Source organism: Streptomyces sp. NPDC050619 (assembly GCF_040654815.1).
Classification (GTDB): Bacteria; Actinomycetota; Actinomycetes; order Streptomycetales; family Streptomycetaceae; genus Streptomyces.
The window spans coordinates 1-53,014 of sequence record NZ_JBFAIR010000057.1; the positions used below are offsets into that span (position 1 = coordinate 1).

A 53,014-nucleotide genomic window follows, 5' to 3' on the forward strand; every position below is an offset into this window, starting at 1 on the left:
CCCAGCGCGGCCGCGCAGCCCAGCAGCGCACGGGTCTTGCGCTCGGCCATCGCGCGGTACTCGCCCGGCCGCACCCGGCGCGGTCCCGACCAGGGACGCGCGGGGAACAGCAGGTCGTCGGCCCGGCCGCGCACCAGGTCGCCCATCGCCTCGGACAGCAGCCGCAGAGCCCCGGGCCCCGCCTCGGACGCGGCGCGCGTCTCGACGGCCGGCGCGAACAGCGCGTCCCCCGCGAGGACCGCCGGGCCCGTGCCGTACGCCTTCCACACGGTGGGGCGGCGCCGGGCCGGATCCCCGGCCGTGATGTCGTCGATGTCGTCGTGCAGCAGCGAGAAGGTGTGCACCAGCTCCACCGCGACCGCCGCCGGCACTCCGGCCCGCCCGGGCGCACCGGCCGCCTCGGCCCCGAGCACGGCCGGCGCCTGCCGCACCCCTTGCCGCCGGACGCCGCCGCGGGCGTACCTCCGACCTCGCACCAGCCGAACGCGTACCCGGCCATCTCACCCACCCACGGATGCGGCCGTCCGACCCTCTCCTCCAGCGCGGGCCGCACCGACGCGCGGCAGCGGTCCAGGACTTCGGGTGCGGCGACCGCCGACGTCAGCGCCGTCACCGTACGGCCTCCGCCCCCGCGCCGAGCTCCTCCCGGGCCCGCGCGACCATCTCGCGCGCATGCCGCAGGCCCAGCCGGGCCAGGGACTTGGCCAGACCGAGCCGGGCGAGCGCCTCACCTTGCGGCTCGCTCATGGCGCGGAACTCCGCGAGCGCCCGCTCGTACAGTGCGCGGGCCTCCTCGTAACGACCCGCGCGATACAGGACGTTGCCGCGCATCTTGTGGTTGTAGGCCGGCGCGCCGGAGAGATTCATCGCGCGGCACGTCGTCTCCGCCTCGGACAGCAGGCCGAGCGCCCGGTCCGTGTCCTCGTCGCGCACGGAGACCACGTCGGCGAGCCCTCGCAGCGCCCAGGCGTGACCGCGCCGGTCATCCGCGCGCGTGGCGATCTGGGCCGCCTCCTCGAACAGGGCGTACGCCGAGTCGTAGGCGCCGGTGTTGCGGGTACATCTGGGCGATGCCCTCCAGCGCCCACACCATGTGCCGTGCCTCGCCGCGCCGACGGGCCTCGGCGAGCAGTCGCTCGTGCAGACTGCCGACTGCTTCGTAGTCGCCCTGGATACGGCCGGTCTCGGCCGGCCCCGCCGGCGAGTAACCACGGACGACGACGTCCCCGCCGTGCTCGCCGAGTTCGGCCGCGAGCTCCGGCAGGCGCCGGGCCAGGGCGAACGCGCCGCGCCGCCTCGCCAGCGTGCCGCCGCTCCACAGCGCCCAGGCCATCGCCGCGGTGTCCCCGGCCTCCCGGGCCGCGCGACAACTCGCCTTCCACGCCCGGTCCGCCTCCCCGATCCGGCCCAGCCGGCGCTGCGCCTCCGCGACCGCGAGCCCGGAGCGGGCCGCTCCCCTGCCCGCTCGCTCGGCGGCCCTCAACTGCTCGGTGCCGGTTGCCCGTGAGGGGCGGATCGCCTCAGTGCTGCTGGGCTCTCTGTGGGGTCACCTCACTCGGCCGTACGACGGCGTATCCCTGCCCCTGGAGCATCAACTGCACGGCCTCCCCGGAGCCGCCGCGCAGCATCGACCCGATCGACTGCGAGCGGTGCAGCGAGGTCGTCAGGCCCGCCGTCCAGCCGACGATCGCGTCCGTGTCGACGAACACCGGGTACTGCGGCGAGACCGGGATGACCAGCGGATCGCCCTCGCACACCAGCCCCAGCCTGCCGTGTCCGGTGAAGACGCTGTTGAACAGACCGCCGCCGGTGATGCCCGCCCCCTTCACGGTCGAGATCCGGTACGCCAACGAGGCGTCGAAACACAGGACGTTGCGGCCGTTGACAGTGAACTCGTCGCCCGGGTCGACCTCGACGACGAAGCAGTTCTGCGCCTCGTGCGCGAACCAGGCCTCGCCCTGCCCGCGCACCGCCATGAGCGGCAGCCCCTCACCGGTGACCGCGCGTTTGAGCATGCCGCCCACGCCCTGGCCCTTGCGTTCGAACTGGAGATTGCCGCGGTAGGCGACCATCGCCCCCTGGCGGGCGAGCATCTCGCCGTGCACCGCGTACTTGATGCACTTGGAGTTCTCGACCGTCATGCCCGGCTCCGTGGCCGGCTGCACCATGTGCTCGCTGGAAAACAGGTCACCCTTCATGAGGGCATCGTGTCCCGGAGGGATGCCTTCCGCCAAGATCGCGGCAGGAGCGGTTGGGGGGCGCGCCGCTTTCGCGGGCGCTCTCAGGCGCCGAAGAGCTGAGTCCAGTACGTGCCCGCGGGTCCGCCGCCCGCGAAACCGACCCCGATGTGGGTGAAGTCCGGCTTGAGAATGTTGGCGCGGTGGCCGGGACTGTTCATCCAGCCGTCCACGACCTCGGCGGGGGAGCGCTGGCCGCAGGCGATGTTCTCGCCGATCGAACGCCGGGTGGAGCCCGCGGCGGCGGCCCGGTCCCACGGCTGAGTGCCCTCGGGCGAGGTGTGGGAGTAGAACGCACGGGCCGCCATGTCCGCGCTGTACGCCTGCGCGGCGGCGCTGAGCGGCGGATCCGTCGCCAGGGGCCGCAACCCGGCCCGGGCGCGCTCTCTGTTGGTGAGGTCGACGACGTCGGTCTGCGCCCGCGCCAGTTCGGCGGGTGTGAACGGCCTTGCCCACAGCGCGGTCCAGTACATGTCGCCGGAGCGGCTGTCGGTGACGTACGCCAGACCGGCGTGGGTGAAGACCGGGTCGTGCAGGGTGCGCCGGGGCTGTTCGCCGCGCAGGCAGTACGCGACGAACTCGGCGGGGGTGCGCGGGCCGGAGACCAGATGCTCGCCGACGGTGAGGTACGCGTATCCGGTGGCCGTGACGCGCTGGTAGACGGATATGCCGTCCGGGCCCTCGACACCGAGCCGCCCCGCTGCGGCCATGGCGGACGCGTGGGCCCGCGCGGCGGCGGCCAGGCGTGCGTCGAGGGCGACCGGGGGTGAACCGGCCGTGGCACGGGCGGAGTTGACGAGGCCGAGGAAGCCGTCCGGGGCGGGGGAGGGGGCTCGTGGTGCCGGATGAGTGGGGTAGGGGGTGTGCGGTGCCGGACGTGTGGGGCGTGTCGGCGAGGGCGTGCGTGGTGCTCGATGTGCCGGCTGATTCGCCTGTGCCGGCGAGGGAACGCGCGCTCCCGGACCGGCCGGAGATGCCTGCGGCTCGTCGAGGACGTCCACGCCGAAGTCGCGGGCGAGGCCCGCCAGCCCGTCGGCGTACCCCTGCCCGAGCGCCCGTAGCTTCCAGGTGCCGCCGCGTCGGTAGATCTCCGCGAGGAGCAGGACCGTCTCCTGCCGGGGGCGCTGCGGGGAGAACCGGGCGAGCAGGCGGCCGTCCGCACCGGTGACGTGGAGGGTGGGGGCGGGCAGGCGGCTCAGGGGAGTGGTGGGGTCGGCGGGGCTGACGACCACCGTGACCCGCGTCGCCCCGATGCGCAGCCTCGGCGGGTCCACGGTCAGCGTGTCGCCGTGCAGCCGGGCGCCGGGTGCGGATGGCTGGTTGTAGAAGACGAAGTCCTCGTCGCCGCGGACCTTGCCGCCGTCGCCCGTGATGAGCGCGGACACGTCGAACGGGCCGGGGACCCGGACGGTCACGGCACCAGCCGGGAGGGGCAGATTGCCCCCGGGGACCAATTCGCTCATCGTGCCGCCCTGATGTCGTCGTTCCGGACCCCTGGGGGGTCGTCCGGACAACGTGCACCAGGCCGCACGGGTTCCCCGGTGCACCGAGCGAGGCACCCGGCATCGTGGTGAGGACCCAGCCGTTCGGTAAGGTCCCGACCGTGAGTGCCCAGCCAGGTGAGTCCGTCACGCCGAAGGACCTTGCCGGGTGACGGCCCGGTTCAGGCGCAGGGCGGGCCTGGTCGCCGTACTGCTGCTGGCCTCCGCCTCCCAGAACACCTCCACGCCCGCCAGGACGTACGACGTCCCCGACGGCGTCATCACCTGGGGAGCGAGCGCCGACCGCCTCGGCGAGGGCGCCGCCGACCGCGGCTACCGGCTCGTCGTGCACACCAGCGTCGCGGGCCGCGATCCGCGGATCCGGCTCTCCAACGCCTTCGGGGACCGGCCGGTGACCTTCGACAGCGTCTACGCCGGTATCCAGAAGAAGGGCGCCGAACTGGTCCGCGGCAGCAACCGGCGGCTGTCCTTCGGCGGCCAGCGGTCCGTCACCGTCCCCGCCGGGACGATCGCGCTGAGCGATCCGCTTCCCGGCACACTGCCCGCCGCGACCAACCTGGTGATCAGTATCCACACTCCCGACGCGGCCGGTCCCGCGACCGGCCACTGGATGGCCCTCCAGACGTCCTACGCCACCTGGGGCGACCACACCGCCGAGGAGAGCGCCGCCCACTGGGCGGAGACGACCGGCTCCTGGTTCTACCTCGACGCGGTCTCCGTGCGGGCGAGCGCGCGGACCGGGGCCGTCGTCGCGCTCGGCGACTCCCTCACGGACGGCTGGCGGTCGACCAGCGGCCTCAACCGCCGCTGGCCCGACCAGCTCGCCCGCCGTCTCGGACAGGCGGACACCACCGTCAAGGGCGTCGCCAACGAGGGCCTCGCCGGCAACAAGGTGCTGGCGGACGACCCCGGGCAGAGCGCCCTGAACCGGCTGGAGCGCGATGTGCTCTCCCAGCCGGGGCTGCGGACCGTGTTCCTCTTCCAGGGCGTCAACGACATCAAGGCCCGCTCCGGAGCCACCGCCGAGGAACTGATCGACGGCTACCGCGAGCTCGTCGGGCGGGTGCACGCGGCCGGCAAGTGCGTCGTCGCGGCCACCGTCGGACCCTTCAAGGGCTGGTCCGAGTGGAACCCGCGGGCCGAGGCCGTACGCCAGGAAGTCAACGCGTTCATCAGGAACGGCGGAGAGTTCGACGCCGTCACCGACTTCGACCGCGTCCTGCGCAGCCCCCACGACCCCGAGCGGATCCTGCCCGCCCTCGACGGCGGCGACCATCTGCACCCCAACGACAAGGCGATGCGGGCCATGGCCGACGCCGTCGACCTGGCGAGCCTCGACTGCGCCAACCGCTCCGGACAGCACACCTGACTCAGGACGGCCCGCGGCCCGATGCGCTCGCCTCCGGAGTTATCAGACCCTCCCGGTAGGCGACGGCCACCGCCTCCGTACGGCTCGCCGCGGCCAGCTTGGCGAGGATGTTGGAGACATGGACGCTCGCCGTCTTGCCGCTGATGAACAGCTCCTCGCCGATCCGCCGGTTGCTGCGGCCGAGGGCGAGGAGCCGCAGCACGTCCTGCTCACGGGCGGTGAGGATCGCGGAGCGTCCCCCGGCGGCCGGCGGGTCCGCCAGACGCCCGCGGCGGATCAGCGCGTCCACCTGCGCCAGCAGCGGCGTGGCACCCAGCCGGGCGGCCGTCTCCCGTGCCGCACGCGCCTCCACGGCTGCCTCCGCGCGCCGATCGGCCGCGAGCAGGGCTTCGACCCACCGCACTTGGCAGCGGGCCCGCTCGTACACGTCGCCGAAGTCGAACGCGGCGACCGCCTTCGCCCAGGCCGCCGCATCCGGACCGGACACGGCCCGCGCCCACTCCGCCTCGGCACGGGCCAGCCACGCCTGTCCCTCCGGCCCCTGCGGCGTGCCGTTCTCGCCGCCCGCCGCCGTGGTCCTGGCCAGATCCCGCAGCTGCGTCGCGGTGCCCACCCAGCCGTCGGCCCCCGTCGCGTCACCTGCCAGGCGCAGTTCGGCGGCCCGGTCGGCGACCGCGGCGAGGGCGAGGGCGGCCAGCCGGACCGTGGCGTCCGGAGGCGTCCCCGCGTCGTCGGTGAGGGCCGCGACGGTGGACCGCATCCGCTCCACGGCCGCCCCCGCGTCCCCCTGCCGCGCCGCCGCGTCGGTGAGCACGATCCCCGCGACGAGCGTGCCCATCCAGTCGAACGGGCCCTCCAGCAGGCCCCGGGCACGCTCGACGGCCGTGAAGTCGCCCCGCGCCAGCGCCGCGTACAGCGCGGGCCCGACCGTGAACCCACCGGCCGCGGGCAGCACCTCGGCATCGGCGGCCGCCGCGCGTACGCACTCCTCCCAGTGGCCCAGCGTGTACAGCACCAGCAGCCGGAGATAGCGCATTTCCAGCGGATACGGCGAAGAGAGCAGCCCGGCGCGGCGGGCCCGGTCCAGCCCCTCGGTCAGCAAGGGCAGGCACCCGTCGAGATCACCCGACTCGAAGCAGCCGATGGCGAGGTTGAACAGCGCGCGCAGCTCCACCGGCGCGTTGCCCGAACGCCGCGCGAGCTCCCGGGCCTCCCGCAGCCGCTCCTGGCCCTGAGGTGTGCGGCGCGCGCCCTTCTCCAGGACGGCCAGCGAGATCAGCAGGTCCGCCCGGGCGTCCGTGACCTCCAACTGCTCCGCGACGGGCAGGGCCTGCCGAGCGACCCGGCGCGCGGTCTCGTCCTCCCCGACCTGACGCGCCGCCAGCACATGGGTGGCCGCCGCCCACACCCAGGTGCGCGACGGGGGCTCGGCGGGGATCATGGCGAGCGCCTCGCTGCTGAACGCGAACGCGGCCGTCAGACTGTCGACGCTCAGCAGGTTCCCGGCGAGCGTGTACCGCACCCGGGCGGCCAGTTCGGAGTCCGCGTCCTGGCCGACGCCCGCGAGCGCGGCGCGGGTGAGGGAGACCGCCCGGTGTGCCTGGCCGGCGTGCGCGGCCGCCGCCGAGGCACGCAGCGTGAGCGGCACCCGGTCGACGCCCTTACCCGCGGGCCGCGCCGACCGCTCCACCGCCGACCACAGGTCCAGGGCCGCTTCGAGATGCCGTAGCTCCTCGGCGGGCGCTCCGAGGTGCTGGGCGTGATCCGCGGCCTCCAGGGAGGCGGCCAGCGCCTCGGCCAGATCGTGGCTCTCCCGGTAGTGGTGGGCGCGCTCCGCCGCGCTCTCGGCCGGGTGCCCCCGCTCGGCGAGCAGGCGGGCGAACGCGCCGTGCAGCCGGGCCCGTTCACCGGGGAGCAGGTCGGCGTACACCGCCTCGCGGGCCAGGGCGTGCCGGAAGGCGTAGGTGTCGCCGGCGCCGGAGACCAGCAACTGCCGCCCCACGGCCTCGCGCAGCGCCGACTCCAGCTCGCTCTCGGGGAGTCCGACGGCGTCCCGCAGCAGATCGTGTTCGACGCGGCGTCCGGCGACCGCGGCGGTGCGCAGCACCTGCTGGGCGGTGTCGGACAGTTGCTCGAAGCGGATCAGGAGGACGTCCGCGAGGCCGCTGGGCACACCGCCGACGTCCGTCTCCGTGGCCGCGACCAGTTCCTCCGCGTAGAAGGCGTTGCCCTCGGCGCGCTCGACGATCCGCCGGACCGTGGTGTCCGGCAGCGGACGGTCCTCCACGGCGCGCACCAGGCGGGCCACCTCGGCGTCGGCCATGGGCCGCAGCTCCAGCCGCTCCACCGCGGGCAGCCGCACCAGCTCGGCCAGGAGCGGACGCAGGGGATGGCGGCGGTGCAGGTCGTCCGCGCGGTAGGAGGCGAACACCGCCAGCCGGTGCGTGGGCGCACCGCCCGCCGCCCGCTGGAGGATGCCGCGGCTGAGCAGGAACCGCAGCAGGTCCCGGGAGGACTGGTCGGCCCAGTGCAGGTCTTCCAGGACCAGCAGCAGCGGAGCGATGTCCGCCAGGTCGGCCAGCAGCCCCGCGATGCCCTCGAACAGCCGCAGCCGCCCGCCCATGTCCCGCAGGGCCTCCGAGCCGCCGCCCAGCAGCCGGTCCACCACCGGATGTCCTGCCAGGGCGCCCGCGAACCGCTCGTCGGCCGCGAGGACGCCCAGGACCTCGGTGAACGGCAGATACGGCAGACCCACGTCACCGAGGTCGACGCAGTGACCGGTCAGCACCGTCATCCTGGCTCGTGCGGCCAGGCCGGAGACCTCGTCCAGCATCCGGGTCTTGCCGACGCCGGCGTCTCCGGCGATCAGCACGGCATGGGCCTCGCCGCCCCGGGCACGCTCCAGCACACCGGCGAGGCGGGCGAGTTCGTCGGCCCGGCCGATGAGCGGCGTGGTGAAGGAGGTCTGCGGCACGGATCCATCCTGGCACGCGGCACTGACAACGCCCCTGCCCGGCCAGGGGCGCGGCCTCAGCGCAGCGACTCGGCCCAGTCGGCCGGCACCCGCCCCGCGGGCCCCGGCGTCGGCTGCTCCTCGGGATGGCTCGCCGGCGGCGCGAGTTCCGGCCCGGCCTCGTACAGCTCGTTCGTCGCGTAGTCCCAGTACCAGCCCTCACCCGGCTCGAAGCTTCGCACCAGCGGATGACCGGTCTCGCGGTAGTGACTGGTGGCGTGCTTGGCCGGGGACGAGTCGCAGCAGCCGATGTGGCCGCACTGCGCACAGCGCCGCAGATGGAACCACCATCCGCCGGCCGCCTCGCACTCCACGCACCCGGCGCCGCTGGGCGGGACGCCGGGGTCGACTCCGTCGATTCCCTTGTCTCCCTGGTCGCTGGTCATGCCGGCTCCTCGGATGCCGTGTCGGGCTCCGCGGCCGTGAGCGGCAGCAGGACCTGGAAGCGGGTGTCGCCCGGCTCGGACTCGACATGAAGGGAGCCGTGGTGCTTGTTGACGACGATCCGCCATGAGATGTCCAGGCCGAGCCCGGTGCCCTCGCCCACCGGCTTGGTGGTGAAGAACGGATCGAAGATGCGGCCGTGGATCTCCTTCGGTATCCCGGGCCCCGTGTCGCGGAACTCGACCAGCAGCCGGTCGTGGTCGAGCCCCGTCCGCACGGTCACCGTGCCTTCCCCGTCCGTGCCGTTGATGGCGTGGACCGCGTTGTCGAGCAGGTTGGTCCACACCTGGTTGAGCTCCGCCGGGTACGCCGGGATCTTCGGGACCGTACGGTCGTACTCCTTGACGACCTTGATCCGCGGACCCATCTTGCCCGACAGCATCAGCAGCGTGGAGTCGAGGAGTTCGTGCACGTCCACGACCTGGTAGGGGGCCCGGTCGAGCTGCGAGTACTGCTTGGCGGCGTCGACCAGGTGCGAGATGCGGGTGGTGGAGTCGGCGATCTCGTCCATCAACAGCTCGGTCTCGACCGTGTAGTTGAGCCACCCGATGGCGCTCGGCAGGATCTCCTCGTCCACGGCCGCGGCGACCTGGTCCAGCCAGTCGGAGTCGAGCCCGGCCTGCACGAAGACGGGCGCTATCCGCCAGCCCTCGGGAATGCCGTGGTCGTCGAGCCAGTCGGTGAGCGTGTCCTCCCGGTCCGAGGCCTCCAGCGGGCTCAACGCGGGTGCCTTGGCGACGCGTTCGGCGGTGCGTTCCTGGATGTCGATGAGGTTCGCGAGGGTTTCGCGCGAGTACGACCCCGCGGAGATCACGCGGAGCTTGTGCCGCATCTTGGCCACGCGTTCCCGCAGCGTCGCGGTGGCCCGGACGGCCGCCGCCGCGGGGTTGTTGAGCTCGTGCGTGAGTCCGGCGGACAACGAGCCCAGCGCCAGCAGCCGTTCGCGCTGCCCGATGGCCCGCTGTGTGCTCTTCGCGCCGAAGAACAGGCCCTCCAGCAGATGGACCGCCATCGGGAACCATTCCCGCATGATGCTCGCGAACGTGTCCGCGGGCAGCACGAAGAACCGTGTCGGCTCCGTGACGCGCATGGAGTTGATGTACGTCTGCGGCACCCGGTCGCCCAGATACGCCTGCATGGACCCCGCGTACACCCCGCGCTGCGAGGTGCGGGTGACCTCCACGTCGTCGTGGCCGACCCGGCGGGAGAGCACGACCGTGCCGTCCAGCAGCACGTAGAAGCAGGTGGCGTGATCGCCCTCGGTGTACACGGGCCCGGGCTCGAACTTCTCCACCCGCCCCTCTGCGCACAGTCGTCCCAACTGCTCGGGGGACAGCTTCTCGAACAGGAACAGCGCCCCGATCTCCTGCGGGCTGCACGGCATGGCCTGCCCGCTCACGACTGCTCCAGATACCGGTGGACGAGCATCACTGCCATGGCTCCCTCTCCTACGGCGGACGCGACCCGCTTCGCCGACTCGGCGCGCGCGTCACCGGCGACGAACACGCCGGGAATGTTGGTCTCCAGGTGGTACGGCGGCCGGTCCAGCTCCCAGTCGGCCGGCGGCCGCCCGTCGGGGGTCAGGTCGGGCCCGGCCAGGATGAACCCGTGCTCGTCCCGCAGCACCGTGCCGTCCAGCCAGTCGGTCCGCGGGGCAGCGCCGATGAACACGAACATCCACTGCGCGTCGACGAGTTCACTCCGGCCGGTCTCGACATCGCGCAGAGTGAGCTGCTCCAGGTGCTCGGAGCCGTGCGCCGCCTCCACGACCGTCCCGGAGCGCACCGAGATGTTCGGAGCCTCGCCGATCTGCTGGATCAGGTAGTGCGACATCGACGCCGTCAGCGACGAACCGCGCACCAGCAGGGTCACCGACTTGGCGCCCCTGGCCAGGTACATCGCCGCCTGCCCGGCGGAGTTGGCGCCGCCCACGATGTACACGTCGTGCCCTTGGCAGGAGGCCGCCTCGGTCAGCGCCGAACCGTAGAAGACACCGCAGCCGGTCAGCTCGGTGGCGCCGGGCGCGTTCAGCTGCCGGTACGACACGCCGGTCGCCAGGATCACACTGTGCGCGGCGACCGCCGAACCGTCCGAGAACCGCACCGTCCGCGCGGCCCCGTTGACCTCCAGCCCGGTCACCTCCCGGGCGGTGAGGATCTCGGCGCCGAACTTCGCCGCCTGCCGCCGGGCCCGCTCGGTGAGCTGCCCTCCCGACACGCCGTCCGGGAAGCCGAGGTAGTTCTCGATCCGGGAGCTCTGCCCGGCCTGCCCGCCGGTCGCCGACCGCTCCACCAGCACGGTCCGCAGCCCCTCGGACGCCCCGTACACGGCCGCGCCGAGTCCGGCCGGGCCGCCGCCGATGACGACGAGGTCGTAGAAGTCGGCCGCGGGCGTCGTGGCCAGCCCCACCCGTGCGGCCAGCTCCGGAGCCTCCGGCTCCACCAGGGGCGTGCCGTCCGGGGTGACCACCAGCGGCAGCCGCTGTCCGTCCTGCCCGGCCGCCGCCAGCAGCCGCCGCCCCTCGGGCTCGTCCGCCGAGTACCAGCGGTACGGCACCTGGTTGCGGGCCAGGAACTCGCGCACGTCCGAGGAACGCGCCGACCAGCGGTGCCCGACCACCTTGGTGCTGGGCACCGGCCGGAAGTCGCTGCACCGCCACGCCTCCAGGAGGTCGTCCAGCACCGGATACAGCTTCTCCTCGGGCGGGTCCCACGGCTTGAGGAGGTAATGGTCCAGATCCACGACGTTGATCGCGTCGATCGCCGCGTTGGTGTCCGCGTACGCGGTCAGCAGCACCCGCCGCGCCCCCGGATACACGTCCAGGGCCTGTTCCAGGAACTCGATGCCGTTCATCTGCGGCATCCGGTAGTCCGCCAGGATCACGGCCACGAGATCGCCGCGCAGCTTCAGCTCCTTCAGCGCGTCCAGCGCGGACTCGCCGGACTCCGCGCGCACGATCCGGTACGACTCGCCGTAGCGCCGCCGCAGGTCACGGGCGACGGCACGGGAGACCCCCGGGTCGTCGTCCACGGTCAAAATGACGGTCCGCGCTGCATCCGCGGCCTGTGCCATACGTCTCCCACCCAGAGGTCCGACTCACTGCGGCACGGCGAGCGCTGCTTTTCAGCCGCTGTGCCGACTCCCGCCCATCGTATGTTCGATCGTCCCGCTTCGCTCACGTGTGGGAGAGGCCGTCGGACGTCAGCCGCGGCGCGGGCCGAGCACGCAGAACTCGTTGCCCTCGGGATCCATGAGAGTCACCCACGGCTGCTCCCCCTGGCCCACGTCCGCGTGCCGCGCGCCCAGGGCGAGGAAACGGGCCACCTCCGCCGCCTGGTCGTCCGGCCGGAAGTCGAGGTGGAGGCGGTTCTTGCCGGTCTTCCCCTCGGGGACCTAGCGGGAAGACGTAACCAGGCGCAAGCTGGGGGTATGACTCGATACGTTGCTCTGTACTGCCGACTGTCCCCCCGCCCCGACGGCAGCTATGAAGGTGTCGACCTTCAAGAAGGGTGGGGCCGCACCTACGCCGCGAGCATGTGGCCGGGGCTGCCCGTGAAGGTGTTCGCCGATGCCGGTATCTCGGCAGCCAACGGCGACCACCGCCCCCGTTACGAGGAGTTCCGCACGGCTCTCGGCCGGGTGGAAGTTGCCCACGTTTGGGCCGTCGAACAGTCCCGGTTGGAACGGCGCGAGGTCGAGTGGTTCACTCTCGCCGCAGAGCTGGACGCAGCCGGGATCAAGGAACTGCACACGAACAGGGACGGCGTTGTACGCGTACATGACGAAGTTGCCGGGATACGCGCGGTACTCAATGCCGGGGAGGTGCGCAAGATGAAAAAGCGGGTCAACGATCGTCTTGCCGAGAATGCCGCCCAGGGGCGCGCGGCGGGGTCCAAGCCGTTCGGGTACGGCCACGGTGTCGATGAGTCCGGCAGCAAGACGTACGTGATTATCCCGGAGCAGGCTGAGGCGATCCGGTGGGCCGCTGAAAAGGTGCTCGACGGGTGGTCGCTCGCAAACATCGCCGCGGAGTTGCGGGCGCGCGGATTGGTAGGGGCGCACAAGGTGAAGGTAAAGGACGCGAACGGCGAGATCGTCACCGACGCGGCGGGGAATCCCGTAACGCGGCCGTCCGCCCTCACGGCGAGTTCCGTGCGGTCCATGGTCACCAAGCCGACCATTGCCGGTTTCCGGGTCCATCAGGGCGTGATCGTGGGCCGTGGCAACTGGGCGCCCATCCTCGATGAGGCCACCTGGCAGGCGTGCCGGGCGAAGCTGTCCGCGCCGCGCACGGTCCGCACCGCCGACGGATTCACCTACCCGATCACCGACGCGCACAAGGGGAACACCACCGGGCGGAAATACACGCTCACCGGTGGTCTGGCCGTGTGCGGCGTGTGCGACGCGCCCATGGTCGGCTCGATCAAGAAACTCAAGAACGGCAAGAGGACGCCGTACCTGTTGTGCCACCCGAACCGGGGCGGTAAGGGCTGCACGGGAATCATGCTGGAAGCCACGGAAAAGTATGTTGCGGATGAGGTTTTCGGGGTACTGGACATGCCGGAATTCCTCGATGCACTCACCTCTGACGATCACGCGACCCGCAGGGATGAACTGACCGCCCAACTCACGGCAGTTGAGGAAGAGCGCAACGAAATCGCGGCCGAGCGGGGACGGGGTGAACTGACACTCGCCGAGTGGAAGAACATGCGGGCCGGACTGAACGAGCGAGAGCAGCGCCTACGGGCCGAACTCGCAGCCGTACCGGCCCCGGTCGCGACTCTCGACTACAGGGCCGCACGGGGGTCATGGGAGGCCATGACGCTGGACGAGAGGCGCGCCTTCCTGCGCACGCTCATCGAACGCGTGACGATCAAGCGCGCCAAGCCGGGAACCAAGGGATTCGATCCCGACCGAGTCATGATCGAATTCCGGCAGATGGCCTGAACTCCCCACCGGCGCAAGGAAAGCGGCTCTCCCCAGGAGGGCCGCTTTCCTTTGCCTAAATCCTCGCCAATGTGAGGCCGGTCACAACCCCCCTTCCCGTGGCAAGCAAACTATGCCTAGTCTCATTGGTAACCGGGCCGCGATGTGAGCGGCCCCGTGCCCGTGACAGGGCATATCTGGGATGCCTCATGCCCATCTCTCCAGAGGCCGCACGACTCCGTGCAAGCATTGCCGCGAAGAAACGTCACCACCCTGACGCGGACACGTCCGCCCTCGAACGCGAGCTGAAAGCCGCCACTCAGGCCGCGCACGTCCAACTCGCCATTGAGGACCCGGTGCAGCTTGCCAAAGCCGCCCGCATCGTGCGCGCCGCCCTCGAACGCAAGCGCCTCGCCCTGGTGGTCGTGAGCCCTGTTCCGCCCCTGGGCGGGGATTCCCTCGATGCCGCATAGGCAGATATCGCGCCTGAGCACCGCTGTGCTCTAGGCGGTAACTCGCCTGCCTACAACTCCAAACGCCTGAGCGCCCGTTGAAGCGAATAGACACGGGTTGAAGCATGAGCGCCGGTTGCCACGCTGGGAAGCGTCGAGCCGAGTACGTCAGTGCAAGAGCGGTAGGGCATAGATGCCGGATGAACGAGAAAGAGAGATCAACGATGCAGGATGAAAATGCCCAAGCCCTATTGATTCTCGAACTTATCGACGCCCACGGCAACATCCTTCTAATGCTGGGATGCCGCCATAAGCGCTGCAATGAGGCTGCCCGCATGATGCGGGATGCAGCAATAACCAACACGCTGGCCCTGCCGCGCGATTCGGCTGAATTCCTCGCCGAGGATTGGGACCTTGACCCGGAGAAAGTTCAGACCATCGGCGACGCAGCAAAGGTCATGAGCGGAGTCACCGGACGATACATGTAACAACCGAGCGGCCCACGCTAGCCGTATTGGCGTGGGCCGCTCCGTTCCCCACAGGAGCTAATATATGTCCAAAAAGAAGCGTCCCAGAAAGCCTAAGCCGGCGCAGAATGGGCCACCCAAAGTGATCAAGGATTTTGCCCAGTCGTACAAGTGCAGCCATTGCCGGAGCACAGTTGACGGAATCGTTAAGGACCCTTCCGGGTTTTACCGGCTCATGGTCCGGCATGACGATTCTTGCCCGGTGCTCCGCGGCACCCTTTCGGACGTCCCCGATGCGTTCAGGGCCGCGGCAGCCACGGGAATCACAGGGGTCATGGGCCCGTATGGCGAAGGTGGCGAGTGACCGAGACAGCGCCGGAACTCCCGCAATCAGAGATAAACGTACGCCTCGCCCTCGCGTGGCTACTCAATCCCCAGGCAGCACCTCTAGAGTCCTTTAACGATGACGTACAAGACCTAGTCGCATCCCTGTCCGCAAAGTTGCCTACGCGCGACCTAGACGCTAAAACACAGGCCCTCATTGAGGCACACAAACGCGAGGCTGCCGTAATCGAGAAAGCAAAGGAGATCGCAAGCTATGAGGAGGCCAAGAAACTAGCCCGAACGATCCTTGCCAAGAGAAACGGCAAGGGGCCATCCTGGGCACTGGTAGATATTGACTCAGTATGGGAAGCGGCAGAGGGCGAGACACAAACCGACGTTGGCCACCTGTCCGGCGATATGTGCCTAGGTATCTTCTACCGTGGAAAGATAAACGGTGTCCATGCCGAGTCGGAAGCGGGCAAGTCATGGCTTGCATGCTTGGTAACCGTCCAGGAAATCCGGGCACATAGACACGTCGCCTATATCGACTTCGAAGACGATGCAGCCGCAATCGTCCGGCGATTGAAGTTGCTCGGAGCAAGCCGCGAGGGCATAGCCCAGTACTTCCATTACTGCAACCCAACCGGACCGCTTACTGAAGCCGACGAACAGAGCTATCAACGGCTCGTCTCTCTTGGCGGCAGTCTCGCCATATTCGACGGCATGACAGAGTCAATGGCCCTTGAGGGATGGGACGGCATCAAGGCGGAGGACGTAGCGGCATGGCACGCGAAACTGACAAAGGCTTTCGCTGCCGCTCAATGGGCCGTCGTAGTACTCGATCACGTGCCGCATGATGGAAACCGCGCCATCGGGTCACAGCATAAAAAGTCTGCCATTACGGGAGTGTCGTACTTCCTTGACCCTGTCCATCCGATCGGTAAAGGCATGGTCGGGAAAAGCAGGCTCAAAGTTGAGAAAGACCGGCCAGCATGGGTAAGGGCTCACGCTGTGCCCGGACGGACTCCGCAGCACTTCGCAGACCTAGTGATCGATTTCAAGGAAAAGCCTACGCCCATAGCCAACCTATGGCCAGCAAGGGCGACGGAAGACAAGGAGTATGAGTCGGAGCCACCCGAGAGGATATGTAAGGCCGTCCTCGGGCACGTAGCCGAAAACCCTGGGGCCAGCAAGACCGCCATACGCGCCGGAGTCAAGAAAGCGACGCGAGACGTTGACTGGGCCATGGAATGGCTGATAGCCCATGGCCAATTGATCACTAATGAGGGAGGTAGGGGCAAGGCAACGAAACACTACGTTGCCGACCCTGACTCACCCTGACTAAACCCTGACTAAGTCGGGGCCAGGAGTGCCCTGTATGACCCTGACTCCCTGACCCTGCCTATAAGCAGGGTCAGGGTCAGGGTAGGGAACAGGCCAGGAAAGGCAGAGAGCAAGCAATCAAGATCGAGTCAGGGTGTGTGCGCTGCAAACGCGGCATGCCCTCACTGGGCGCGGCGACACCACCCGTTTTTTAGAATCCGGGGCCTTTCCCAGCCCCGGTCCAAACTCGGATTTTTCTCCCCGAAGGCCGAGTGCATCCGGTGGATCTTGAAGGAGTCGCTATGGACAGTAAGCCCCTTGAGCCCGCAACCGTCCCGGCTTTGCTCCGCGCCTGCCTTGCCGGAGACGAGACCGGAGCTGCGGTGATCGTGGACAACTCTGAGCCGCTAGCGCTGGTATTCGCTTTGGCGGCATGGGCGAATGAGTACGGGATCTCTACCAAAAATGGGTCGCCTGCGAGTTGGGATTCCGCCCTCGCGGAGACCCAGCGACAAATGACTGGGCAGTGATTTACTATTGAGATGGTTCCAGGCATGAATGGGCTTCCCCGGCAGATATCCCGGGGAAGCCCTTCCAGCCGGATTTCCCAAGTGCCTAGGGCACCCCTCGCCGGTCAGATGGTCCGGGTGGGCGGTGAGTCCGCGCCGGTCGGGCAGATGCCCCGGCGGCCGACCCCTCGCAGCGGGCATCCGTTCATTCTCCGCGCACTTACTGGAGGGGTGATTATGCCCACTCTCGCTGATCAAATCCGTAATCTGGAAAGCGTCCGTGATGACGCACGGCATCGTAAGGAAACAGCCCAGTCCCAGCTTCAGCGCGTACTCGACGCTGCCCAGCAGGCTGGGCGCACTCATCTGACAGCCGAGGAAGACCGCGCCGTACAGGAGATCACTGAGGCGCGTGATGCCGCCACCGTCGAGGTACGCCGGGCCATGCGCGAATTGGAGCAGTTCCGCGACGCGCAAATCGAAGAGATCGAGTACGGCAAGAGGGCGAACCAATTCACGCCCACGAATGTACGCAGGCCCGCCTATGACCGGGTGGCCCGTATAGGAATGGAGGAGCGTACTTATCGTGCCGACCGCGACCCGAATGGCCGGAACTTCCTGACCGATGTTTCTCGTCAGTTCCTGTTCGGCGATCCGGGGGCACAGGAGCGTCTTTCCCGGCACATGCGGGAAGAGCAGACGGAGCGCGGTGAGTATCTGTCGCGTGCGGTCGGCACAGGCGCTTTCACGGGTCTTACCGTTCCGCAGTACCTCACCGAACAGTTCGCCCCCGCCACGACCTCTCTACGGCCGTTCGCGGACGCTGCCTGCAATCTTCACCCGCTGCCCGCACAGGGTATGACTATCGAACTGTCTCGCATCACCACGTCTTCAAGCGCGGGTATTCAGGCGAGCCAGAACACGGCTGTCTCCGAACAGAACATGGACGACACGCCGCTGTCAGTTCCCGTGCAGACCGCGGCTGGTCAGCAGACAGTTTCCCGGCAGGCAATCGAGCGGGGCTCGGGAATCGATGACGTCACCATGCAAGACCTGTTCAACCGGGTTGCCACCACGCTTGATTCAACACTCTTGAACCAGGCCACCACAGGTCTGACGAATGTTGCTTCGGCCACGGCCTATACCGACGCATCGCCGACTGCGGCTGAATTGTGGCCGAAAATTCAGAGTGCCGCTTCCACTGTGGAAAGCACGTTGCTGAACATGGGGTATGCCACGCATGCGGTTATGCATTCCCGCCGCTGGAACTGGCTTGCGTCGCAGGTTGGATCTACGTGGCCGTTCGTCACAACCAGTGGAATGCCCGTGAATGCCGGCGGTCTGACGCTCACCAATGAGTACGGCCCGGCGGTGCGCGCAAAGCTGTCGTCGGGGCTTCTCGTGGTGGTCGACAACAACATAGCGACCAACCTGGGCGGGGGCACCAACGAGGATGAGATTTACGTTGTGCCGCGCAATGAGTGCCATTTGTGGGAAGACCCTGCCGCGCCAATGTTCATCCGTGCAGAGCAGCCCTCAGCGGCTTCCCTGGGCGTGCTACTCGTGGCCTACGCGTACTTCGGGTACACGTTCCAGCGCTATGCGTCCGGCGCCATGGGCAAGGTTGGCGGGACGGGCCTAGTAACACCGACGTTCTAGAACCTGCACGAAAACGCCCCCTCTCGTTCCCGTAACGAGAGGGGGCTATTGCGGTTCCTAGCTAGGCTTCAATGGCCTTCAAACCCTCGTACGCCTCGCGCAAGTCGGGCGCCTCCGGTAGCTGCCTCGCCTCGACGGCTTTCACAACTTCGAGTGCCCGCCAATGATTGGAGGGGACTACGCGCCCACTGAGAATGGCTTTCTGGGCTGATTCGCACGCCTCATCAAGGCGCTTGCCCGTGAGCAGGACTAGAGCCAAGTCGATGTTTGCGGAAGCCACTCGGCGCGGCCATTTGCTGATGTCGTTGGATGGACTCAGCCGCTTGATGACCTCACGCGCGTACGGCTCTGCGGCAACGTCGCCTAGCCAAGCAAGCGTTGTTGCCGTATATGCCAGAGCCTTTGCCGGATCGTATTGGTAGTGGTGCTCTGTCGGCCGGTCCGGAATTCCCAGCTTGGCAGCCATAGTCTGGACCCGGTCGATTGCCGCGTATGTTTCCGTTGCTTGGCCGAGCCTCGCGCGTGCCCGCCCTTCTTGGGCGGTTGCTTGAATCAGGGCCGACGTTCCGGCAGGCGCAATACTCTGGGCGGTAAGCGAAAGCTCAAGTGCCCGGACGTAATCGCCGTCTGTCAGTACGCGCCACGCGTCGGTTTCATAGCACCATGCTTCGATCTCCGGATGTTCCGCTTGCTGGGCGAGTGTGGCAGCCGTTTGCAGTCTGGCCGTTGCGGCGTAATCCTGTTTCAGGTCAATATGCAGCGTTGCGCCGAGCAGAGACAGCCAGCCACCGACGACTAGCAACCGCCGATGTTCCGAAAGCGTCTTGCGCGCGTCGAGCAGGCGCACGACATAAGCGGAGTGCTGCCGTACGCGCTCCAGCAGTTCATGAGGCGGGGTGATTGGGTAGGCCGTCGCCAATTCATCAAAGGCGCGCTCAAGACGGGTTAGCGTCTCATTCCCGACGTCGCTTGCTTGCACGCGTCGAGCCAGCTCCCAGGCGGCCAGTTCGTCATCATTGGCCGGTTCGGCGGGAACAATCCAACTGGGCGCCAGAGTAACGGGCAGGACGTCCGCGGCTAGCAATTCGTCCAGCTCTCTAGAGGTGAGCTGCAACAGCTTTGCCATTTTTGGCCGTTGGTGCGGTTGCGGGTCTACCTCGCCCCGTTCCCAGCGTTGCACTGTGGTGCGGTCGACTTTCAAGGCATCCGCGAATTGCTCTTGCGTGTACCCATTCGCCTTACGGCGCTGCGCTAGACGCTGCCGCTTTCCTGCCATGCCCGTACTCCGTCCGGGTGCCGTCTTCCCTGGTCAGGGTATCGCGTGCAGCCAAGATGCCGCCTAAATGCGGCAGTTCTGCCGTGGTGCAGCCCTGTCCGGCGAGGGAGTGTGGCGAGACAGCACGGACCCCCGCACCGCTTGCGACGGCCGGGGGCATGGACCACCTGAGGAAAGCAGGCAGTCAGTGAACTTGGTATCACAGCTACTCGAATGGGTGACAAGAGCCCTGGGCAGGCGCCGCGCCCCCGGCAAGCACAGCCGCACCGCGCCCCCGGTAGCGCCCCCGGCGCCCCAGGGATGGCGCCCGGACGTCGCAGGCGCCCGTGTGCTGCGTCGGGCGAGGCAGGCGCGCCCGGAGCCCCAGGGCTGGCAGCCACAGCCGCAGGCGCGCGCCCAGTGGTTTCCGCCCCACCCCTGGGAGGCAACCGGCGCCATGGTGCGGCCCTACGTGGCGCACCTGGGCAAGGCGCCCAGGAACGCGCGCACAGGCGCCCAGGGCGACCCCTGGGGGCGCGTCCAGTGATGACCATCGAGGTCTACCGGATCAATCCGCAGACAGGCGCCCGTACCGAGGTGCGCAGTAAGCACACCGTGAAACCTGCGACCGTGCCGGATCTCTCCAGCGGATATCCGCCGTGCGCCTGCCCGAACTGCAAAGGCAAGGGCAGCAGAGGCAGGCTGCAATTCCTCGTGGCCGATGCGAACAGGCGCAGCAGGGGGGAAGCGTGACCCGCTCAATCATCAAGGCGGCAGACTGGACCCTTGGGCCGGAAACGGCCCCGGAGGCGCCCAGGGGCATCTACTCCGCCGTGTGCATGGCCTGTGGTGCAGAGTCCCCCGCATCGGACAACGAGGCTGCCCCGGTTGAGATTTGGGCGATCAAACACACGGGCCTGAATCCGGATCACCGGCAGTACAAAGCCCAGGTTGAGACCTATTGGAGGGTGGCCCCTGCGGTCGGCAACCCGTATCGGGAGATCGACGCCCAGGGCACCTGAGCACAACCAGCACCAAACCCGATGGCTGCCGCTCCCGGGGCGCTGAGAGGCGCAAGGGCAGCACCGCATGACTCCCGTACCGGCCCCCCGTCCGGCACGGGCAATGCCCCCAACTGTGCGAGCAAGGGCCGCAGTTGGGGGCCTCTTGCGTCCCGGTCGGCGGCCTGGGAGGTGGTTACGTCTTAGCGACGACTTCCCTCCGGCACCGGCACGAAGATCAACCCCGGCAGCCGGTCCTTCTCCGGCCGGATCTCGTACTCCTCGGCCGAGTCGTTCAGCACCACCCACCCGAGAGCCTCGGCCCACCAGCGGCCCAGAGCCACCGCATCGGCCGCGTCGACGGTGACTTGCTCCCATTCCAAGGTCATGCCGGCAGGGTAGTGAAGACTGGGACCACGTGACAGCGACAAGGGAGGCCTACGGCATGACGCGCCCGATCACGGCAGGTTTCGACGGAACCGAGGAGAGCCTGGCCGCGCTGGACTGGGCCGCCCGGGAGGCGGTCCGCCGGAGGCTGGCGCTGCGGGTACTGCACGCCTGGCGGTTCCAGCCGCACGAGCTGGTCGAGGCGGCCGACCCCGACACCCAGGCCGACTGGGCGCGGGAGGCGGTGGCCGAGGCCGCGCGGACCGTCACCGAGCGCCATCCCGAGCTGGAGGTGTCCGCCGACGTCGTGGAGGGCGACGACGTGGACGTCCTGGTCGCCGCGGCGGCGGACGCCGAGATGCTGGTCCTGGGCACGCGCGGCCACGGACGGGTCGTCGGCTTCCTGCTCGGCTCCGTCGGCCAGCAGGTGATCGTCGAGGCCGCGCGGCCGGTCGTCCTGGTGCGCGCCGGGGACGAACCCGCGGGCGAGGCCGCCGGTCGCGAGATCGTGGTCGGCCAGCAGGGCGACCCGCAGGACAGCGCCGGGGAGCTGCGGTTCGCGTTCGAGACGGCGGCGGCGCGCGGTGCCACCGTGCGCGCGGTACGGGCCTGGACCCTGCCGCCGGTCTTCGCCTACAGCCCGGGCTCCCTCAGGATGCTCGACGAGGCCGGCGGCCTGGAACCGTTCGAGAAGAAGGCCCTGTCCGCGGCCGTGCGGCCCTGGCGGGAACGCTTCCCCGACGTGCCGGTCGTCGAGCACGTGGAGATGGGCAGTGCCGGCCAGGTGCTGCTGTCGACGGCCGGGCGGGCCCAGCTGATGGTCGTCGGCCGCCGCGCCCACCGTACGGCCGTGGGCGCCCGTATCGGCTCGGTGGCGCATGGGATGCTGCACCACGCCGGCTGCCCGGTCGCCGTGGTGCCGCACACCTGAGTCAGTCCTTGGGAGTGGGCTGGAGCGTCGTCCGGGCCTTGGGGAGGATGCTCTTGATGTAGTCGTCCACGGCCGTGTCCAGCCCTATGTCGTGCTGGGCCCGCTCGGACAGGTACCAGCGGTGTTCCAGCAACTGGTGGTAGATCTCCGCCGAGTCCATCGCGCCGCGCAGCTCGAGGGGCACGGCCCGCACCGTGGGCCGGAAGACGTCCCGCACCCAGCGGTGGGCGAGCACCTCCGGGCGGGCCGCGAGGGGATCGCCCGGGGCGTAGTCGTCCTGGGTGGCCATCCAGCTCTCCAGGTCGTTCAGGAGCCGCCGGGCCTGGTTCTCCTCGGTGTCCAGGCCGGTCAGCCTCAGCAACTGCCGCTGGTGGTGGCCCGCGTCCACGACCTTGGGCACGAAGGTGACCGTGTCGCCGTTGGAGGAGTGCTCGATCTGCATCTCGGCCACGTCGAAACCGAGCTCGTTCAGGCGGCGTATCCGGCGCTCTATGTAGTGGTACTTGCCCGCCGGGTAGACGGACGTGCGGGTCAGCTCCTCCCACAGGCCTCCGTAGCGCGCGCAGATCTCCATGCCGAACTCGATCGGGTCCACCGAGGGGTGCAGCGCCCCGGAGGCCTCCAGGTCGAGCAGCTCGCCGCTGATGTTGACCCGGGCGAGGTCGAGATCGTAGTCGCGCTGCCCGGCGCTGAGCTGCGGGTGCAGGTCACCGGTCTCCGCGTCCACCAGATAGGCGGCGTAGGCGCCCGCGTCCCGGCGGAACAGCGTGTTGGACAGCGAGCAGTCGCCCCAGGCGAACCCGGCCAGGTGCAGCCGCACCAGCAGCACGGCCAGCGCGTCCATCAGCCGGTGCATGGTGGCGGGCCGCATCGTCGTCTCGAACATCGACCGGTACGGCATGGAACCGCCCAGATGCCGGGTGACCAGCACCGGTTCCAGCGGGGCGTCGTCGAGGTCGGTGCGTCTGGTGACCACGGCCAGCGGGTCGACCGCGGGGATGCCGAGCCGGTCCAGGTCGCGCAGCAGCTCGTACTCGCGCAGCGCGGGGCGCTCGGCCAGCTCCTTGACGGCGATCACCTCGTCGCCGGCGCGGGCGTAGCGCACGACGTGGCGGGAGATGCCGCGCGGCAGCGGGACGAGGTATTCCTCGGGCCACTCCTCCAGGGGGAGGTGCCACGGCAGTTCGAGCAGGAGCGCGGGATGCTCCGGGTTGGTCGCGCTGATCTGCAGGGCCATGGGTCGCGTGTCCTCATCTTGCGTATCGCCGAGCCGGTGATCGGCACCCCACCTTAAAGCGCGCGCTCCCGGGCCTGAAGTGCCGCTTCACGGACCGGACCGCGGTGCGCGGGCCCGTGGCCGGGGAGCAGGAGGTCGCCGTCCAGTCCGGCGAGTATGTCCAGCGAGGCCACGGCGCCGGCCCGCTCGTGGTGGAACATGTCGGGCAGCAGCTGCGGCCCCTTCGCCCGCGAGGTGGGGTGACCGCTCACCAGGGCGTCGCCGGAGATCAGCACGCCGCGCTCCGGGAGGTGGAAGGCACAGTGCCCGTCGGTGTGGCCGGGTGTGTGCACGGGGACGGGCCGGCCGGGCAGATCGAGGAGGGCCGTCTCCGGGAACGGCTGGGGAGAGGCGACCGGGACATGGGCCGTGCCGCCCGAGCGGATCGCGTGCACGGCCCACGGCAGGACACCGGGCCGCCAGCCGTTCCTCAGGACCGTTTTGACGTCGACCTGGTGCAGGAACTCCCGGCGGGCGTGCGGCACTTCGGCCTTGTGCAGGTACACGGGCATGCCGTAGGCGCCGCGCAGGTACTCGGCGGAGCCCAGGTGGTCGTTGTGGGCGTGCGTGATCAGCACGGCCTCGACCGCCTCGGGTGAACTGCCCACCTCCGCCAGGGAGCTGAGAAGTTGCTCCCGGTCCCCGGGGTAACCGGTGTCGACCAGCGTCACGGCGTCCCCCTCGGTGAGGATCACCCAGTTGGTGTTGCTGCCGTGCACCAGATAGGTGCCGTCGGCGACTTGCCGCACATCTGCCCGCATCATCGTTCCCCCGTGGTGAGGTCCCTGCCCGACTGCCCGAACGGACACAGCAAAGCAGATGATCACGGGACCGGAATCAGCGGGTCCGCGAGGAGGTACCTCGGAGCAACGAGGCTGCCTCCGGCACCGTCCGCCGGAGGCAGCCCCCGCGCGCAGCCGAAGCAGCCGCCTCTCTGCCTCGGTGCACGCCGTCTCAGTGCACGCCGTGCGGGCGGAACTGGACGCTGATGCGCGGTCCCGCGGCGCGCGTGGTCTTGGGCACGGAGTGCTCCCAGGTCCGCTGGCAGGAGCCGCCCATCACGATCAGGTCGCCGTGCCCCAGCGGCCGGCGGACCGTGTCGCCGCCGCGCGCCGGGCGCAGCAGCAGGTCCCGGGGCGCGCCCACGGAGAGGATGGCCACCATCGTGTCCTCGTGCGCGCCCCGCCCGATCCGGTCGCCGTGCCAGGCGACGCTGTCCCGGCCGTCGCGGTAGTAGCACAGCCCGGCCGTGGTGAAGGGCTCGCCCAGCTCCTCGGCGTAGTGCGCGCAGAGCGCCTCGCGCGCCTCGGCCAGCACCGGGTGCGGCAGCGCGTCGTCCGCTGCGTAGAACGCGAGCAGCCGAGGTACATCGACGACGTGGTCGTACATCGTGCGTCGCTCCGCGTGCCACGGAACCTCGGCGGCCAGCTGTTCGAACAGGGCGTCGGATCCGCTCAGCCATCCGGGCAGTACGTCGATCCATGCGCCGACGCCCAGTTCGGTCCTGCTGATCCCGTCGAGGGTGCCGAGCCGCGGCTGGTCGGTCTGGTCGAAGAGGGAGGCCTGGAGGTGCGTGGGCATGGGTCCAGCGTACTCCGTATTCGAAAACGTGTTCCCCTGTCTTTTTGGTAAATCCTTTCGATACATCGCTGTATCGGATACATTCACGTATCGAACGGAGGGCAGGACATGGCGGTGGAGGAGTCGACCAGACGCGTGACCAAGCGCCGTGTCCGCACGCGGGCCAACCTCCTGGACGCCGCCTTCGAGAGGTTCGCCGCCAAGGGCTTCGGGCGGGTCTCGATCGAGGAGATCTGCGAGGCCGCCGGCTACAGCCGGGGCGCCTTCTACTCGAACTTCGACAGCCTCGACGAGCTCTTCTTCGCCCTGTACCGGCAGCGCGCCGACCTGATCGCCGAGCAGGTGGCCGGGGCGCTCACCCTGGACGGGCCGGGGCTCGACGTGCCCGCCGCCGTCGACCGGCTCACCGAGGTGCTGCTGCTCGACCGGGACTGGCTCCTGGTGAAGACGGACTTCCTGGTGCACGCCGCCCGCGAACCGGCGGTCGCGCGGACCCTGCTGGAGTACCGGGCGCGGCTGCGCCAGGCGATCTCGGACCGGCTGGCCCAGGCGCGAGGGCAGACCCCGCTGCCCGCGGTGCTCGGCGACGTCGACGGTGCCGCCCACGCCCTCGTCGCCGCGTACGACGGAGTCACCACCCAACTGCTGCTGGACGGGGACGTCGAACGTGCCCGCGCCTGGCTTGGGCAACTGATCACCGCGCTGCTCACCGACGGCAGCGACACCACCGAATGAGGGAAGGGACGGTCGCCATGGATGCCGACGTCATCGTCGTCGGAGCCGGACTCGCGGGCCTGGTCGCGGCGCACGAACTCACCAGCCGGGGCCGCAGGGTCGCGCTGGTGGACCAGGAGAACGCCGCCAACCTCGGCGGACAGGCCTTCTGGTCATTCGGCGGGCTGTTCCTCGTCGACTCCCCGGAGCAGCGGCGCCTGGGCATCAAGGACTCCTTCGAACTCGCCTGGAACGACTGGCAGGGCAGCGCGCAGTTCGACCGGATCGACGACGAGGACTCCTGGGCGGTGCGCTGGGCCCGCGCCTACGTCGAGTTCGCGGCGGGCGAGAAACGGTCCTGGGTGGAAGGGCACGGCATCAAGTTCCTGCCCTCCGTCGGCTGGGCCGAGCGCGGCGATCTGACGGCCCACGGCCACGGCAACTCCGTGCCCCGCTTCCACATCGCGTGGGGCACCGGCACCGGGGTCGTGGAGCCGTTCGTCGAGTACGCCAAGCAGGCGGCGCGCGACGGGCTGCTCACCTTCTACCACCGCCACCAGGTCGACGAACTGGTCGTCGAGGAGGGGGCGGCGCGCGGAGTGCGCGGCACCGTCCTGGCCGAGGACCACTCGCCCCGCGGTGTCGCCTCCAGCCGCGACCGCGTCGGCGACTTCGAACTCACCGCCCAGGCCGTGGTCGTCACCACCGGCGGCATCGGCGCCAACCACGACATCGTCCGCCGCTACTGGCCCGAGCGGCTCGGCACCGCGCCCGTCGAGATGGTCACCGGAGTACCCGCGTACGTCGACGGCCGGATGCTCGAGATCAGCGCCGGCGCCGGGGTGCGCCTGGTCAACCGTGACCGCATGTGGCACTACACCGAGGGCCTGCGCAACTGGGACCCGATCTGGCCCGGCCACGGCATCCGCATCCTGCCCGGACCGTCCTCGATGTGGTTCGACGCCCTCGGCCGCCGGCTGCCCGAGCCCTGCCTGCCCGGCTACGACACCCTCAGCACCCTCAAGTACCTGCGCACCACCGAGGACATCGCCGGACACGACCACTCCTGGTTCATCCTCACCCAGAAGATCATCGAGAAGGAGTTCATGCTGTCGGGCTCCGAGCAGAACCCCGACATCACCGCCAAGGACCGCGCGGGATTCCTGAAGGAGCGGGTGCTCGGCAAGGGCGCGCCGGGACCCGTGGACGCGTTCCTGCGCAAGGGCGCGGACTTCGTGACCGCCTCGAACCTGGAGCAACTGGTCGAGAAGATGAACGAGCTGACCGACAAGGCGCTTCTCGACGCGGCCGGGATCCGGCGCCAGATCGAGGCCCGTGACCTCCAGATCGCCAACTCCTACAGCAAGGACGCCCAGGTGCAGGGCATCCGCAACGCCCGCCGCTACATCGGCGACCGCCTCGGCCGGGTCGCCACCCCGCACCGCATCCTCGACCCGGCGGCCGGCCCCCTGATCGGCATCAAGCTGCACACCCTGACCCGCAAGACCCTCGGCGGCATCCAGACCGACCTCGACTCCCGCGCCCTGGGAACCGACGGCAAGCCCCTCGACGGCCTGTACGCGGCGGGCGAGGTCGCCGGCTTCGGCGGCGGAGGCGTCCACGGCTACAACGCCCTGGAGGGCAGCTTCCTCGGCGGCTGCCTCTTCTCGGGGCGTTCGGCGGGGCGGGCAGCCGCTCGACAGACGGCCTGACCGTGACGGCCCGTCTCTTCGCGCGTGGCGGAGTCACGCCTGGAGGAGACGGGCCAGCACGGAGGCGTGACTGCGCTCCGGGTCCTTGGCCGCGGTCAGCAGCGTCACCACCTCCTTGCTCGCCAACTCCCGTACGCCGTCGAGAAGTTCGCCCACCTCGGGAGCGGCCAGCTCCGCCTCGTAGCGACGGCTGAACTCCTCGTACGACCCCTCGCCCGTGTGGTACCAGCGGCGCAACTCGGCCGACGGGGTGAGGTCCTTGGGCCACTCGTCCACCCGCGCGGCGTCCTTCGACAGACCGCGCGGCCACAGCCGGTCGACCAGGACGCGCACGCCGTCGTCCGGCTCGGGCGGTTCGTAGACGCGGCGCACGCGAACGCTCATGGGTGTGCCCTTTCTGCGTTTCTGCGGGGAGGGGGGTGCCGGGAGCGTACCTCCGTGCCCCCGGTACGGCGGCCGACGCGGCGCAACGTGACCTGATCGGGGGCGATGTGCGGGACAGGTGGCCCTAATCTGAGGCCATTGCTCGCCCCCCACCTGTAGGAGCGCTCGTGTCACAGTCCGTCAGACGCACCGCGGTTCTCCGCCGCGAGGCCGTGATCGTCACCGTCCCTGTCGCCGTCCTGGCGCTGCTCGGGGCCGCCCAGCCCACCGAGGCCGGCACCTCCGGCGTCGGCGACCCGTACTTCCCGCTCTCCGGGAACGGCGGCTACCACGTCAGCCACTACGACCTGACCCTCCGTCACGACCCCGACAGTGGCCATCTCGCCGGGAAGGCGGTCCTCACCGCCCGCGCCACCCAGCGCCTCACCCGCTTCGACCTCGACCTGAACGGACTGAAGGTCACCGGCCTGACGGTCAATCACATCAAGGCGGACCACCGGCGCGACGGCCAGGAACTCGTCGTCACCCCGCGCCACGCCCTGCGCAAGGGCGAGCGATTCCAGGTCTCCGTCACCTATGACGGCACTCCCGGGCCGGTCACCGACCCGGACGGCTCGCTCGACGGCTGGATCCCCACCGACGACGGTGCCTTCGTCGCCGGGGAGCCGCAGGGCGCCATGACCTGGTTCCCGGCCAACAGCCACCCCACGGACAAGGCGTCGTACGACTTCACCATCACCGTCCCCGAAGGAAAGACCGCCGTCGCCAACGGTGTCTTCCTCGGGGAGCGCACCGCGCACGGGCAGACCACGTTCCGCTGGCGCCAGCAGGAGCCGATGGCGGCCTACCTCGCCACGCGACCGTAGGGACGTTCGAGGTGGAGCGGTACACCACCCGTGACGGCATCCAGGTCTACGACGCCGTCGACCCCCGCGAGGCCGAGGCCGCGGCGCCCGTCCTCAAGCAACTGCCGTCCGTCCTGGAGTGGGAGAGCAAGCTGTTCGGGCCCTATCCCTTCCGCGCCGCCGGCTCGATCGTCGACCGCGCTCCGAACGTCGGGTACGCGCTGGAGACCCAGACCCGGCCGGTGTACTCCTCGGCGCCCGGCCTGAGCACCCTCGTCCACGAGAGCGCCCACCAGTGGTTCGGAGACTCCGTCACCCTCACCTCCTGGAAGGACATCTGGCTCAACGAGGGCTTCGCGACCTACGCGGAGTGGCTCTACAGCGAGCAGCACGGCGGCACCAGCGCACAGCGGACCTTCGACGCGCTGTACGCCCGCCCGGCGAGCGACGGCCTGTGGGCGTTCCCGCCCGGCGACCCCGGCAGCGGCGCGCACATCTTCGGCACGCCCGTCTACGCCCGCGGCGCCATGGCCCTGCACGCCCTGCGCACGGCGGTCGGAGACCGGGTGTTCCTCAAGGTCCTGCGGGCCTGGGCGACCGAACACCGCGACGCACACGGCACGACCGCGCAGTTCGTCCGGCTCGCGCAGCGGCTGTCCGGGAAGGACCTGGGCGATCTGTTCCAGACCTGGCTGTACGCGCAGGGCAAGCCGTAGCGTCATCAAGTGGTGCGGAGTGGCCTACCTGTTGGGCTGGGGGCGCGCACGGTACTGGCGGCCGCGCGCGGGCGGGCCGGACGGGAAGACCGTGCGGCTGGCCTTGTCGACGAGGAGACCGCCGACAAGGCCGGTCGCGACGGCTTGCCGCCGTGGCGGCCGGCCCGGCAGGAGTTCCTGGTGGCGGCGACGAATCCCAAGGCGCTGATCCTGTTCACCGTCTTCCTGCCGCAGTTCTTGCCGCGCGGCGCCCAGGACGTCACCCGGCGGGCCCGGCGGTGGCTGGACGCCCTGACGGGGGTGGCCCTGCTGGGACTGGCCGGCGTGCTGGCGACGGAGAACAACTGAGGCTCGTCCGCAGGGCTGTTCGGCGTCAGCCGGAGCTCCTCCGGTAGGCCGCGCGCCGCTTGAGCGCACGTCGTTCGTTCTCGCTCGTGCCGCCCCAGACGCCGATGGTCTGCCCGGTGTCGAGCGCCCACCGCAGGCATGGTTCCCGGACCGGACAGCGTCGGCACACTGCCTTGGCCTGCTCCAACTGCACCAGCGCCGGGCCGGTGGTGCCGATCGGGAAGAAGAGATCGGGGTCCTCGTCGCGGCACGCGGCGTGGCCTCGCCAGTCGTCCATGAAAGTCACCTGCGATCGAAGTCGAACGTGCCCTCGGGAATGCCTTACTCGTTTCCGGGTCACCTGCCGACGCAGGGGCGAAACAGCCGAGCCGCGCGGGACTTCGGTCACTGCTCGCGCATGCCCCACGGGGAGCCGTACGCGATCAGCAGGTCGAGGAACGGGCGCGCGGGGAAAGCCTCCGGGCCGAGGACGCCCGTGCCGGTCCAGGCGCCCGTGGCAAGGAGTTCGAGGGCGACGACGGGGTTGACGGCGGTCTGCCACACCACCGCCTGGCAGCCGTACTCCGCCATGGACCACTGGTTGTCGACCACGTGGTACAGGTACACCTCGCGCGGCGCCCCGTCCTTGACGCCCCGCACCCAGGTGCCCGCACAGGTCTTGCCGTGCATCCGATCGCCCAGCGTCGCCGGGTCGGGCAGGCACGCGGCGACGACGTCCCGGGGCGAGACCGCGACCGGGCCGGCGGAACTCGGCACGGTCACCGGGCCGGTGCGGTCCAGGCCCAGCAGGTGCAGCGTCTTCAGGGTCTCGATGAACTCGCGGCCCAGGCCGTACTTGAACGTGACGCGGCGCGCGTCGACCCAGCGCGGCACGAGCAGCACCTCCTCGTGCTCCACGTTCACGCACTCGACCGGCCCGATGCCCTCCGGGAAGTCGAACACCTCCGGTTCGCTGAACGGTTCGGTGGTGAACCACCCTCTGTCGGCCTCGTAGACGATCGGGGGGTTGAGGCATTCCTCGATCGTGGTCCAGATACTGAAGGACGGGGCGAAGTCGTAGCCGTCGACCGTCAGATTCGCGCCGTCGCGGACACCGATCTCCTCGATCTCGTCGAAGAGTTCGTCGGCCGCGTACCGGGCGAAGACGTCCGAGAGGCCCGGCTCCACACCCATGCCGACGAGGGCCAGCGCGCCCGCCTTCGCCCAGTCCTGCGCCTGCGCGAACTGCTCGTCGCCGAGCTTGACCCCGCACTCCTGGTACGGGCGCTCGGCGTGCGGCCGGGACAACGACATCGCCATGTCGAGGTAGGTGGCGCCCGCGGTGCGCGCCGCACGGAACAGGGGCATCACGAAGCGCGGGTCGGTGGCGTTGAGGAGGACGTCGCAGGAGTGCCGGCGCAGCAGTTCGGTCACCGCCGCCTCGTCGCTCGCGTCGACGCGCTCGGCCAGGAACCGGGTCCCCTCGCCGCCGAGGGCCGCGACCGCCGCCTCGGCCCGCGCCAGGTGGTAGTCGGCCACCACCATCGCGTCGAAGAACGAACGCCTGGCCGCGATCCGGGTGATGGCGGTGCCCACACCACCGGCCCCCACGAGCAGTACACGCATGACATGAACTCCATCGGTCGAAGGTCGTCGAACGTCGTTGAAGGTCTACGAACGTGGGGCCCCGGCGGAGATACAACGCCGCCGCTTCACATAAGGTCAATGGCGTTGGCGTAAGGAGCTGCCATGCCCAAACCGGTGGTGCCCGAGGAGAAACGGCGCAGGCGCCGGCCCACCAAGAGCGGCACGGTGCTCTCGGAGCGGCTGATCGTCGAGACGGCCCTGCGCATGCTGCGCGAACACGGCAGCGCCGGCCTCACCGCCCGCCGCCTCGGCCTCGCCCTGGACGCCGACCCGAGCACGCTCTACCGCTACTTCCGCGGCATGGACGAGCTGACCCTCGCCATCGGCGACGCGCTCATCGGACAGGCCCTCGACGGCTGGGAGCCGACGGGGGAGTGGCGGCCGGACCTGCGGGCCGTCGGGCTGCGCATCCACACCGCGTACGTCGCCCACCCGCAGGCCGCCCTTCTCACCACGAGCCGGGTCACCGGCCGGGCGAACGAACTGGCCGCCGACGAGGCCGTGTTGGACATCCTGCGCAAGGCAGGATTCCCGCTGCCGGACACCGTGCGCATCTACCACGCCTTCATCGACCAGACCCTGGCCTTCGCCGCGCTCGACGCCGCCTCGCTGGCCCTGCCGAGCGACTCGCTGCGCGCCGACGAGGACATGTGGCGCTCGACCTACGCGCGGCTGCCCCGCGCCACCCACCCCCGCATCGCCGAGGCGGCACCCCTGCTGGCCACCCGCATGGTCACCAGCGCCTATCCGACGGCCCTGGAGATGCTCCTGGAGAGCGCGCAGGCGCAGCTTCCGTCGGGTTCCCAGGTGCCTGTCCGGCGGAGCAGATCGCAGGAAATCGGCGGCGCCCCATCAGCGCAGGTGGGCGTGCCGGACCCCGCGTCTGCGGCATGATCCGCCGGACAGGCCCTAGCCGCGCAGCGCCTCCGCCGCGGTCGCCACCACCGCCTCGGCCACGGCCGCCAGCGCCGGTGAGTCGAGCTTCCACTGCTGCCAGTACAGCGGTACGTCGACCGTGCGGTCCGGGGCCAGCGGAACCAGGCGGCCCGCGCGCAGCAGGGCGTCCGCCTGCACCTCGGGCACCAGGCCCCAGCCCAGGCCGGCCGCGACGGCCTCGACGAAGCCCTCCGAGGCGGGGACGAAGTGCCGTACGGCACTCGCCCCGCGCCGGCTCCTGCGCAGCCTGCGCACGAAGGCGTCCTGGAGGTCGTCGCTCCGGTCGAAGGCCAGCACCGGTGCGTGCACGAGCGCGTCCCGCAGCGGTCCGTCGAGATGCCGCTCGGCGAAGTCCGGGCTCGCCGCCGCGACGTAGCGCATCCGGCCCAGGGTCCGCACGGAGCAGCCCGCCACGGGATCGGGCGACGAGGTCACCGCGGCCATCACCCGGCCCTCCCGAAGCAGCGCCGCCGTACGGGTCTCGTCCTCGCGGCGCAGCTCGAAACAGAGCCGCGACCGCTCCGGAACGCGCGTGAGCGCCCCCAGGAACCACGTCGACAGGGAGTCCGCGTTCACCGCGATCGAGACCCGGGTCGGCTCCCCGTCGTCGCTCATGCCCAGCTCGGCGCGCGCGTCCCGCTCCAGCCGGGCCAGCTGCCGGGCGAACCGCACGACGACCTCGCCGGACTCGGTCGGCCGCACCGGCTTCGTCCGCACCAGCAACACCCGCCCCGTGCGCTGCTCCAGGGCCTTCACCCGCTGGCTGACCGCCGACGGCGTCACGTGCAGGGCGGCGGCCGCCGCGTCGAAGGTGCCCTCGTCCACCACCGAGAGCAGCGTCCGCACCTGGTCGAGAGGGAGATCGGTCATCATCACGGCAGCTAATGGTACGTAAGAATCTTTAGCTGTACTCCCGGTGATCGCTTCTCTAGCGTCGAGGTCATGCCCGCCTCCCTCACCGCCGCGGCCGCCGGATTCGGCACCGGCCTCTCGCTCATCGTCGCCATCGGCGCGCAGAACGCCTTCGTCCTGCGCCAGGGGATCCGCCGCCAGGAGGTCCTCGCCGTCGTCGGCATCTGCGCCCTGTCCGACGCCTTCCTCATCGCCCTGGGCGTCGGCGGCGTCGGCGCCGTGGTGGTCGCGTGGCCGGGGGCGCTGACCGCGGTCGGCTGGATCGGCGGCGCGTTCCTGCTCTGCTACGGCGCCCTCGCCTCCCGCCGGGTGTTCCGGCCGGGCGGCGCCCTGCGGGCCGAGGGCGCGGCGGAGGGCTCGGGCCGGCGGGCGGTGCTGACGTGTCTGGCGCTGACCTGGCTCAACCCGCACGTCTACCTCGACACCGTGTTCCTGCTCGGTTCCGTGGCCGCCGACCGCGGCCCGCTGCGCTGGACGTTCGGCCTCGGTGCCGCCTTCGCCAGCCTGTGCTGGTTCGCCGCGCTCGGCTTCGGCGCCCGGCTGCTCGGCCGTTTCCTGGCCAGGCCGGCCGCCTGGCGGGTGCTGGACGGACTGGTCGCCGCGACGATGATCACCCTCGGCGTGCTGCTGATCGCCGGGGCCTGACAAGCAACTCCGCCGGAGCCTGACAAGCCCTCCGGCCGCAACCTGAGCATGCGGATCCGGAACGCTCGGCCGGTGCTGCGATAGTGATCCCCGGTCCGAAAGATGTAACGAGCAACCAGGGATCCCGTGGACACCAGCGAGAGCAGCAGCGAACCACAGACGCCGACCGCGGACGAGGTGAAGCAGCCCCGGAGCGGATGGCGCCGCTGGGCCATGGACACCCGTCCCCTGCGCATCCCGGCCTACCGCCGCCTGTGGTCCTCGACCGCCGTCACGGCCGTCGGCAGCCAGCTCACCGCCGTCGCCGTACCCAAGCAGATCTACGACATCACCGGCTCCTCGGCGTGGGTCGGCGCCGCGAGCATGGCCGGTCTGCTGCCCCTGATCGTGTTCGCGCTGTGGGGCGGGGCGGTCGCCGACACCATGGACCGCCGCAAGCTGCTGTTCATCACCAACAGCGGCATAGCCGTCACCTCGGTCCTGTTCTGGGTGCAGGCCGTCACGGGCCTGGAGTCGGTGGCCGCGCTGATGGTGCTGCTCGCCGTGCAGCAGGCCTTCTGGGGGCTGAACGCCCCGGCCCGCAACGCCTCCATCGCCCGCCTGGTCCCCGAGGAGCAGCTGCCCGCCGCCAACGCCCTCGGCTCGACCGTCATGCAGACCGGGCAGGTGGTCGGACCGCTGCTCGCCGGCGTGCTCATCCCTGTCATCGGCCTGCCCGAGCTGTACCTGATCGACGCCCTGGCGCTGTGCGTCACGGTGTGGGCGGTCTACCGGCTGCCCGCGCTGCCGCCCCTGGCGTCCGCGACGGTACGCCGCGCGGGCGTACGGGAGATCGCGGCCGGCTTCCGCTACATCTCCGCGCACAAGGTGCTGCTGCTGTCCTTCCTCGCCGACATCGTCGCCATGGTCTTCGGCATGCCCCGCGCCCTGTTCCCGCAGCTCGCCGCCGAGACGTACGCCTCCTACGGCGAAGGGCTCGCGCTCGGTCTCCTCTTCGCGGCGATCCCCATCGGCGCGGTGGTCGGCGGACTGTTCTCCGGGACGTTCTCCCGGGCCCGCCGGCACGGCTGGATGGTCATCGGCGCCGTCGTCGCCTGGGGTCTCGCCATCACCGGCTTCGGACTGAGCGGCAGTCTGTGGCTCGCGGTGGTGTTCCTGGCCGTGGCCGGGATCGCCGACATGGTCTCGATGGTCTTCCGCGGGGCGATCTTGCTGTCGGCCGCCACCGACGAGATGCGCGGCCGTATGCAGGGCGTCTTCACGGTCGTCGTCGCGGGCGGCCCCCGCCTCGCCGACGTCCTGCACGGCACGGCCGGCTCGGCCTTCGGCGCCCGTACGGCGGTCGCGGGCGGCGGCATCCTGGTCGTCGCCGTCATGCTCAGCCTGGCCTTCGCGGTACCGGCGCTGCGCCGCTACCGGATCTGAGACCGGCCCCTACAGGGCGCTGCGCCGGCGCAGCGTGTACTGCTCCATGAGCTTGCCCCGGGTCGTCTCCAGCCGGTGCGCGAGGATCTCGGCCACGCTCCGCACCAGGATCAGCCCGAGCTGCGCGTCCTCCTCGCACAGCCCGAGCACGGCCGCCGCGTCGAACTCGTGGGCCCGGACCGGGCTGAAGGCCTCCGCGCCGAAGTCCCACTGGTACGGCGGGAACAGCCAGGACCAGCCGAGCAGGTCGCCCGCACCGAGACTGGCGACGGTCACGCGCTGCTGGGATGTCACCTGCTGGGTGAGGGAGACCGCGCCCGAGCGGATGACCCAGAAGCGGTCGGCCGTATCCCCGGCCTCGAAGATGCGGGTGTCCTCGGGGAAGGAGACCTCCCGGGCGAGCGTCATCAGACGGGCGCGCTGGGGCGGCGGAAGGGCGGTCAGCAGTTTGATCGCTTTGGTCATGACGCGGGGCTCCTCGCCGGCGATGGATTCCGGTTTTTCCCTACGCCCATTTCAACGGCTGCCGCCGCCCCGGGCACCTCGGCGGACCGAAGAATCGAGCGCGGACGCAGAAAGGCTCCGCGTGTCTTTGGGTATCGCGGGTCTTTCGGCCTCGAAGGCATGACTCGAGGGCATGAAAAAGCCCTGGCTGGACGGGGGAGACCAGCCAGGGCCGTAAAGGGTGGCACACGGAGGACGGATGCGGTCGACCCCGTGGTCACGTGAATCAAACGTAAACCATCTATGCGGGTTGCGTGTAGTCGTGTCCAGGGCACGTGACCTGTTTCACTCCGTGTCACCAGATTCTCCTTCGGCGTCCCGGGTCACGACCCTGATCGTCTCCAGCTCCGGATCGCTCGCGTCGGGCAGATTCATGCCCGCGGCCAGGCCGGTGCGCAGGTACCGCAGCAGCGGCTCGGTCAGCCGCTCACCGGGGAGAAAGGCCGGAATTCCGGGCGGATACGGCGTGATCATCTCCGCCGCGACACGGCCGGCGGCCTCGGACACCGGCACTTTCTCGGCGGGCCCGAAGAAGGCGTCCCGGGGCAGGCGGGCCTGGGTCAGCCGCAGTTCGGACGGCGACGGCACCTCCACGTGCGGAGCCGGACGCAGCTCGGACGCCGCCCGCGCCAGGTCCTTGAGTGACGCGAGCAGTTCACCGGCTGTCTTGTGGTCGTCGGCGTGGGTCAGCTGCGCGCCGATGCGCCGGTGATCGGTCAGATGCGTGTCGATGCTGCGGTGCTCGCGCAGCCAGTCGGCCGCCTGGTACCCAGTGATCCCGAGCTCCTCGAGATCGATGACGCCGGGCAGCGGGTCGAGGTCGTCGGCCAGCCCGGGGCCGCAGAAGTCCTCCCGGCCGTTGACGTGCATCCCGTCGATCTCCTCGATGGCTGCCTGGACCTCGGCGGCGAGCTCCAGCGCGCCGCCCATCAGCTCCTTGCCGTGCAGGGCCATCTGCCGGCGCCAGCCGTCGAGGCCGGCGAGCAGCAGCACCGAGGGGCTGGTGGTGCCCAGCAGGTCGGCGCGCATCCCCAGCAGTTCCGGCGGCACGAGGTCGCCCTGGAGGTGGAAGACGGAGCCCTGCTCCAGGCCGCTGCCCATCTTGTGGATGCTGGTCACACAGATGTCGGCGCCGGCGTCCATCGCCCAGGACGGCAGATCAGGATGGAAGGGCAGGTGCGCGCCCCAGGCCTCGTCGACGATCAGCGGGACCGAGCGGCGGTGACAGACCTCGGCGATCGCCCGCAGGGCCGCGCAGGCGCCGTACGGCGTCGGGCTGGTGACCAGCGCGCCCTTCGCGTCGGGGTGTGCGTCGAAGGCCTCGTCGCACTCCGCGGCGGACGGCGGATGCGCGATGCGCCGTTCGGCGTCCCACCGCGGCTCGAGCCAGACGGGCTCGATACCGGACAGGATCAGGCCCGAGACGACGGACTTGTGGGCGTCCCGGCCGATCAGCAGCTTCTGGTGCGGCCCCGCGACGGCCAGCATCGCCGCCTTCACGGACAGGGAACTCCCGCAGGTGCTGAAGAACGTGTGCTCCGCGTGCACCGCGTCGGCCATCAGCTCCTGGGCCCGTTGCAGCACCCGGCCCCGGGTCAGCCGGTCGTCCAGGCCGCCCGACGCCAGCACGTCACCGAGGAACACCGCCGCACCGAGCACCTCCCGCACCGCGGGGTCGGCACCGCGGGCCTGCTTGTGGCCCGGCGGCGCGAACGACAACCGCCCCTTGCGGTGATAGTCGGCCAGGGCCTCCAGGACGGGCGCGCGGGTGTGATCAGCAGTAACCATGGAGCCCCGGGTTCCCGGCCGGGGCGATCGTCAATCAGCGCGTCCGGCGACGGCCGGTGCGCGCAGGCGCCGGGCCCTCACTCCTCCTCGTCGTGCCGGCCCGGCGTGAGGATCTCGTCCAGCACCCTCAGTACGGCCTCGTAGGCCAGGTTGCGCACGGCCGCGTCACGGGCCCCGTCCGGGTCGGCCGATCGCAGGTCCTCGTGGCGCTCCCGCCATGTCTGCCGCTCTTCCTCCGCACAGGCCCTGGCGCGCTGCATGCGCCGCAACAGCTCGTCTGAGTCCACCACATCGGTCATGGCATCCGCGTACCCCGCAAACTCGATCGAATGGGTGGCTTCCGCCCCCATGACGAAGGTTTGGCAGGCCAAGGAGAGGTCAGCCGAAGAGGAGAGAAACCGCGGAGGCCCGCGCAGCGTGGGACGAACCGCTGCGGCGGGCGGGACAGCCGCCATGTCCGCGAGCGCGGGTGCCCGGACGCGGCCGCCGCGGACGGGGTCGGGTCCGACCTCATTCTTCAGCGATCAGGGAGTCAGGGCATGTGCGAGGAGCACAGGACCGAATTCGCCCTCGAACCGCTCGGCGCCGACCGGCGCGGGCCACCCCGGCCCTGCAAGCCGGCCGAGGCGCGCAGGGCCGTGGAGCGGGCCGTGGCCGAACGCTGCCGCGCCACCCACACCCGATGCGACGCGGACGCCCTCTCCGACGCCGTGCTCGTCGCCTCGGAACTCACGACCAACGCCATCCTGCACGGCGGTGGCGTCACGGACTTCCACGTCGACGTCTTGGGTCCCGGCACGGACGTGCGCCTGTCGGTGAGCGACCGCAGCGACGAACTGCCGGTGGTCCACGCCCCGGTGGACCGGCAGGGGCGGCGGCGGGTCGGCGGCCACGGCTGGCCCATCGTGTGCCGGCTGGCGCACGACGTCCGGGTGACCGACCTGCCGGCCGGCGGGAAGTGCATCACCGCAGTGGTGACCCTGACCTGACCGTCCTCGACATCTTTGACGTCCTGAACGTCCTGAATACTTTCCGCAACGGGAGTTTGGTCCCAGGACGGCAGGGCATTCGCAGTTTCGTGCTTCGGACCGGAGGCGCGCCAGCGGGAGCGGTACGGCTGCCCCGGGGCCCCCTTCCAGGCGATCCGGGCAGCCACCGTCCCGCGGCAGTTCCCTGAACCGACCGCTTCAGGAGCGATTCCGCATGCTCATCGACATATCGACAAGCCGTCCCGGCACGCCCGCTCAGCCGACCGCTCCCACCCGGCGCCGCCACGACGACGCCCCCGACACCACCGCCCTCTTCGTCCGGCTGGCCGCCCTGGAGGACGGCCCCGAACGGGACGCCGTCCGCGACGAACTCGTCACCGCGTGGCTGCCCATGGCCCACCGGATCGCCGGCCGGTTCCGCGACCGCGGCGAGTCGGTCGAGGACCTGCGGCAGGTGGCGGCACTGGGGCTGGTGAAGGCGATCGACCGGTTCGAGCCCGAACGCGGCGCCTTCGAGAGCTACGCCGTGCCGACCATCACCGGCGAGGTCAAGCGGCACTTCCGGGACCGGATGTGGGCGCTGAGGGTGCCCCGCCGGGTGCAGGAACTGCGCAACAAGGTCCGGGTGGCCCGTCGCGAGCTGACCCAGAACCCCGGTTCCCCCGAACCCTCGGCCGCCGACATCGCCGCCCACACCGGGCTGACCGAGGACGAGGTCACGGCGGGCATGGAGGCGCTCGAAAGCTTCAGCACCCTGTCCCTGGACGCCGAACTCTCCACCGGCGACGACGGCTACAGCCTCGCGGACACCCTGGGCGCCTCGGACACCTCGTACGACGTCGTGGTCGACCGCGAGTCCGCCAAGGAAGGCCTGCGCCGCCTGCCCGAACGCGAGCGCGCCATCCTCTACATGCGGTTCTTCGAGGACATGACCCAAAGCCGTATCGCCGACCGGCTCGGCATCTCCCAGATGCACGTCTCCCGGCTCATCAGCCGCAGCTGCGCCCGGGTACGCGACGAGGTGCTGGGACAGCACACGAGTAATCGCGGCACCGACGGACGGGCGGCCTGAACGAACGAGGAACGGGACGGTGCTGTTCGCAGTGGTCTTCTTCGCCACGGCACACCGACGGCGGGTCTGAATCAGCCGCGCACGGGGAACCCGGACCAGATGAACGAACCCGAGCTTCCGCCGGACGGCCGGGCCGTGGACGTCTACCTCGGCCTGCTGCGCATCCGTATGGACAACGAGGACTACCAGCTGCTCCTCAGCGTGGTCGAACCGGTGCTGCGGGCGATCGAGGAACAGCACCTGCCCGAGCTCGACTTCGCCTTCGACGAGACCCGCGCCGAGGGGCTCTCCCAGGAGATCCGTGACGAGGCCGCCCTGGTCATCGCGACCGCCGTCACGGGCAGACTGGACAACGAGGTGATCGAACTGCACATCGAGGACACCGGACCGGTCAGGGTGGTCACCGACGCGGCCACCGCGTCCGACCCGGTGCGCCTGAGCGAGATCGCCGACTTCATCCGCGAACGGCAACGGACCAATGAGGAACTGCGCGGCATCGCCGAGGTGAGCGACCTGCCCACGGACATCTGAGCGAGGCGCCCGCCACTACCCCTGTGGCGCGGCGACGGGAACGCCCAGCGGACGGGCCAGACCGGCCACCGACTCGTCCAGGCGCTGAAGATGCCGCAGCACGCGGTCGGTGACCCGGCCGTACCTCGGTGTGCCCGGGATCTCCGGCTCCAGGAGCGAGGCGATGCTCCGCCCGGTCTCGATCTTGGCGGCGGCCTCCTCGCCGCCGACGCGCGCGGAGATCGCCCCGATGTTGTGCGCGATGCGCCGGCCCGCCCGGCGCAGCCGCGGATCCGCCGCGATCGTCGGGTGGGTGGGCAGCAGCTCGGCCGTCGCGGCCAGCGAGCGCGCGTGGTACGCACAGGTCTCCAGGAGCGCGACGACGTACCGTGCGGTGTCGCGCCGGGCCCGCAGCGGCGTCACCGGGTGGGTGAGCGGCTGGGTGGCGGCCCGCAGATCGGCCAGTGCCTCGTCCAGGTCGCGCGCCTTGTCGAGCAGGTCCACCGGAGGGCCGCCACTGAGCTGTTCCACGGCCACCTCGGTGACGTCGGCGAGCCGGTCCAGCACGGTGACCAGGAGCTCGTTCGTACGGCGGTCCGTGTGCACCGGCAACACGAACGCCGCCGCGACGACCCCGCAGGCCGCGCCCAGCGCCGTCTCCTCCACCCGCAGGACGAGCACCGAGAGGCTGTAGGTGTGCAGCAGGGTGTAGAGCACGCCCAGGGCCGCGGTGACGAAGAAGGACATCAGCGTGTAGGACAGGGGCGCGGTGTAGAACATCGCGAACACGCACAGCAGCACCACCGCGAACGCCGTCCAGGTGTGCTGACCCACCAGGCCCGCCAGGACGATGCCGGCCACGACACCGAGCACGGTGCCCACGAGCCGGCGGTAGCCCTTGACCAGGATCTCGCCCGTGGATGCGGTGTTGATGAAGACGATCCAGCAGGTCAGCACCGCCCAGTACCAGCGCTGGCTGGAGAGGAACTCGCCGCCGACCATGGCGAGCGAGGACCCCACGGCGACCTGGACGGCCGCCCGTGTGGTGGGCCGCCGCAGCCCCGTGAGCTCCGCTTCGTCCCCTTCCCCGTCCTCGCCGGCGTCGATGGCGGCGTCCTCGGCGTCCAGTTCCTCGCGCGAACGGGCCGTCGCCGGGGTGTCGTCCGACTCGTCCTGGGCCCCGCCGAGGGCGATCCGCAGTCCCAGCACCGCGCGGGCGGCCTCGCCGATGCCCCGGAAGACGTCCTGGACGGCGACCGGGGCGGGGGGCAGGTTCTCCTCGTCGCGGTACCCGAGCAGCCGGTTGCGCACGTGGGACAGCCCGGTCCCGGTGTTCTCGGTGACGGGCCGCAGCACGAGCATGCGCAGCGCGTCGAGGTCACGGCGCAGGGTGGCGGTCGCCTCGTCCGGGACGGGCAGTCGACTCTCCGCCGGCACGGGCGCGCCCGGCAGATGCAGGGTCAGCGTGTTCGCCCGCTCGGCACTGCGCGCGGTCAGCAGCAACAGGCCCAGCCGCTCCGCGGCGATCTCGGCGTCCGCGATGCGGCGCTGCACGAGCCGCGCCGTGGCCGCGTCGGCGGTGCCTTCCTCCAGCCGGGCCTGGATCATCATCGCGGTCTCGTTCAGCCGGGCGGTGCCGCCGCGCAGATCCTCCAGCGCCTTCTCCACCTCGTCCGGCCCGGCGTCGAGCAGGGCGAGCTGGGCGGCCACCAGCTGGGCCAGCCGGGCCCGGAAGGCCTCGCGCAGCCGCTCCAGGATGCCCGCGGGCGTCTGGGGCACGAGCGCGAACCGCGCCAGCGCGCTGCTGACGAAGGCGATGCCGAGAGCGCCGTACAACTCGGGCAGACCGGAGACCGTGACGCCGACGAACAGGGACAGGAAGTAGACCTGGAAGCCGATCAGTCCGAGCGCGGTGCCGCGGTCGCCGAACCGGCGGCCGTACACGGCGCAGAAGATCAGCGCGAGGAAGAACAGGTCCCCGGCCACCACCCGCGAGCTGAGCAGCGCGCCCAGCGTCACGGCGGCCAGCGCCACCGGCAGGCCCAGGGCCAGCGTCACGGCCTGCGGACCGCGCTGTTTCTCCCGGATGGCGAAGGTGGCGACCATCGCCGCCATGGCCCCCGCCACCAGATGCGTGACATCGGCCCCCAACAGGGCGAGTACGGCCAGGGTGAGGGCGATGGCGGCCACGGTCCTGAGCCCCGCGGCCAGTCGCAGCAGTCCGGGATCGGATGCCGCGACGCCGTCCCGCAGCCGTGCCCGTACCGACCCTCCCGCTGCCTTCACGCCGCCGTACTCACTCCCTTTTCACGTCCTGTTGCACGTCATGATCCCCGCCATCAGCATGGCACGGACCGCCGACCGGCTTGGAGCCGGTCGGCGGTCCGGGGCGGTTCACGTCATTTGTGTGGAAGCGTCACTGCTCGATCCGCTCGGAGCCCTCGACATGGGCCCGCACCTGTTCCGGTGTCAGGCAGGCGGAGACGGCCTCCATGTCCTTCAGCTTGAGGGACCTGCCGGTCTGGAAACCGGTGCGGACGAAATCGTCGCCGGCGACCGCGTTGAGCACCCAGTTCGTCATGACCCGGGTCTTGGCGACGTTGGTGCGCAGCGCCGACCAGTGGTAGCCACGGGCCACGGCCTGGGCGGGCACACCGCGCAGTTCGATGCCGAGCGGCTTGGAGACGGCGTCCTTGCCGCCGAGGTCGACGACCAGACCGAGATCCTTGTGGACGTACGGCTTCATCGGCTGGTCGCGCAGCGTCGCGATGACATTGTCGGCGACGTGCTTGCCCTGCCGCAGGGCGTGCTGCGCGGTGGGCGGGCACATCGCGCCCTCCACACCCTTGGCCTCGTCGGGCACCGCGGCGGCGTCGCCGAGCGCGAACACCCCGTCCTGGCCCGGCAGGTTCATGTCGGTGGTGACCGCGAGCCGCCCCCGCACGGTCTCCGCTCCGAGCGTGGCGATGAGCGGGCTCGCGACCACACCGGCGGTCCAGATCAGGGTGCGGGTGGGGATCACCCGGCCGTCGGTGAAGGTGACCTCCTCCGGGCCCGCCTTGTCGATCGAGACCCCGAGCGAGATCTCGATGCCGCGCCGGCGCAGGATCTCACTGGCGCTGTGGCCGAGCTTGTCGCCCAGCTCCGGCATCAGCTTCGGGGCGATGTCGATCAGATGCCACTTGATCAGGCCCGGGTCCAGGCGGGGGTAGCGCTTGACGGCGGCGTGCGTGAGGCGCTGGAGACAGGCCGCGGTCTCGGTGCCGGCGTAGCCGCCGCCGACCACCACGAACTGGAGCCGGGCGGCGCGCTCGGCCGGGTCGTCGCTGGCGTCGGCGAGGTCCAGCTGGGAGATGACGTGGTCGCGGACGTACGCGGCCTCGGCGAGCGTCTTCATGCCGAAGGCGTGGTCGGTGAGGCCGGGGATGTCGAAGGTGCGGGTGACGCTGCCGGGGGCCAGCACGATGTAGTCGTACGGCTCGTCGACGATCTGGTCGGTGATGGTGCGGATGACGCAGACCTTGGCCTTGAGGTCCACGCCGATCGCGCCGCCCGGAATGATCCGGGTGCGGTACTTCTTGCTGCGGCGCAGCGAGACGGCGATCGACTGCGGCGTCAGCACGCCGGATGCGACCTGGGGCAGCAGAGGGAGGTAGAGCTGGTAGGCGCGGGGTGTCACCAGGGTGACATCGGCCTCGTCGGGGGAGAGCTTGCGTTCCAGACGGCGGACGCACTCCACGCCGGCGAAGCCTGCGCCAACCACCAGGATCCTGGGTCGTGTCACGGTGTTCATCCCTTTCTGCGGCTCCAGGCGGTCTGCCTCGAACGTCATTCACCTGCCCGTGGATCGCTGCTTCGCACCTCATCGATCCCACCGCCGTGCCGGCCGCTCCGCCGGCCGGGCACGGCAGGCAGCCGAACGCCTCGAGCACCACCATGCCCGCCCGGTGGCCGAAACGCACCGGGCGGGAGGGAAAGAAGTGATCACAAATCCCTCAGGCGCGCGAGGGCCTCGTCGATCCCCTCCGAGACCGGCACCGTGATGCTGACCCCCGTGAGGTCCAGGATGCGTCGTACGGGGGACGTGGGCGAGATGATCTGCACACTTCCCGGGAGGCCGCGGACCTCCTGGTACACGCGCAGGATGATGTTCATGCCGGACGAGTCCATGAACGGAACGGCCGAGAGATCGAGCAGGAAGTGACGCCGGCCGTGGTGGAGTTGGTTGGCGAGGTGGTGCTGGAACTCCGTCCCGGTGTCGACGTCCAGGTAGCCTTCCACCCTGATCAGGGCCACGTCCTCGCGGGGCAGGGTGACCTCGACGGACAGCGGGTTCTGGGCAAGGGTCACGAGTACCTCCAACGGGTGCTGACGGCCCCGGCCGGTTACCCGTGAACCGGTACGGCATGCACCCGAATGCGCGTGCGGGAGACGGGTATTTGGTGCTGTGAAGGCCGAGGGGCGTCGATCGCCCGTCCGTCGGCCCCTGACCACGACCGGTGAACCACTTGGGAAGAAGGGGCACCGTGGCCGTTGACAGAATCTGGTCGTACGCGCCGGACAGCGGGTACGCCGAGGGGCAGGACCTGACGGGCTTCGCCGTCGCCGCCGCCGACGGCACCCTCGGGCGGGTGGACCGGCAGGCCGGACCCGGCGGGATGCGGCACCTGGTCGTCGACACCGGCGTCTGGCTGTTCGGCCGGAGCGTCCTCGTTCCCGTGGGCGTCGTCACCGCCGTCGACACGCGGAGCCGGAAAGTCACACTGAGCTGCACCCAGGCAGAGGTGAAGGCCGCGCCCCGCTTCCAGACCGACAGCGAGACCCGAGACCCGGCGTACCTCACCGCCGTAGGTGACTACTACGACTCTCACGGCCGTACGTGATCACTACGATCGCCCGGCCCGCAGCCGAAACCCCGGCGCTCACCAGGGCAGAAAGACGTGCACATCCTTGCCGTGGTCGTCCGCGACCACGCTCACCTGGTCGCACAACGCGTGGATCAGGTGCCAGCCGATACCGCCTCCGCCGTGCCGGGGATCGAAGGGGCGCGGCGCCGGGGGCGTGGTGCTGGTGTCGTGCAGCGTCACGTGTACGCCGTCGAAGGTGCGGCGCATCCGCAGCGAGAAGGGGCCGGGGGCGTACTGGACCGCGTTCGCGGCCAGCTCCGTGACGACCAGCAGGATGTCGTCCCAGTACTCGGGGGCGGCCGGCGGGGAGGCGCGTGCGAGGTCACGCAGGAACCGCTCCGCGGCGAGGCGCGCACTCGTCACGTTCTGCGGCTCGCCCGCAAAACTGGTGCTGCGGCTCGGGATCGCCTCGGAAGCCAGTGTCTTGTCCCAACGCGGCTCGGTCGGCATGTCGTCTTTCCGGCCCGGCGTCAGCAGGGCTGTGTCCTCTCGGCTGCTGTCGTGTCCGCTGCTCTCGTGCCCGTCCTGGCCCTCTCTCTGTCTCTCGCTGGTCTCTCGCGTCGCACTGTTGCGTGTTCCCGTGGGCGCGGAGGCTACGCGTTCTTCGTCCCCGGGGTCGGCGACGGCAGGCGTGCGCCGCCCCCTCACCGGAACACGTTGTCCGCGTCGTCCCAGTTCGACAGTTCGTCCGGCACCTCACGCCGCACGCCGCTTCGCCTGCCGCCCGAGCGCGCCTGGTACATCGCGTCGATCTCGAACGCGTAGGTCTGCACGATGCGGTCCCGGCGCAGCTTCATCGAGGGCGTCAGCAACCCGCTGGCCAGGTCGAACGGTTCCGGAAGCACACGGAACACCCGGACGGACTCCGAGCGCGACACGGCGCTGTTGGCCGCCGCCACCGCCCGCGCGATCTCCTCCCGCAGGGCGTTCTCCTCCCGGGCCTCCCGGCTCGGCGTGTCGCTCTGCAGCGCCAGGCCCGCCCGCCAGTGCGCGAGGAACTCCGGGTCCAGGGTGATCAGCGCGCCCACGCAGGGCCGGTTGTCGCCCACGACCACCGCCTGGTGGATGAGCGGGTGCATCCTCAGCCGGTGTTCCAGCAGGGCCGGCGCGACGCTCTTGCCGCTGCTGGTGATGATGATGTCCTTCTTGCGGCCGGTGATCGTCAGATAGCCCTCGGGGTCCAGCCGCCCGATGTCCCCGGTGGCCAGCCAGCCGCCGTGCAGCGTGGACCGCGTCGCCGGCGCGTCGCCCACGTAGCCCTGGAACACCGACGGCCCGCGCACCAGGATCTCCCCGTCGTCGGCCACCCGGATGTCCGTGCCCGGCAGGGCCTGTCCGACCGTCCCGGACTTCTCCCGGCCCAGCGGCTGCATCGTGATCCCGCCGCAGGTCTCCGTCAGCCCGTACCCGTCGTGGACGTAGATGCCGATCCCCTCGTAGAAGAGGGAGAGATCACGGCCCAGCGGCGAGCCGCCCGAGGTGGCGCGGCGCGCCCTGCCGCCGAGCGCGCCCCGCAGCTTGCGGTACACCGTGCGTTCGTACAGGGCGTGCTGGAGACGCAGATCGAGGCCCGGCCCCGGTCCGTCGCCGAGCCGCTGCCGCTCGCAGGCCGCGGCGAAGTCCCGTGCCGTCTCGGCCGCCCGCTCGAACAGCGCGCCCCGGCCCGCCTGCTGGGCCGTGCGCAGGAAGGTCTTGTAGATCTTCTCGAACATCGACGGGACGGCGTAGAAGTAGGTGGGGCGGAAGGAGCGCAGCGCCGACGACAGCGCCTCCTCGCTCAGATCGGGTTCGTGCCCCATGAGCAGACCGCCGCGCACGCACAGGCACTGGATCATCAGGCCGTACACATGGGAGAACGGCAGAAACGCGAGGACGGACGCCTGCTCTCCCCGCGGTGCCGTCGTGTGCCGCCAGCCCGCGAGCAGGGTGTCGCAGGGGCTCGCCAGACCGCGGTGGCTCAGCGCGCACCCCAGAGGATGGCCCGTCGTACCGGAGGTGTAGGCGACGACGGCCGTGGAGTCCGGCAGCACGATGCGGCGCAGCGAGTCGATTGTGGCCTGCGGGATGAACTCGCCCCGCGCCACGAGTTCCTCGAGCGCCCCCGCGTCCAGCTGCCAGACGTGCCGCAGCCGGGGCAGGGCCGCGCACACCGAGCCGACCGTCATCACCGTCGGCTCGTCCTCGACCACCACGGCCACGCAGCCGGCGTCCCGGAGGATCCACTCGACCTGGTCGCGGGAGGACGTCGGATAGATCGGGACGATCTCGGCGCCCACGGCCCACAGGGCGTAGCTGAGAACCGTCCACTCGTACCGCGTGCGGGCCATGATCGCCACGCGGTGTCCCGGTGAGATGCCGGACGCGACCAGCCCCTTGGCCAGGTCCACCACCGCGTCCCGCAGTTCTACGGCGGTCACCTCCTCCCAGGCTAAGGAGGCGGCGTCGAGGCGGCGGGCGATCAACGGCAGGGTGGGGTCGAGGGCCGCCGTCTCGAAGACGCTGTCGGCGAGACCGCCGGTCATCGACGAGGCGGACGGGGGAGCGAGGGCGAAGTCGCGCATGCGCTGCTCCTGACGTGTACGGGGTGTGACTCCGCCGACGAGCACAGTCATCATCTGCGGTGCCCGAATCTAGTCGAGGCGGCAGTGCGGGGTGCCGGGATTGGAGAACTGGCCCGTCCTCGATGATCTCGGCGGGTTCGGGGGACTCGGACGGCATGACTCATTCGAATCCCGATCCCGATCCCGATCGCACCACCGGTCTGGAGCCGGGCGGCTCAGTGCCGCCGGGCGAGACCCCGCCGGCCGAGAGCAGCCTGCCGGAGGCGGGCCCCAGCCAGACGCACAATCCGCCCAAGGGCTGGTCCAAGGCGCCGCTGGCCGTGATCCTCGTCGTCGTAGTCCTGATCGCGGCGTTCTTCCTGGCGTACGCCATCGCCCTCATGGTGTGAGTGCTACGTCGTGCGGGGCTGCTCACACCTGCGTATGGCGCACGCACTCGGTGACGACGTCCCGCAGGCTCCCGGTCCGCTCCATCAGCTCCCGCTGCACCTGGGCGCCATTGCCGCGTCGCAGCTGTTCGGCGCAGGCCTCGCGGGCCCGGTCGAGGTCGCCGTTGTCGGCGAGGGCGTCCCCGATGTGGTGCAGCAGGGCCCGCACCACCGTCTCGGCGGGCAGGCGGCGCATGGTCGCCGGGTGGAGCAGTTCCTCGGTCAGTCCGGACCGGGCGGCACGCCAGGCCGCCAGCCGCAGCAGGCTCACGCTGTGCCCCATCGGCTCCCGGCCCGCCCGCCACTGGCGCGCGGCGGTCTCGACGAGGCCGCGGGCGAGGGTGGCGACGAGTACGGCGGTGTCGGCGTGCAGGCAGACGTCCGCGACCCGGATCTCCACCGTCGGGTAGCGCCGGGACAGCCGGGCGTCGAAGTAGATCATGCCCTCGTCGAGGATCACGCCGGTCGCCACCATGTCGGCGACCCTGCGGTGGTAGCGCTCGGCCGAGCGGAAGGGCTCGGTGGGACCGGCCGACGGCCACCGTTGCCACACCCGGCTGCGGTAACTGCTGTAGCGGGTGTCCTTGCCCTGCCAGAACGGTGAGTTGGCGCTGAGCGCGGACAGTACCGACAGCCAGGGCTGGATCCGGTCGACGACGGCGACGGCCTCCTCGTCGGACTCGACGGAGACATGGACGTGACAGCCCAGGACGAGTTGTTCCTGGGTGGCGATCCCGTACTGCCGCGCCATCCACTGGTAGCGGCGGCCCACGCCCACGGCGGGGCTCACGGGCAGCGGTGACGTGGCCAGCGCGGCGACTGTGCAGCCGCTCTCCCCGGCGTGCCGGGCGGCCTCCTTGCGGCAGCGGAGGATCTCCGCCCGCAGCTCCTCCATGCCCGACTGCGGATGCGTCGCGAATTCGAGCATCTGGTTGTGCAGTTCCTTCTCGAAGACGTGCTGATCGGGGTCGTCCAGCGCGGCGTGGGCGAGGACCGCGGAGGACCGCGCCTGCGGGTCGCCGGTCTCCGGGTCGACCAGGAGGAGCTCCTCCTCCACTCCGACGGTGCGCACGTGATGCAGCCTTTCTGTGTCCCCTTGGCGACGACGAGGATTGCTCGGTCGTACGACCCCGACTGCCCCTCTCGGGACGTTCGAACACGTGCCGCCGCCACGGGTCCTCAGCTGGGCGGCGGTACCAGCCACACCGTCGCGAGGGGCGGCAGCGTGAGCCGGACGGTGCCGTCCTCCGTTTTGATCGGATCGGGGTGGACGAGATCGCTGCCGCCGTACCGCGCGGCGTCGGTGTTGAGCGCTTCGTGCCAGAGGGGGATGCCGTCGGGGACGGAGAGCCGGTAGTCGTGGCGGACGACGGGCGAGAGGTTGGAGACGGCCAGCAGGGGAGTGCCCTCGGCGTCGAAGCGCAGGAACGCGAAGACGTTGTCCTCGGCGGCGTCACCGACCACCCACCGGAAGCCGGCCGGGTCGGTGTCCCGCTGCCACAGGGCCGGGGTGCGGCGGTAGACGGTGTTGAGGTCGCGGACCAGGTCCCGCACGCCCCGGTGGTCGGCCTCCGCCGAGTAGGCGGGGTCCAGCAGCCACCAGTCCGGCCCGTGCGCCTCCGACCACTCGGCGCCCTGCGCGAACTCCTGGCCCATGAAGAGGAGTTGCTTGCCGGGGTGCGACCACATGAAGCCCAGATAGGCGCGGTGGTTGGCGCGTTGCTGCCACCAGTCGCCCGGCATCTTCGACACCAGCGCCTGCTTGCCGTGGACGACCTCGTCGTGCGAGATCGGCAGGACGTAGTTCTCGCTGTAGGCGTACACCATCGAGAAGGTCATCTCGTTGTGGTGGTACTTGCGGTGCACCGGCTCGTGGCTGATGTACTCCAGCGAGTCGTGCATCCAGCCCATGTTCCACTTCAGCCCGAAGCCCAGACCGCCGCTGTCGGTGGGCCGGGTCACCCCGTCCCAGGCCGTGGACTCCTCGGCGATCGTCACCACGCCGGGCGCCCGCCGGTACACGGTCGCGTTCATCTCCTGGAGGAACGCCATCGCGTCCAGATCCTCGCGGCCCCCGAACACATTGGGCGCCCACTGGCCCGAGTCCCGCGAGTAGTCGAGGTAGAGCATCGAGGCCACGGCGTCCACGCGCAGGCCGTCGATGTGGAACTCCTCGCACCAGTACACGGCGTTGGCGACGAGGAAGTTGCGCACCTCCACCCGCCCGAAGTCGAACTCGTACGTCCCCCAGTCCGGATGCTCCGCCCGCCGGTCGTCCCCCGGCTCGTACAGCGGGTCCCCGTCGAAGCGGGCCAGCGCCCAGTCGTCCTTCGGGAAGTGCGCCGGCACCCAGTCCATGATCACGCCGAGGCCGGCCCGGTGCAGGGCGTCGACCAGGTACCGGAAGTCGTCCGGTGTGCCGAGCCGTGCCATCGGCGCGTAGAACCCGGTGACCTGGTAGCCCCACGAACCGCTGAAGGGGTGCTGCGCGACCGGCATCAGCTCGACATGCGTGAAGCCCAGGTCCCGCACGTACGACGGCAGTGCGTCCGCGATCTGGCGGTACGTCAAACCCGGTCGCCAGGACGCCAGATGCACCTCGTACACGGAGAACGGCGCCTCGTGCACGGGCACGTCCCCGCGCCGGGCCATCCACTCCTGGTCGCCCCACTCGTACCGCGAGGAGGTCACGATGGACGCCGTGTCGGGCGGCACCTCGGCGCGGCGGGCCATCGGGTCGGCCTTGAGGAACCGGCCGCCGTAGCGGGAGGTGATCTCGAACTTGTACCGGGCGCCCTCACCGATGCCCGGCAGGAACAGCTCCCACACGCCGGACGCCCCGAGGGACCGCATCGGGAACGCCTGCCCGTCCCAGAAGGTGAACTCCCCGGCGACCCGCACTCCCTGGGCGTTCGGCGCCCACACGGTGAAGCGGGTGCCTCTCACGCCCTGGTGGGTCATCGGCTCGGCGCCGAGCGCCTTCCACAGCTGCTCGTGCCGCCCCTCACGGATCAGGTGGAGGTCTGTCTCGCCGAGGGCGGGCAGGAAGCGGTACGGGTCGTGCACCTCCTGCTCGCCGTCCGCGTACGCCACCAGCAGCGTGTACGCGGGAATCGCGGCGAGCGGCAGGACGCCACAGAAGAGACCGTCTCCCTCCGAGGCCAGTGGTGTGCGCTCGCCGTCGACCACGACGCTCACCGAGCGGGCGAACGGGCGCAGCGCCCGGAAGACGATGCCGCCCGGGACCGGGTGGGCGCCGAGCAGCGCGTGCGGATCGTGGTGGGCGCCCGCGAGCAGACGCTGCCGGTCGACGGCGTCCAGTGGGGGAGCCGTACCGCGGGGGGTCGGTCCGGAGGGCTCGGGCAGCGGGGTGTCGTCGCGCAGGGCCACGGGTTCAGTCTCCTCTCACGGCGAGACGCTCGATCGCCGCCATGGGTACGGGGAGCCAGTCCGGGCGGTGCCTGGCTTCGTAGAGCACTTCGTACACGGCTCGGTCCGTCTCGTACGCCCGCAACAGACCGTGCTTCTTGCGCGGATCCCAGCCGGCGCGGAAGGCATAGCCCGCGCAGAAGGCCTCCCGGCAGCGGCGCGCCCACTCCGGACGCCACGGCCGGCGCTGCCGGGCGGCGTAGTCGAAGGAGCGCAGCATGCCGGCGATGTCCCGGACCGGGGAGTGGGCGCTGCGCCGCTCGGCGAGCGGACGGGACGGCTCGCCCTCGAAGTCGATGACGAACCACTCCCGGCCGGCCCGCAGCACCTGCCCCAGATGCAGGTCGCCGTGGATGCGCTGGGCCGGCGGCCCGGGATCGCAGGTCGCGAGCGCGCCGAAGGCGGCCCGCAGCCCGGGGACGAACGGTTTGAGCGCCGGCACACAGTGCGCGGCGCAGTCCAGCCGCTCGGTCATCGCCGCCGCCGTACCGCCGTTCTCGCAGTGGGTGTCGGCGGGGAAGGCCGAGGCCAGCGCGAGATGCACCTCCGCCGTGGCCTGCCCCAGCTCGCGTGCCCGCACGGTGAAGTCGGCACCGGTGGCGAGCGCGCGCAGCGCCAGCGTCCAGCCGTCGGACGCGTCGCGCAGATACGGCTGGAGCACGCCCAGCGTCGCCTCCTGCGGATGCCTCGTGCGAAACCAGGCCACGGGGGCGGGCACCCGGCGGCAGCCCTGCCCGGCCAGTGCGCCCGGCACCTCCAGGTCGGGGTTGACGCCGGGCTGGATGCGCCGGAAGACCTTCAGGATGAACTCGTCGCCGTACACCAGCGAGGAGTTGGACTGCTCGGCGTCCAGCAGACGCGGCGGCAGCCCGGCCGGCACCGATATGGACGGGTCGCACTCGAAGCGCAGGGGACCGGCCCTGCCCGGGTACCGCAGCCGGTCCAGGAGCAGCTGCGCCGACCGGGGATCGCGCAGCGCGTCGTAGACCGCCAGACCGGCCAGCGGTCCCTGTGTCGCCCTGCCGATGAGCGCCCGTCCGAGGCGGGGCGACAGGTGCTCCCGCAGACCGAGCAGCAGCTGGTAGCAGTCCCCGGCCGGGGTGCCGCCGCCGGGGGTCGGCATCCCCGCGGGACCGGTCTGCACCAGCAGATGCAGACAGTCCGGGAACAGCTCGGTCATCGACAGCAGACCGAGATCCGTGACGGGCCGGTCCTTGCCCGCGAACCAGCGCTGCCTGGGCAGCCACTCGCGCAGCATTCCGTCGAGCGAGACCATCGGGTCGGCGACGACGGTACGTCTGGGGCTGAGGGATGCGGTCTTCGGCATGGTGACGCGTCCTTTCGTCGGCACACGCTCAAAGTCGTCGACCGATGCGGGATGCGACTCGGGAGAGCCGGAACCAGTAGAAGCCGTGGCCGCCGAGGGTGAGCAGATACGGCAGTTCACCGATGGCCGGGAAGCGGACCCCGCCGAACAGTTCGACCGGGTGCCGCCCGTCGAACTCACGCAGATCGAGCTCGGTCGGCTGCGCGAACCGGGCGAAGTTGTTCACGCACAGGACCAGGTCGTCCTCGAACTCCCGCAGGAAGGCCAGCACCGCCGGGTTGGAGGACGGGAGCTCGGTGAAGGAGCCGAGGCCGAAGGCGGGGTTCTGCTTGCGGATCTCGATCATGCGGCGGGTCCAGTGCAGCAGCGAGGAGGGCGACGACATCGACGCCTCGACGTTGGTGACCTGATGGCCGTAGACCGGGTCCATGATGGTCGGCAGGAACAGCCGGCCGGGGTCGCACGACGAGAAACCCGCGTTGCGGTCCGGTGTCCACTGCATGGGGGTGCGGACGGCGTCGCGGTCGCCGAGCCAGATGTTGTCGCCCATGCCGATCTCGTCGCCGTAGTAGAGGATCGG

The 53,014-nt window shown here is 70.4% G+C and carries 47 protein-coding genes and 5 pseudogenes; 22 read left to right on the forward strand and 30 right to left on the reverse strand.

All coding sequences use genetic code 11. From position 1 onward, the window contains the following. The 4 genes and pseudogenes from AB0I77_RS49130 to AB0I77_RS49145 form a co-directional block, all read right to left on the reverse strand. Window positions 1-613: pseudogene (locus AB0I77_RS49130) on the reverse strand (polyprenyl synthetase family protein); the annotation flags it as partial. Then, a pseudogene (locus tag AB0I77_RS49135) lies at window positions 610-1,501 on the reverse strand (tetratricopeptide repeat protein); the annotation flags it as partial. The pseudogenes AB0I77_RS49135 and AB0I77_RS49130, both read right to left, overlap by 4 nt. Before the next feature lie 19 nt (window positions 1,502-1,520). Continuing rightward, window positions 1,521-2,198 carry an AIM24 family protein gene (locus AB0I77_RS49140; RefSeq protein WP_363289501.1) on the reverse strand — a complete coding sequence of 226 codons (678 nt, stop codon included), beginning with the start codon at window positions 2,196-2,198 and terminating at the stop codon, window positions 1,521-1,523. Between the two features lie 83 nt (window positions 2,199-2,281). Then, a complete protein-coding gene (locus AB0I77_RS49145) occupies window positions 2,282-3,700 on the reverse strand; it encodes a CAP domain-containing protein (RefSeq protein WP_363289502.1) in 1,419 nt (472 codons plus the stop codon). Between the two features lie 187 nt (window positions 3,701-3,887). Here AB0I77_RS49145 and AB0I77_RS49150 point away from each other — a divergent pair, with 187 nt between their 5' ends. Then, window positions 3,888-5,108 carry an SGNH/GDSL hydrolase family protein gene (locus tag AB0I77_RS49150; RefSeq protein ID WP_363289503.1) on the forward strand — a complete coding sequence of 407 codons (1,221 nt, stop codon included), beginning with the start codon at window positions 3,888-3,890 and terminating at the stop codon, window positions 5,106-5,108. A gap of 1 nt (window position 5,109) precedes the next feature. Here the strand turns inward: AB0I77_RS49150 and AB0I77_RS49155 are convergent, their stop codons facing one another. The 5 genes and pseudogenes from AB0I77_RS49155 to AB0I77_RS49175 all read right to left on the reverse strand — a co-directional run. Beyond that, the gene (locus AB0I77_RS49155) at window positions 5,110-8,082 is read right to left on the reverse strand and encodes an AAA family ATPase (protein ID WP_363289504.1); all 2,973 of its coding nucleotides are present in this window, start codon (window positions 8,080-8,082) and stop codon (window positions 5,110-5,112) included. Window positions 8,083-8,138: 56 nt separating this feature from the next. Then, window positions 8,139-8,507: a UBP-type zinc finger domain-containing protein gene (locus AB0I77_RS49160; RefSeq protein ID WP_363289505.1), complete on the reverse strand. Its 369-nt coding sequence runs from the start codon at window positions 8,505-8,507 to the stop codon at window positions 8,139-8,141. Then, window positions 8,504-9,964 (reverse strand): ATP-binding protein, encoded by a 1,461-nt coding sequence (locus AB0I77_RS49165; protein ID WP_363289506.1) that lies wholly within the window; start codon window positions 9,962-9,964, stop codon window positions 8,504-8,506. Before AB0I77_RS49165 ends, AB0I77_RS49160 begins: the two co-directional genes overlap by 4 nt. Continuing rightward, complete coding sequence (locus AB0I77_RS49170; RefSeq protein WP_363289507.1) at window positions 9,961-11,637, reverse strand: FAD-dependent oxidoreductase; 1,677 nt, start codon at window positions 11,635-11,637, stop codon at window positions 9,961-9,963. The genes AB0I77_RS49165 and AB0I77_RS49170 overlap by 4 nt, the downstream gene beginning before the upstream one ends. A 129-nt stretch (window positions 11,638-11,766) precedes the next feature. After that, a pseudogene (locus tag AB0I77_RS49175) lies at window positions 11,767-11,958 on the reverse strand (VOC family protein); the annotation flags it as partial. A 36-nt stretch (window positions 11,959-11,994) separates the two neighbouring features. Here AB0I77_RS49175 and AB0I77_RS49180 point away from each other — a divergent pair. The 5 genes from AB0I77_RS49180 (at window position 11,995) to AB0I77_RS49200 (ending at window position 18,225) form a co-directional block, all read left to right on the forward strand. Next, complete coding sequence (locus AB0I77_RS49180) at window positions 11,995-13,512, forward strand: recombinase family protein (RefSeq protein WP_363289508.1); 1,518 nt, start codon at window positions 11,995-11,997, stop codon at window positions 13,510-13,512. Between the two features lie 188 nt (window positions 13,513-13,700). After that, window positions 13,701-13,964 (forward strand): hypothetical protein, encoded by a 264-nt coding sequence (locus AB0I77_RS49185; RefSeq protein WP_363289509.1) that lies wholly within the window; start codon window positions 13,701-13,703, stop codon window positions 13,962-13,964. Window positions 13,965-14,143: 179 nt separating this feature from the next. Further along, entirely contained in the window at window positions 14,144-14,431 is a 288-nt protein-coding gene (locus AB0I77_RS49190) for a hypothetical protein (protein ID WP_363289510.1), read from the forward strand. A 339-nt stretch (window positions 14,432-14,770) separates the two neighbouring features. Next, window positions 14,771-16,075, forward strand: coding sequence for a hypothetical protein (locus AB0I77_RS49195; RefSeq protein ID WP_363289511.1), 1,305 nt, complete (start codon window positions 14,771-14,773; stop codon window positions 16,073-16,075). 728 nt (window positions 16,076-16,803) lie between these two features. After that, the gene (locus AB0I77_RS49200) at window positions 16,804-18,225 is read left to right on the forward strand and encodes a hypothetical protein (RefSeq protein ID WP_363289512.1); all 1,422 of its coding nucleotides are present in this window, start codon (window positions 16,804-16,806) and stop codon (window positions 18,223-18,225) included. 61 nt (window positions 18,226-18,286) lie between these two features. Here AB0I77_RS49200 and AB0I77_RS49205 read toward each other — a convergent pair whose 3' ends face one another. Beyond that, window positions 18,287-19,501 (reverse strand): helix-turn-helix domain-containing protein, encoded by a 1,215-nt coding sequence (locus tag AB0I77_RS49205; protein ID WP_363289513.1) that lies wholly within the window; start codon window positions 19,499-19,501, stop codon window positions 18,287-18,289. A 217-nt stretch (window positions 19,502-19,718) separates the two neighbouring features. On the opposite strand from AB0I77_RS49205, the gene AB0I77_RS49210 reads away from it, so the two are divergent. Genes AB0I77_RS49210 through AB0I77_RS49220 form a run of 3 tightly spaced genes read left to right on the forward strand, consistent with a single transcriptional unit; the run spans window position 19,719 to window position 20,502 of the window. Continuing rightward, window positions 19,719-20,027, forward strand: a complete 309-nt coding sequence (locus tag AB0I77_RS49210; RefSeq protein WP_363289514.1) for a hypothetical protein — start codon at window positions 19,719-19,721, stop codon at window positions 20,025-20,027. Next, window positions 20,027-20,233, forward strand: a complete 207-nt coding sequence (locus AB0I77_RS49215) for a hypothetical protein (protein WP_363289515.1) — start codon at window positions 20,027-20,029, stop codon at window positions 20,231-20,233. Before AB0I77_RS49210 ends, AB0I77_RS49215 begins: the two co-directional genes overlap by 1 nt. Beyond that, window positions 20,230-20,502 (forward strand): hypothetical protein, encoded by a 273-nt coding sequence (locus tag AB0I77_RS49220; protein ID WP_363289516.1) that lies wholly within the window; start codon window positions 20,230-20,232, stop codon window positions 20,500-20,502. The genes AB0I77_RS49215 and AB0I77_RS49220 overlap by 4 nt, the downstream gene beginning before the upstream one ends. Window positions 20,503-20,696: 194 nt before the next feature. Here AB0I77_RS49220 and AB0I77_RS49225 read toward each other — a convergent pair. Beyond that, window positions 20,697-20,870: pseudogene (locus AB0I77_RS49225) on the reverse strand (VOC family protein); the annotation flags it as partial. Window positions 20,871-20,926: 56 nt separating this feature from the next. On the opposite strand from AB0I77_RS49225, the gene AB0I77_RS49230 reads away from it, so the two are divergent. Beyond that, window positions 20,927-21,799 carry a universal stress protein gene (locus AB0I77_RS49230; RefSeq protein WP_363289517.1) on the forward strand — a complete coding sequence of 291 codons (873 nt, stop codon included), beginning with the start codon at window positions 20,927-20,929 and terminating at the stop codon, window positions 21,797-21,799. Window position 21,800: 1 nt separating this feature from the next. Here AB0I77_RS49230 and AB0I77_RS49235 read toward each other — a convergent pair whose 3' ends face one another. The 3 genes from AB0I77_RS49235 to AB0I77_RS49245 all read right to left on the reverse strand — a co-directional run bounded on the left by AB0I77_RS49235 (window position 21,801) and on the right by AB0I77_RS49245 (window position 24,656). Next, a complete protein-coding gene (locus tag AB0I77_RS49235) occupies window positions 21,801-23,036 on the reverse strand; it encodes a DUF4032 domain-containing protein (protein ID WP_363289518.1) in 1,236 nt (411 codons plus the stop codon). Window positions 23,037-23,089: 53 nt separating this feature from the next. Beyond that, window positions 23,090-23,836 (reverse strand): MBL fold metallo-hydrolase, encoded by a 747-nt coding sequence (locus AB0I77_RS49240; RefSeq protein WP_363289545.1) that lies wholly within the window; start codon window positions 23,834-23,836, stop codon window positions 23,090-23,092. Between the two features lie 193 nt (window positions 23,837-24,029). Beyond that, complete coding sequence (locus AB0I77_RS49245) at window positions 24,030-24,656, reverse strand: alpha-ketoglutarate-dependent dioxygenase AlkB (protein WP_363289519.1); 627 nt, start codon at window positions 24,654-24,656, stop codon at window positions 24,030-24,032. Between the two features lie 108 nt (window positions 24,657-24,764). Here AB0I77_RS49245 and AB0I77_RS49250 point away from each other — a divergent pair, with 108 nt between their 5' ends. Further along, window positions 24,765-25,391, forward strand: coding sequence for a TetR/AcrR family transcriptional regulator (locus tag AB0I77_RS49250; protein ID WP_363289520.1), 627 nt, complete (start codon window positions 24,765-24,767; stop codon window positions 25,389-25,391). Window positions 25,392-25,408: 17 nt separating this feature from the next. After that, window positions 25,409-27,082 (forward strand): FAD-binding dehydrogenase, encoded by a 1,674-nt coding sequence (locus tag AB0I77_RS49255; protein ID WP_363289521.1) that lies wholly within the window; start codon window positions 25,409-25,411, stop codon window positions 27,080-27,082. 33 nt (window positions 27,083-27,115) lie between these two features. On the opposite strand, the gene AB0I77_RS49260 is transcribed toward AB0I77_RS49255, so the two are convergent. Beyond that, window positions 27,116-27,466: a DUF488 family protein gene (locus tag AB0I77_RS49260; protein ID WP_363289522.1), complete on the reverse strand. Its 351-nt coding sequence runs from the start codon at window positions 27,464-27,466 to the stop codon at window positions 27,116-27,118. Between the two features lie 167 nt (window positions 27,467-27,633). On the opposite strand from AB0I77_RS49260, the pseudogene AB0I77_RS49265 reads away from it, so the two are divergent. Together AB0I77_RS49265 and AB0I77_RS49270 are read left to right on the forward strand one after the other, a co-directional pair. Then, a pseudogene (locus tag AB0I77_RS49265) lies at window positions 27,634-29,027 on the forward strand (M1 family metallopeptidase). A gap of 9 nt (window positions 29,028-29,036) precedes the next feature. Further along, window positions 29,037-29,375 (forward strand): hypothetical protein, encoded by a 339-nt coding sequence (locus AB0I77_RS49270; protein WP_363289523.1) that lies wholly within the window; start codon window positions 29,037-29,039, stop codon window positions 29,373-29,375. A 25-nt stretch (window positions 29,376-29,400) separates the two neighbouring features. On the opposite strand, the gene AB0I77_RS49275 is transcribed toward AB0I77_RS49270, so the two are convergent. Together AB0I77_RS49275 and AB0I77_RS49280 are read right to left on the reverse strand one after the other, a co-directional pair. After that, window positions 29,401-29,652 carry a WhiB family transcriptional regulator gene (locus AB0I77_RS49275; RefSeq protein WP_363289524.1) on the reverse strand — a complete coding sequence of 84 codons (252 nt, stop codon included), beginning with the start codon at window positions 29,650-29,652 and terminating at the stop codon, window positions 29,401-29,403. Between the two features lie 107 nt (window positions 29,653-29,759). After that, window positions 29,760-30,980, reverse strand: coding sequence for a saccharopine dehydrogenase C-terminal domain-containing protein (locus AB0I77_RS49280; RefSeq protein WP_363289525.1), 1,221 nt, complete (start codon window positions 30,978-30,980; stop codon window positions 29,760-29,762). Window positions 30,981-31,103: 123 nt separating this feature from the next. On the opposite strand from AB0I77_RS49280, the gene AB0I77_RS49285 reads away from it, so the two are divergent. Then, window positions 31,104-31,895, forward strand: coding sequence for a TetR/AcrR family transcriptional regulator (locus AB0I77_RS49285; protein WP_363289526.1), 792 nt, complete (start codon window positions 31,104-31,106; stop codon window positions 31,893-31,895). A gap of 15 nt (window positions 31,896-31,910) precedes the next feature. Here the strand turns inward: AB0I77_RS49285 and AB0I77_RS49290 are convergent, their stop codons facing one another. Next, entirely contained in the window at window positions 31,911-32,810 is a 900-nt protein-coding gene (locus AB0I77_RS49290; RefSeq protein WP_363289546.1) for a LysR family transcriptional regulator ArgP, read from the reverse strand. A 69-nt stretch (window positions 32,811-32,879) separates the two neighbouring features. On the opposite strand from AB0I77_RS49290, the gene AB0I77_RS49295 reads away from it, so the two are divergent. Next, window positions 32,880-33,494, forward strand: a complete 615-nt coding sequence (locus AB0I77_RS49295; RefSeq protein ID WP_363289527.1) for a LysE/ArgO family amino acid transporter — start codon at window positions 32,880-32,882, stop codon at window positions 33,492-33,494. A 126-nt stretch (window positions 33,495-33,620) separates the two neighbouring features. Further along, window positions 33,621-34,919: an MFS transporter gene (locus tag AB0I77_RS49300; protein ID WP_363289528.1), complete on the forward strand. Its 1,299-nt coding sequence runs from the start codon at window positions 33,621-33,623 to the stop codon at window positions 34,917-34,919. 9 nt (window positions 34,920-34,928) lie between these two features. On the opposite strand, the gene AB0I77_RS49305 is transcribed toward AB0I77_RS49300, so the two are convergent. The 3 genes from AB0I77_RS49305 to AB0I77_RS49315 all read right to left on the reverse strand — a co-directional run bounded on the left by AB0I77_RS49305 (window position 34,929) and on the right by AB0I77_RS49315 (window position 37,510). Beyond that, on the reverse strand, window positions 34,929-35,384 hold the full coding sequence (locus tag AB0I77_RS49305) for a cyclic nucleotide-binding domain-containing protein (RefSeq protein ID WP_363289529.1): 456 nt from the start codon (window positions 35,382-35,384) through the stop codon (window positions 34,929-34,931). Window positions 35,385-35,708: 324 nt separating this feature from the next. Continuing rightward, the gene (locus AB0I77_RS49310; protein WP_363289530.1) at window positions 35,709-37,211 is read right to left on the reverse strand and encodes an ornithine decarboxylase; all 1,503 of its coding nucleotides are present in this window, start codon (window positions 37,209-37,211) and stop codon (window positions 35,709-35,711) included. Window positions 37,212-37,288: 77 nt separating this feature from the next. Beyond that, window positions 37,289-37,510: a hypothetical protein gene (locus AB0I77_RS49315; protein WP_363289531.1), complete on the reverse strand. Its 222-nt coding sequence runs from the start codon at window positions 37,508-37,510 to the stop codon at window positions 37,289-37,291. A 240-nt stretch (window positions 37,511-37,750) separates the two neighbouring features. Here AB0I77_RS49315 and AB0I77_RS49320 point away from each other — a divergent pair, with 240 nt between their 5' ends. The 3 genes from AB0I77_RS49320 (at window position 37,751) to AB0I77_RS49330 (ending at window position 39,803) form a co-directional block, all read left to right on the forward strand. Next, window positions 37,751-38,200 carry an ATP-binding protein gene (locus tag AB0I77_RS49320; protein WP_363289532.1) on the forward strand — a complete coding sequence of 150 codons (450 nt, stop codon included), beginning with the start codon at window positions 37,751-37,753 and terminating at the stop codon, window positions 38,198-38,200. A 214-nt stretch (window positions 38,201-38,414) separates the two neighbouring features. After that, window positions 38,415-39,272: a SigB/SigF/SigG family RNA polymerase sigma factor gene (locus AB0I77_RS49325; protein WP_363289533.1), complete on the forward strand. Its 858-nt coding sequence runs from the start codon at window positions 38,415-38,417 to the stop codon at window positions 39,270-39,272. A 99-nt stretch (window positions 39,273-39,371) separates the two neighbouring features. Beyond that, window positions 39,372-39,803, forward strand: a complete 432-nt coding sequence (locus tag AB0I77_RS49330; RefSeq protein WP_363289534.1) for a hypothetical protein — start codon at window positions 39,372-39,374, stop codon at window positions 39,801-39,803. A 15-nt stretch (window positions 39,804-39,818) separates the two neighbouring features. On the opposite strand, the gene AB0I77_RS49335 is transcribed toward AB0I77_RS49330, so the two are convergent. The 3 genes from AB0I77_RS49335 to AB0I77_RS49345 all read right to left on the reverse strand — a co-directional run bounded on the left by AB0I77_RS49335 (window position 39,819) and on the right by AB0I77_RS49345 (window position 44,132). Beyond that, the gene (locus tag AB0I77_RS49335; RefSeq protein WP_363289535.1) at window positions 39,819-42,068 is read right to left on the reverse strand and encodes an FUSC family protein; all 2,250 of its coding nucleotides are present in this window, start codon (window positions 42,066-42,068) and stop codon (window positions 39,819-39,821) included. 130 nt (window positions 42,069-42,198) lie between these two features. Continuing rightward, window positions 42,199-43,575 (reverse strand): NAD(P)/FAD-dependent oxidoreductase, encoded by a 1,377-nt coding sequence (locus AB0I77_RS49340; protein WP_363289547.1) that lies wholly within the window; start codon window positions 43,573-43,575, stop codon window positions 42,199-42,201. 191 nt (window positions 43,576-43,766) lie between these two features. Then, the gene (locus AB0I77_RS49345) at window positions 43,767-44,132 is read right to left on the reverse strand and encodes an STAS domain-containing protein (protein ID WP_363289536.1); all 366 of its coding nucleotides are present in this window, start codon (window positions 44,130-44,132) and stop codon (window positions 43,767-43,769) included. A 176-nt stretch (window positions 44,133-44,308) separates the two neighbouring features. Here AB0I77_RS49345 and AB0I77_RS49350 point away from each other — a divergent pair, with 176 nt between their 5' ends. Beyond that, window positions 44,309-44,665 (forward strand): PRC-barrel domain containing protein, encoded by a 357-nt coding sequence (locus AB0I77_RS49350; protein WP_363289537.1) that lies wholly within the window; start codon window positions 44,309-44,311, stop codon window positions 44,663-44,665. A gap of 39 nt (window positions 44,666-44,704) precedes the next feature. On the opposite strand, the gene AB0I77_RS49355 is transcribed toward AB0I77_RS49350, so the two are convergent. Together AB0I77_RS49355 and AB0I77_RS49360 are read right to left on the reverse strand one after the other, a co-directional pair. Next, on the reverse strand, window positions 44,705-45,139 hold the full coding sequence (locus AB0I77_RS49355; RefSeq protein ID WP_363289538.1) for an ATP-binding protein: 435 nt from the start codon (window positions 45,137-45,139) through the stop codon (window positions 44,705-44,707). Window positions 45,140-45,333: 194 nt separating this feature from the next. Then, window positions 45,334-47,250, reverse strand: a complete 1,917-nt coding sequence (locus AB0I77_RS49360) for an AMP-dependent synthetase/ligase (RefSeq protein ID WP_363289539.1) — start codon at window positions 47,248-47,250, stop codon at window positions 45,334-45,336. Window positions 47,251-47,405: 155 nt separating this feature from the next. Between AB0I77_RS49360 and AB0I77_RS49365 the strand changes: the two genes are divergently transcribed. Next, window positions 47,406-47,639, forward strand: a complete 234-nt coding sequence (locus AB0I77_RS49365) for a DUF6480 family protein (protein ID WP_363289540.1) — start codon at window positions 47,406-47,408, stop codon at window positions 47,637-47,639. A gap of 22 nt (window positions 47,640-47,661) precedes the next feature. Here the strand turns inward: AB0I77_RS49365 and AB0I77_RS49370 are convergent, their stop codons facing one another. The 4 genes from AB0I77_RS49370 to AB0I77_RS49385 all read right to left on the reverse strand — a co-directional run. Beyond that, entirely contained in the window at window positions 47,662-48,750 is a 1,089-nt protein-coding gene (locus tag AB0I77_RS49370; protein ID WP_363289541.1) for a glutamate--cysteine ligase, read from the reverse strand. A 107-nt stretch (window positions 48,751-48,857) separates the two neighbouring features. Further along, on the reverse strand, window positions 48,858-51,068 hold the full coding sequence (gene glgB / locus AB0I77_RS49375; protein ID WP_363289542.1) for a 1,4-alpha-glucan branching enzyme: 2,211 nt from the start codon (window positions 51,066-51,068) through the stop codon (window positions 48,858-48,860). 4 nt (window positions 51,069-51,072) lie between these two features. Beyond that, window positions 51,073-52,434, reverse strand: coding sequence for a maltokinase (locus AB0I77_RS49380; protein WP_363289543.1), 1,362 nt, complete (start codon window positions 52,432-52,434; stop codon window positions 51,073-51,075). Between the two features lie 28 nt (window positions 52,435-52,462). Continuing rightward, on the reverse strand, window positions 52,463-53,014 hold a 552-nt coding region (locus tag AB0I77_RS49385; protein ID WP_363289544.1), incomplete at its 5' end, for an alpha-glucosidase C-terminal domain-containing protein.

Bases quoted from the DNA above. Each gene is read 5' to 3' on its own strand.
- AB0I77_RS49140 (WP_363289501.1), bottom strand. From the start codon at position 2,198: ATGAAGGGTGACCTGTTTTCCAGCGAGCACATGGTGCAGCCGGCCACG.
- AB0I77_RS49145 (WP_363289502.1), bottom strand. From the start codon at position 3,700: ATGAGCGAATTGGTCCCCGGGGGCAATCTGCCCCTCCCGGCTGGTGCC.
- AB0I77_RS49160 (WP_363289505.1), bottom strand. From the start codon at position 8,507: ATGACCAGCGACCAGGGAGACAAGGGAATCGACGGAGTCGACCCCGGC.
- AB0I77_RS49170 (WP_363289507.1), bottom strand. From the start codon at position 11,637: ATGGCACAGGCCGCGGATGCAGCGCGGACCGTCATTTTGACCGTGGAC.
- AB0I77_RS49180 (WP_363289508.1), top strand. From the start codon at position 11,995: ATGACTCGATACGTTGCTCTGTACTGCCGACTGTCCCCCCGCCCCGAC.
- AB0I77_RS49185 (WP_363289509.1), top strand. From the start codon at position 13,701: ATGCCCATCTCTCCAGAGGCCGCACGACTCCGTGCAAGCATTGCCGCG.
- AB0I77_RS49190 (WP_363289510.1), top strand. From the start codon at position 14,144: ATGAACGAGAAAGAGAGATCAACGATGCAGGATGAAAATGCCCAAGCC.
- AB0I77_RS49200 (WP_363289512.1), top strand. From the start codon at position 16,804: ATGCCCACTCTCGCTGATCAAATCCGTAATCTGGAAAGCGTCCGTGAT.
- AB0I77_RS49205 (WP_363289513.1), bottom strand. From the start codon at position 19,501: ATGGCAGGAAAGCGGCAGCGTCTAGCGCAGCGCCGTAAGGCGAATGGG.
- AB0I77_RS49215 (WP_363289515.1), top strand. From the start codon at position 20,027: ATGACCATCGAGGTCTACCGGATCAATCCGCAGACAGGCGCCCGTACC.
- AB0I77_RS49230 (WP_363289517.1), top strand. From the start codon at position 20,927: ATGACGCGCCCGATCACGGCAGGTTTCGACGGAACCGAGGAGAGCCTG.
- AB0I77_RS49235 (WP_363289518.1), bottom strand. From the start codon at position 23,036: ATGGCCCTGCAGATCAGCGCGACCAACCCGGAGCATCCCGCGCTCCTG.
- AB0I77_RS49240 (WP_363289545.1), bottom strand. From the start codon at position 23,836: ATGCGGGCAGATGTGCGGCAAGTCGCCGACGGCACCTATCTGGTGCAC.
- AB0I77_RS49245 (WP_363289519.1), bottom strand. From the start codon at position 24,656: ATGCCCACGCACCTCCAGGCCTCCCTCTTCGACCAGACCGACCAGCCG.
- AB0I77_RS49250 (WP_363289520.1), top strand. From the start codon at position 24,765: ATGGCGGTGGAGGAGTCGACCAGACGCGTGACCAAGCGCCGTGTCCGC.
- AB0I77_RS49255 (WP_363289521.1), top strand. From the start codon at position 25,409: ATGGATGCCGACGTCATCGTCGTCGGAGCCGGACTCGCGGGCCTGGTC.
- AB0I77_RS49260 (WP_363289522.1), bottom strand. From the start codon at position 27,466: ATGAGCGTTCGCGTGCGCCGCGTCTACGAACCGCCCGAGCCGGACGAC.
- AB0I77_RS49275 (WP_363289524.1), bottom strand. From the start codon at position 29,652: ATGGACGACTGGCGAGGCCACGCCGCGTGCCGCGACGAGGACCCCGAT.
- AB0I77_RS49280 (WP_363289525.1), bottom strand. From the start codon at position 30,980: ATGCGTGTACTGCTCGTGGGGGCCGGTGGTGTGGGCACCGCCATCACC.
- AB0I77_RS49285 (WP_363289526.1), top strand. From the start codon at position 31,104: ATGCCCAAACCGGTGGTGCCCGAGGAGAAACGGCGCAGGCGCCGGCCC.
- AB0I77_RS49290 (WP_363289546.1), bottom strand. From the start codon at position 32,810: ATGATGACCGATCTCCCTCTCGACCAGGTGCGGACGCTGCTCTCGGTG.
- AB0I77_RS49295 (WP_363289527.1), top strand. From the start codon at position 32,880: ATGCCCGCCTCCCTCACCGCCGCGGCCGCCGGATTCGGCACCGGCCTC.
- AB0I77_RS49305 (WP_363289529.1), bottom strand. From the start codon at position 35,384: ATGACCAAAGCGATCAAACTGCTGACCGCCCTTCCGCCGCCCCAGCGC.
- AB0I77_RS49310 (WP_363289530.1), bottom strand. From the start codon at position 37,211: ATGGTTACTGCTGATCACACCCGCGCGCCCGTCCTGGAGGCCCTGGCC.
- AB0I77_RS49315 (WP_363289531.1), bottom strand. From the start codon at position 37,510: ATGACCGATGTGGTGGACTCAGACGAGCTGTTGCGGCGCATGCAGCGC.
- AB0I77_RS49320 (WP_363289532.1), top strand. From the start codon at position 37,751: ATGTGCGAGGAGCACAGGACCGAATTCGCCCTCGAACCGCTCGGCGCC.
- AB0I77_RS49325 (WP_363289533.1), top strand. From the start codon at position 38,415: ATGCTCATCGACATATCGACAAGCCGTCCCGGCACGCCCGCTCAGCCG.
- AB0I77_RS49330 (WP_363289534.1), top strand. From the start codon at position 39,372: ATGAACGAACCCGAGCTTCCGCCGGACGGCCGGGCCGTGGACGTCTAC.
- AB0I77_RS49340 (WP_363289547.1), bottom strand. From the start codon at position 43,575: ATGAACACCGTGACACGACCCAGGATCCTGGTGGTTGGCGCAGGCTTC.
- AB0I77_RS49355 (WP_363289538.1), bottom strand. From the start codon at position 45,139: ATGCCGACCGAGCCGCGTTGGGACAAGACACTGGCTTCCGAGGCGATC.
- AB0I77_RS49360 (WP_363289539.1), bottom strand. From the start codon at position 47,250: ATGCGCGACTTCGCCCTCGCTCCCCCGTCCGCCTCGTCGATGACCGGC.
- AB0I77_RS49365 (WP_363289540.1), top strand. From the start codon at position 47,406: ATGACTCATTCGAATCCCGATCCCGATCCCGATCGCACCACCGGTCTG.
- AB0I77_RS49380 (WP_363289543.1), bottom strand. From the start codon at position 52,434: ATGCCGAAGACCGCATCCCTCAGCCCCAGACGTACCGTCGTCGCCGAC.